The following is a 41,329-nucleotide window of genomic DNA, read 5'->3' as shown; positions in this document are numbered from 1 at the left end:
GACGCACCGCTGGTGTACCAGTTGTCTTGCCAAAGGCATCGCTGGGTAGCTATGTGCGGACGGGATAAGTGCTGAAAGCATCTAAGCATGAAGCCCCCCTCAAGATGAGATTTCCCATAGCGTCAAGCTAGTAAGATCCCTGAAAGATGATCAGGTTGATAGGTCAGAGGTGGAAGCGTGGTGACACGTGGAGCTGACTGATACTAATCGATCGAGGACTTAACCAAATAGAAAAGCGGAGGCGACTGTTCAACTTCGACCGACGTTGGAGAGCCGGCACTGCAAATCCTGGTTTTGGATTTGTAGGGACGGATCGAAACGGCCGAGAAGTTAGGAGCCGCAGCTAGCCAAGTCTATAGGCAAACTCGTTTTTACTTATTCTTCTATAATTATCTAGTTTTGAGAGAACGAACTCTCAAATATCAAAATGCGCCCGTAGCTCAATTGGATAGAGCGTCTGACTACGGATCAGAAGGTTATGGGTTCGACTCCTTTCGGGCGCGTTAATAATATAATATCTATTAAATGAAAAGCAGTGTTCCAATAGTGAACTACTGCTTTTTTATTTTAGTGTAAAAATTTATTAATAATAATGCTGCTTTAGATATTTGACATCTTTTATTTCCTTGCTTCACCCATTAAAATAAGTCTTTATTCAGCGATTCGAAACTTTCCTTATAATAATTCTCCTCTTCACTAATAAAAACATCTAAATCATAAACTGGGTTTTCAATTTTATTTAAACTTTCTTAATTGAGTTAATTTCATAATTGTTTTTTTGAATTATTAGGCTAACCGAATTTTTATTACTATTTTTAAAAAATTAGGCAGCCAATTTTATTTCTTTCATTTGCTTGTTGATTCGATCTACAGCCAGTTTTGTTGCGTTGTACACAAGAGTAAATGAAACCAACCAAAAGGTATTTTTACCTTCACTATTTTTCTTAATGCCCCAATTGGGCTCCAACGGAGCCTCGGATTGTAAGGTCTCTAAGCTAATGGGCAATTGGGCTTCTATTGTCTTTTCGTAAATGGACTTTTGATTTTCTCTTTCTTGTACTTCTAATTTAAACGCTTCTTGTTCAGCCTTTGGTTTGCGTCCGCGCTTTTTTTGGTTCTTGCTTAGGCTTCTTTTCTTGTGGGGTTGAACGGTCTCTAGACTCAAAATGAGTCGCATCGATTGCCACAGACTCATCACAAACAAAACCGAAAAAACTGCTTCAAAACGTTTAGAAGGTTCTAATTCATAAAAATCCTGCATGTCAAACAGGCTTCCTTGTCGTATAATAGACATGGGAGACAACCTCTTTTCTATTCATGTAATGTTTGTTTGGTCACTTACATTATACAAGAATTTGGGGAGGTACTCCTTTTTCTATGCCTTGAAACGCTTGGAAGACATGGGGTTAGAATTATGAAATTCATTCAATTAAATAACACTACGAAGCCATCAACAATGAACTAGAAAAAGGAAAGCTAAACAGTGGAAATGGTGACAGGCACCACCCTGGTATTCCTAAAATTCTTTAGAAATAGAAGAAACAGGCTGTAATGAAAAATGTTCAAATTTTGTGATTAGAGTTCATATTTCCGCCTGAGAGTCCATTTTGCCTTGTGAACAAGGAGGATATTTCCGTATCCTCACTAATTGAGTCATATACACATAAATTTCCTTTTATCCCTTGAAATTCATTTCTCACATGTTAGTATAAAGACATTGAAAAACAAGAACAAAATTACGAACAACGGGAGAGATTGCATGCTTGATAAAAAGACAATAGCTTTTATAGGGGCGGGATCAATGGCTGAGGCAATGATTTCAGGAATTGTTACTGCTAAAAAAGTTCCAGCTAATCAAATCATTGTTACCAATAGAAGGAACAAACAAAGATTAGTAGAACTGCAAAATGATTACGGAATTGTTGGTGTATCTCATGACGACCTTAATTTTGACCTTATTGATATCATCATCCTCGCAATGAAACCAAAAGATGTAGAAACCTCATTAGAAACCATTAGCCGTATACTCAATCCTAATCAGGTGATTCTCTCTGTTATAGCAGGTGTATCGACAGAGTTTATTGAGCAGGCATTACCTTCTGGCCAACAGATTATAAGGGTTATGCCAAATACATCTAGTAAGATTGGAGAATCTGCTACAGCCATTTCCGCAGGGAAGCATGCCACAAATGCAAATATTTCACTAGCCATCAAATTGCTTCAAGCCATCGGTGAGGTGTATGTGATAACTGAAGAAAATATGGATGTGTTTACAGGTATTGCTGGAAGCGGTCCCGCTTATTTTTATTACTTAATGGAACAAATGGAAAAAGAAGGGGTAAAGGCGGGCATAAAGATAGAAACTGTACGGGAGATCATTGCTCAAACCTTGTTGGGAGCAGCAAAAATGGTACAAAGTCAATCGGTATCCCCAAAGGTACTCAGAGAAAATGTAACATCACCCAACGGAACAACAGAGGCAGGAATAAATGTACTAAAGGAGCAGGGTGGAGGAAGGGCAATTGCTCAGGCTATCAATCAGGCAGCATGTCGTTCGAGGGAAATTAGTAAGGAATTAGGAAGATCATTGAAGATTTAAACAAAAGGGTTTTAAAAGTGTGAACTAGCATATGTATGCAATTAATTATTTGAATATTCAATCTATTTTGAAGGTGGAGTGATTAGATGATTCCGAGCCCTAAGCTTCAGCAACGGGTTGTGATTAAAATTGGAAGTAGTTCTTTAACTAGTCGAAATGGTGAAATTAGTTGGAGAAAACTTGAACGAATTACAGATGAAATTGTGTACTTAAGGGATTTAGGCCATGAAGTGGTACTCGTTTCTTCTGGGGCAGTGGCAGCAGGTTACCGAAAACTAGGGTGTCTTGAACGCCCCACTACCTTGCCGCAAAAGCAGGCTGCGGCTGCCATTGGCCAGGGATTATTAATGGAGTCCTATTCCAAACTATTTTTGTCCCATGGATATGTAGCGGCTCAAATATTAATAACAAGAAGTGATTTTCTAAATGAAAATAGTTATATAAATGTCCGAAATACGCTAAATGTCTTATTACAGAGAGGTATTATCCCAATCGTCAATGAAAACGACACGGTCACGATTGACCGGTTAAAATTTGGAGACAATGATAGACTCTCAGCGAAAGTCGCTGGATTAATAGATGCTGATCAGTTAGTGATTTTATCGGATATTGATGGTTTGTACGATGCTGATCCAACTAGTGACAGCAATGCTAAACTTCTTAAATCTGTTAGCAAAATTACCCCAGAAATTGAAGCGGCAGCAGGTGGATCTGGAAGTGTTGTCGGTACAGGAGGAATGAAATCTAAAATTGAGGCAGTGAAAATTGCAATGGCTTCAGGGATCACGACCTATTTAGGGAATGCTTCTCTAGAAAATGGAGTTAGGGATGCGATTTTAGGTAAGGCAAAAGGCACGTATTTTAAGGGGAAAACACCATCACAAAATTTAAATCAAAAGAAAAAATGGATTGCCTTTAATTCTGGCCCTGAAGGAGAAATCCTTATCAGTCAAGAGGCAAAACATAGAATTATAGAAAAAAATCAATGTTTATCACCCTTAGGGGTTCGGAAGGTGAAGGGACGTTTTAAAAAAGGAGCAGTGATAAAGGTAAACGATACCAGCGGCAATCAAATTGGACTTGGGATCGTAAAAGTATCCTCCAAAGAATTAACTCAACTACTTGAATACCATCCTGACTCGAGAAGTATCCCAAAAACAGTTGTGGAAACAGAAGACTTTGTTTGTATGGTGGATCTTCCTTCTTTTGAAGGAATCTCCTATTAGCTATAAATAACAAAGGAAGACACATTTAAATTAAAGGAGGAATTGGGTGTTCATAAATAAAGAAAAGCTGACAGTTGAGGATCAGGCGATTTTGGCAAAAAAGGCAGCGAAACAGACAGGCCTTTTATCAACAGAAGAGAAAAATAAGGCTCTACTTAAATTAGCCGATATGTTAGAAGCCCATACTGAGTTTATTCTAGCAGAAAATAAAACCGACTTATTGACTGGTCGTGAACAAGGTGTTGATGAAGCCTTTTTGGATCGGCTAGCCCTAACAAGAAAAAGGATTGTCGATTTTTCCAATGGTCTTCGTGAGGTTGCGAAGCTGGAAGATCCAACGGGAAAGATACTTTCAAGCAGTATCCTGCCCAATGGTTTAAAGGTGGAAAAGGTGTCAGTCCCTTTAGGAGTCATAGGGATGATCTATGAAGCAAGACCCAACGTAACCGTAGATGCGACTGGCCTTGCTCTAAAAGCCGGAAACGCAATAGTTCTAAAAGGTGGATCCTCTGCACTTCATTCTAACAAAGCGATTGTCGAAGTGATGCACAAGGCACTCACGGAAACAAAGGTACCGAAAGAAGCCGTTCAATTTATAGAAAGTACGAATCGTGAAGCTGCACAACAGCTGTTTACGATGAAAGAACATATAGATGTTCTAATTCCCCGTGGTGGTGGTTCGCTGATTCGTTCTGTGGTGAATAATGCCACTGTACCGGTGCTAGAAACCGGTGTCGGTAATTGCCATTTATATATTGATGAAGAGGCGGACTCAGCAAAAGCATTGGCCATACTGGTAAATGCTAAAACTGAACGTCCTGCTGTTTGTAATGCCATTGAAACAGTTATTATTCATCGGGAATGGCTGACTAAATATAAAGATGAACTTATCAAGACGCTATTCAAGCATTCCATTACGGTTCATGGAGATCCTTCGGCATTATCCATTATTCCCGATGCTTTACCAGCGGAAGAAGGGGATTGGGCTAATGAGTATCTGAGTTTGGATATTGCCATGAAAGTGGTTGACAATGTTGAGGAAGCGATTGAACATATAGAAAAATATGGAACTAAGCACTCGGAAGCAATCATTACAGAAAACAAGGAAACAGCTCAATATTTTATGAAGCAAGTCGATGCGTCTGCCCTTTACCATAATGCGTCCACTCGATTTACGGATGGAGGTGCTTTAGGCTTCGGAGCAGAAATTGGTATTTCTACACAAAAGCTTCATGCACGCGGGCCAATGGGTTTACCTGCGCTAACGACAATTAAATATTTGATGGTTGGTAACGGGCAAACCAGATAATGTGAATGTTTTTATTAAAAAACTTGCAGGGAGGTGATAAAAATGGATTTCTCATTGACAGAAGCCACTTGGGCCTGGTTAATGGTTCCAATGCCGACAATAATAATCATTTGTGTGGTTTCTTATTTCGCAGAAAAGGAGAGGGTTAATTCATGAGTATAAATGTACCAACGTTAATTTCAATCATTATTTACTTAATTGGTATGTGGATTATTGGTTATGTTGCGGCTAAAATGACTAAAAATCTATCAGACTATGTATTAGGAGGAAGGCGTCTAGGTGCCGGAGTAGCGGCACTAAGTGCAGGTTCATCAGATATGAGCGGCTGGTTGATGCTTGGACTTCCAGGAGCCATGTATTTGAGCGGATTCGGTTCTATTTGGCTTCCAATTGGTTTAGCAATCGGCGCCTATCTTAACTGGCAATTTATTGCGAAACCACTTCGAGTTTATACAAAGGTTGCGAATGATTCCATTACAGTACCTGATTTTTTTGAAAATCGGTTTCATGATTCATCTAAAATTTTACGAGTAGTTTCAGCCATAGTAATCCTTGTATTTTTTACATTCTATACATCCTCAAGCCTCGTCGGTGGAGCGATTTTATTAGAAAAATCCTTTGGTATGAACTATATTCTTGCCCTTTGGATTGGTGCCGCAGTCATTGTTTCCTATACATTCTTTGGCGGGTTCTTAGCAGCCAGCTGGACCGATTTTTTTCAAGGCATCTTGATGTTCTTAGCCTTAATCATAATCCCTTTTGTGGCTATTCATGAGCTGGGGGGCTGGCATGACACAGTTCAAAAAATAGGAAACATAGGTACATCCTATTTGAATGTGTATTCAGGCGCCACTGCCGTTGGGGTAATTTCTTTATTGGCATGGGGATTAGGCTATTTTGGGCAGCCTCACATAATTGTCCGCTTTATGGGAATTAAATCAACCAAGGAAATTCCAAAGGCCCGATTGATTGGAATGGGCTGGATGATTATATCCTTATTTGGTGCAATGTTTATTGGTTTTGCCGGTATAGCTTACTTTGCTGATGCTCCCCTTAAAAACTCAGAAACGGTATTTATCATGTTTTCCCAGGTCTTATTTAATCCATGGGTTTCGGGATTTTTACTTGCAGCCATTCTCTCAGCAATCATGAGTACAGTCGACTCACAATTACTCGTTTCTTCAAGTGCTTTGGCACAGGATTTTTATAAATCCATCTTTAGAAGAAATGCTTCCAAAAAGGAAGAAATGATTGTTGGTAGAATTGCTGTTCTAGGTATTGCAATTATTGCAATCCTTTTAGGTTATGATCCTAATAGTAAGGTCCTTGAGTTGGTAGGGTATGCCTGGGCTGGCTTTGGAGCAGCGTTTGGACCTGTGATCATATTAAGCTTGTTTTGGAAACGTATGACACGAAACGGCGCCCTTGCTGGTATCATTGTCGGTTCGGTTACGGTAATTGTGTGGGCAAAATTGTCAGGTGGAATTTTTGACCTGTATGAACTTGCACCAGGTTTTCTGCTTGGAGGCATTTCTATTGTAATTGTTAGTCTCCTTGGTCGTGCCCCATCAAAAATAATAATAGAAGAATTCAAAACATATCGCTCAAAACTGAAACAGGTCTAATCAACAGAAAACTGAACATCTGAAAACGACTCCGGCAGTCTGCCGGAGTTTTCACCATTCATAAGGGATTACACTTTCACTTTTTGTTTATAAGTGATAGTGTAAATTTTGAATATACATAATGGAGTTGACTAGTTTGAGTCGGATGTTTGCTAAAGGGTACGACTTTTTTATGCGTCCTTTAGAAAAAAGGAAGTTTAAAGAGATTCGTAAGGAGCTTTTAGGTAAGGCTAATGGCTGTGTTCTGGAGATTGGGGCTGGAACGGGTATTAATTTTCCTCTATATAAATCGGTTGAAAAGGTAATAGCCATTGAACCTAGTACATATATGATGGAAAAGTCACAAGAGAAACTGAAACAATCCTCAGTAAACATTGAACTGGTACAAGTAGGTGCAGAAAGGCTTCCTTTTCCTGATGATAGTTTTGATACGGTCGTCGCTACACTTGTACTATGTACGATACCAAATCCTGATCAAGCAATGATTGAGATGATTAGAGTATGTAAGCCGGGTGGTAAATTACTGTTTTTTGAGCATGTAAAAATGGATAACCAAATTTTAGCTGGATTACAGGAATTTTTAACACCCGCTTGGAAAAAGATTTGTGACGGATGCTGCCTAAACCGTGATACCCTGACCTTGTTAAAAAATAATGATCTTATCTTAAATGAAATAAAAGGCTATTATAAAGGGTTATTTCTAACGATAGAGGGAAAAAAACCAAAATCTACCATCTATAAAAGTTTCCCTGATGGGGATTAAAACATTAGCCTGCAAATGATATATCCTTCGGATCGATAATCTTTTGTATAAATAGCCCTGTTAAGTTAACGCTATAGTTTAACATCGGATTGTAAAAGGAGACCTCACTGTGAAGACATATGAAATAACCAATATGATTATCGATGACGATTTTGATGTAGAAGAATATGTGACAGCAGAATTTGTACAACATGGAAAAAACTATAGCATTACATTTAAAAAAGCTGATCTAGAAATCATCAATTGCTGGGTTTACGAAGATGGCACCTCACTGCCGGCTAACATACCAGAGGAAATTATTGAATCAATTAGAGAAGATATAAAAAAGAAGATTTAATTAAAAAAGACATGACTTATTTCAACTAGAATAAATCACGTCTTTTGTTATGGCCTAATAATGTTTTCTTCTTATTCTGCCAAAAATTATGCATCATTATATTGCATGAATCGAATGACTTCAGGATAATTTGGAAAAGATAGAATCGAGGTGAATGGAATGGCTAATGCAAAATTAGGTGATATTATTACATTTAAACGAGATGGAGAAAGTCACGAGGGGACTGTTTCCGGGGTACGGGAAAATTCGGTGATTGTCCAATACGGCTATTCAAAAGAGAAGGATGAGCCACTTACAACAATCGTTAACCATAAGAATTACAAAATAAAAAAAGAGTCTAAATAATAGTTTACGAAAAATGCAGTGTGGCTTGCCCATACTGCATTTTTTATTAAAATTAAATTGTTAAAATTTGGTAAAATTACCAAAAATAATTTACTTCTTAATTGGGAACAAGTATAATCAATTTGAACTTAGTGATTCATAAGTTCTAGTTTACAGCAGGTCTTTTTTACTAATTCTTCTGCCTATCTCCTACCAGTATCTTCAATTATCTACATACGAAAAAAACGCACTTTCTTAAAACAATTAAAAGGGGGAAAACTGAATATGACGTGGTTTACAAAGTGGTCGTTCCGAAATAAAGCCGCGGTCTCACTAACCACAGTATTAATCCTAATGATGGGAATCGTGAGTTACTTTACTTTGCCGATGGAGTTTCTGCCCACAGCTGATAATCCTCAGGTAACCGTCGTAGTATTGGGGCAAGGGACAGATGTTGCTACAATGACAGATACAGTCACCTCACCAATAGAACAATCGGTAACAGCCGTCAAGGGGAAAAGTGAGATTTATTCTACCACGGGTGACGGGTTCTCAAAAGTGGATATCATGTTTGAGGCTGGCACCGATATGAAGCAAGCTGCTGCGGATGTCCAAAAAGCGATGGATGGCCTGCAGCTTCCAGAAGGGACTAATAAACCGATCGTTGTACAGTTAAATACAGATATGATCCCAATTGCCGATATATCGGTTACATTTGATGACGGTATTACGAAAGAAAATATTAAACTAGCTGATGAAAAAATATTTCCCGCACTTAAGCAAGTGAAAGGTGTAGGAAGCGTTGCGATGTACGGAAGAGGAGTAAATGAAGTTTCCGTTGAACTGGACCAAGCCAAGCTCAAGCAATATAATCTGCCAGCAGAAGCCATACTGGCAGCTTTACAAGGCCAGAACATGGCTGCAGCAGTCGGTCAAAAAACCATCGACGGAAAGACGAGTAATATCAAAGTAGTTGGAACGCTTGAAGGTCTTGAGGAGCTAAAGAATCTTTCAGTCATCCAAGACATAAAACTCGGGGATGTAGCCAAAATTGAAAAGGCCAGCCAAGAGGATCATATAACCCGTGTCAACGGTGAAGATGCTTTGCTCGCTATTATCACAAAGGAAAGTAATGCAAGCGCGGTATCAATTGTGAAGGACGTAAGGGAACAGGTAAAAGAACTATCAAAAAAATATGAGAATGCTAATGTTAGTGTCTTCTATTCTACTGCGGATATGGTAGTCAATTCTGTAACCAGTATGATAAAAGAGGTACTATTAGGGGCTTTATTTGCAACGATCGTTATCATGTTCTTCTTACGAAACATCCGGTCAACCTTTATTACCATCGTTTCGATCCCATTGTCATTGTGCTTAACACTCTTTTTACTTGGAAGGTCTGGAATCACCCTAAATATCCTGACAATCGGCGGTGTGGCTGTAGCTGTCGGACGATTAGTCGATGACAGCATTGTTGTAATTGAAAACATCTTCCGCAAAATGCAGAAGGAGGATTTTTCGATTAATCTTGTGATAGAAGCAACGAAAGAAGTTGCTTCTGCGATCACATCTTCCACACTTACAACTGTGGCTGTATTCCTTCCGCTGGGTTTAGTAGGCGCAGGGTTACAAGATTTCTTGCTGCCATTTGCCTTAACCGTGACCTATTCTTTAGTGTCATCCTTGCTCGTTGCGTTAACCGTCGTTCCATTAATGAGTACAGGGCTGCTAAAAACTGCAAAGCTCCCGAAACATAAAACATCAAAGCGGTATGTGTCCATGCTGCGCTGGTCCTTAAACCATAAATGGGTTATTTTACTATCATCTGCTTTATTGTTTTTTGGTTCCATTGGAGCCTATCTCGTAATGCCAAAGGGCGCGGTTGATAGTTCCGATGCTGAGTTAGTGACCGTAACCTTAGATTATCCAAATGAAACCCCCATGAAAAAAGTCCATGATTATACATTGAGATTGGAAAAATACTTGTTAGACCAAAAGGGGCCTAAAGCCATTTATACTCAACTGGGCAATAGTCCGGATGCCGCACAATACGGAGAAGTTGGTTCTCCTACAACAGCAAATTTTACCATTGTTATGAAAAAGAATGCTGAAGCAGAAAAGTTTATTAATCTTGTCAATAACCAAAAAGAAAACTATCCAGGTGCAGAATTAATTGCAGGATCTGGTTCACTAACAGGGGGAAGTTCAACTTCCATTACCATTGATGTGGTTGGTGATAAAATGGCAGATATCGAGTCAGGTGCTGTCATGGTAGAAAACGCCATTAAAGATATTAAAGGGGTAGAAAAAGTAGAAACAAATCAAGAAGAGAAAAAACCCGTTTATACCTTTACTGTCAACTCGGAAACAGCTAAACCGGGTGAAATCATTCAACAGCTTGGCATGATGCTTAACCGTATGCCGATTGGCAGCGTTAATCTTGATGGAACGAATACACCTGTGTATTTAGAGCCGATTCTAAATCCTGCAGCCCAAAAGGACTTAGAAGGGATCATGGTTAAAAATCAGCAGCAATTAGTCCCGATTACATCTGTTGCTAAGCTGAGTGTAGAAAACAAAGCAACCCAGATTCTTCACAAGGGCGGAGATCCCTATCTCAGGGTTACGGCAACCGTTGACCCGAAACAGCTTTCAATTGTATCAGGAAAAATTAATACAAAAATTAATGGGACCAAACCTGGAACAGGATTAAAACTCCCTGGGAATGTAAAGGTATATGTCGGAGGTGCGGCTGTCAGCCAAGCGAATGACTTCACTGACCTTTTCCTAACGATGGCACTATCGATTGGAATCGTTTATTTAATCATGGTCATCACTTTCAAGACGCTGCGTGCACCGCTTGTGATACTATTCTCCTTACCTCTGGCTGCCATTGGGGCGGTTATTGGATTGGTGGTAAGCAGGATTCCAGTTGATATCACGGCCTTGCTTGGTGCATTGATGTTAATAGGTATCGTCGTCACCAATGCGATTGTTTTAATTGATCGAGTGAAGCAGAATGAGGAGAAAATGATTATGCGTGAGGCCATACTTGATGCAGCAAGCACGCGAATCCGTCCGATTTTAATGACCGCCATTGCCACTATTTGTTCCATGCTGCCACTACTTTTTAAGAAGGCAGAAATGGGAAGTCTTGTTTCCCAAAGTCTTGCCATTGTAGTAATTGGTGGATTAGCAGTTTCTACCTTATTAACATTAGTTGTCGTACCGGTAATCTATGAATTATTCCATTTTAAAAAGTCAAAAAATCAAAGATTGGCAAAAGAACAAACGATATCAGGATGATTGTAGGAGGGGGAGTAACATACTCCCTTTTTTTCTGTATAAAACTTATTTATATAATCGGAATTATCGGATATAATAGAATTGTTTAGTTACTAGATTCCTATATTCAGTTTTAAAAAGAGTAAGAGGCATTTGTTAGTTTACATAATTAATTTATTGGAGGCGTTTTAACTTGAAATACAGCTATGTTTCTCATCTTGAGTGCCCAAAATGTCATGAGACTTATTCGGTAGATGAAGTGAATCAACTATGTCGCTGTGGGGCACCGTTACTTGTTCGATACGATCTTAACGAAGTAAAATCTGCTTTTAGAAAAGAGGACCTCAATACTCGTAAAAATAGTTTATGGAGATACCATGAGCTGCTTCCGGTAAAAGACGAAGAAAATATCGTTTCGTTAGATGAAGGAATGACACCGCTCACCCATTTAAGGAAACTGGGCGGACAATACAATCTTACCAATTTGTACATTAAGGATGAAGGGATTATTCCAACAGGTTCCTTTAAAACACGCGGGGCCAGTGTCGGTGTTTCAAAAGCAAAAGAACTTGGCGTGAAACAGTTGGCGATGCCGACGAATGGCAACGCTGGGGCGGCATGGGCCCTTTATTCAGCAAAAGCCGGCATCAAAGCAACGATCGTAATGCCTCAAGATGCACCGAATATTACAAGAAAAGAAGTGGCTGTTTCTGGAGCTGATTTATATTTGGTAAATGGATTAATCAGTGACGCTGGAAAAATTGTCGGCAAGTTAATTGCTGAACAAGGTATCTATGACGCTTCGACATTAAAAGAACCTTACCGTATTGAGGGTAAAAAGACGATGGGATATGAGATTTTAGAACAATTGAATTGGCAAATCCCAGATGTCATTTTATATCCGACTGGCGGTGGTGTAGGAATTATCGGCATTTATAAAGCACTGCTGGAACTTAAAGAAATGGGCTGGATTGAAGCGGACAAGTTCCCACGATTGGTCGCTGTCCAAGCAGAGGGCTGTGCACCAATCGTTAAGGCGTGGCAGGAAGGGAAGAAGGAATCGGAATTCTGGGAGAACTCACAAACAAATGCCTTTGGTATCAACGTTCCGAAAGCACTTGGTGACTTCCTCGTATTAGAGGCCATTTATAAAACAAATGGCTGTGCGATTGCCATTTCAGAAGAAGATCTCTCCGAGGCACAAAAACTAGTGGCTGAATGGGAAGGGAACTTTATCTGTCCGGAAGGTGCGGCAACTTTTGCAGCAGCCCGTATTTTACGAGAGCAGAACTGGATTAACGAAGATGAAACAGTGATCTGCTTAAACACAGGAGCGGGTATTAAATATCCAGAAACCGTTGAAACTAACAATGTAACATTATTACAGCCGGATGATGTGATTAAAGTTTAATTACGAATAAGGAAACCTAGGTATCTTTAACGGATTCCGTTACCATCGCAAACATTAAAAAGTAACTAAAATGAGTGCCAAATTTTATGCTAATTTGTCACTCATTTTTTATTGGTGTAAAGCAATTAGTGCAAAACCACATTGGATGTTGTACTTCTGCGATTTAACCCCACATTTTGATTCTTTTCCATAATCATTTCACCAACTGGATTTCTTCAAACGCTTGGTGAAGGTTGGATTTAATGGTTATCTTGTCTAAATCTATGCCTAGCTTTACAACCGTTTGTGCCACCTCTGGGCGAATTCCAGTAATGGTCGTTTTTACTCCAATTAAAGCTAATGCATTTGTTACCTTGAATAATTGGTGGGCAACCATAGTATCGATAATAAGAACCCCAGAAACGTCCAATATTAAATGATTCAGCCTTAACTTATTCGCCTGTTCCAAAGTTTTATCCATCAACATTGCGGCTCTTTCTGTATCAATGCTCCCAATTAGAGGCAGTACGCCTACTCCAGAAGTCAATGGAATAACTGGAACGGTTAATTCCAAAAGGGCATTTTTGGCGGTTTGTAACGTTTTTTCATAATATCTTACAAATGTTAAGCTAAAATAATAAACTGCATCGTCAAGTAAAGGATCTACTATAGAAATTATTTTAAAAATTGAACCAGTTGTTAAGTTAATCTCCGCTCCAAATTTTTCCACGTAATTCCAAATAAATTTTCTATAAAAACTGGTATCTTTTAGTGCTTCATCTAAGGGTACCCCTAATTTAAAGATAAACGCTCCAGATTCTTCTGCCCATTCTTTTACACGGGCTGTTGTTGTTTGTTCATTATAATTGATTAGAGCTTGTCCAAAGATTCGGATAAATTCTGCTCTAATGCTCAATATCTGCTGTTCAATCTTCTGAAATTCCTTTTTTTGTTCTTCGGTAATTGGTATTCCTGATAGTCTGGTTTCATGTATCTCTTTAGCGATTTCTAATCTATTATTAATTATGCTATCTCCTAAGAACCTTAATTGCTCGTTCATATGTTCCCCCAATAAAAGATATAAATATAGAGTAAGTACCCTCTACACATTAATAATAGAATAGCATAAATTTCCTTATGGTAAATAATTATTTACTTCAAGAAGAAGTTGATATTAAATGGTTTATTTGACCCTAATACGACGCAAAAAATCCAGTTTTACCTACTGGATTTTTTGCGAGTTATGAATAATTGAAAGCCATAAATGACAAGGGCATAGCAAATGCCAGTGAAAAAGATGTGTTTTGGCTTAAAGTTAACTAATTTATATACCTTTAGCTTTTGCAATAACCAATTGACGGGGTAGGCTAGAAATAAATCCATCAACGTATTAGTTAAAAGGTACATCCAAAACTTTCCGAAAGTAAAACGAAAGATCCAGATGGTTCCAACAAAAAAAGGTCCTAAAATAAGGCTCCAGTCGTTAATTATTTTGCTTAGTAGTCCTCCTTTTACTGTCCACCATTTAAAAGGAACTGATAACATTGATTCAATAATAACTATCAATGATGCAAAGGTTGCAACAGGGGTATATTTTTTAAAAATATTTTTTGGGATAAAGTATGCAGTTAACCAAGGAATTAAAAAAAGAACAGTTCTAATTATGGCTGGTAACATTTCAATACTCCTTAGCTCTTTTCTCTTATCTTTCTTTTTGCTGGAAGAAATATACACCTTTTTCCTTATGAATGTAGGACATCGATGAAAAAAAGTGCAGAAAGCGAAAAGGGGCGGTTGTTAAACAAACAATCTGGTTAGTTAAATATAAAATGCACGAAGAAAAAGTGGCATTTGAACCCGCAGCTGCATAGGATGGCAGCAAGCGGAGGTGTCACGAATGAAGAGATGGTTAAAAGCAGTCATTTTGACGTACCTTTCCCTATTGTTTTTTGGCAGTTTTATCCTGGTCGGCATGTTGGGGACCGGTGCGCTGGAAAAATCTCTGCCATTCATTTCTGATATCAAAATCTTTTTGTACTATTTTTTCGCTGGAGCCATTGGCGGCTCGCTCAGACATCTTTATATGTTCTGTACTCACTATATGGAAGACGAGTTAAACGATTATCGAAAATGGATTATGTATATTTTTTATCCGATATTTGCAACAGGTACGGCAGTCGTAGCCGTCACCATTATCCAGAGCGGCATTCTTTTAATTCAATTTACAGATTATCAAGATACTCCATATGCACCGATTAGTATTGCTTTCTTTGTAGGATTTGGATTTAACCGCTTTGTTAAAAAGCTTAACACCGTATCCAAAGATATTTTTCAGACGAATAGCAAAAAAATCAATGCAGCCGAAGAGGCAATTGATGAAACCGAGGAGAACTCTAACGAAAATAGGGAAGACCTCAACGGTTCTACTCATAATAAATAAAAAAGGCCGTCATGTGAAAATCACATGACGGCTAGTTGATTTAATCAATTATTTCTTGTTCCAAACTTAAAATGGCGTACAGTTCATTCAAATCATGGATTTCATAAGTTGGATGAATTCCAGTGTGGTCTGGTTTGCCATCAGGGTTGAACCAACAAGTATCAAGGCCGGCAAGCTGCCCGCCTCTAATATCAGAGCTTAGAGAATCACCGATGATTAAAGCTTGTTCTGGTGCGAAATTTGGAATGCGCTCAAAGACATAATCAAAAAATTCCTTCATTGGTTTTTGAAATCCCGTATCTTCCGAGACGAAAATCTCCTTAAATAACGGGTGGAGACCGGAATCCCGCAATCTTTTATCCTGTGTCTTTGAAACCCCATTTGTAACAATAAATAAATCATAATGACTCTGTAGCGCTGAAACCAATTCAAACGCACCAGTGATTAATTGGTGGCCTTCCTCTAAAAAGCCCCGGTAGTTTTTTTCTAATAAAACACCGTCCGCGATCTGGCCTAATTCCTTAAATAAAAGGGAAAAACGAGTATTGACCACTTCATCCCGGCCGATTTTTCCTTCTTCAAAAGATCGCCACAGCTCTTGATTGATTTTTTTATAGCTTGTTTCGATTTCGTTTGTCAGCAGGATCTTCTGACTCTCAAATAACAGATTTAAGGCTAACGCTTCAGCGGCAGCAAAGTCTAATAACGTATCATCTACATCGAAAAGTAAGGTTTGATATTTTTTCAAGTTTATTTCCCCTTTAAACCATTAATACGGTTTTATTTTACCGTAGAAAAGCGTCTGGTGCCATCGATTAGATTGGAGTACCTCAAAGCGCAGGGTTAATTTAATTATCTTTTAAAAACATGATGCCCGATGACTAGTGTTGTCGCTCTCGAATCAAGCCAGCGGTTTGACGCCGTGTCTGGATTATAGAAAAATAATGAACCAGCTGCTACATAACGTTTTTCATTAATGGCTTCATGAACGGCTCTAATCGAATCCTCATCCGCCGGCTGCTGGATTTCTCCATTTTGGACTGGCTGGAATTGTCCCTTTTGATAAATAACCTCTCTTATAGAATCCGGGAAGGATGAGCTGGCAATTCTATTAAAAACCACACAGGCAACGGCGATTTTTCCTTGAAAAGGTTCACTCTCTGCTTCTGCTCGAACTAATCTAGCAAGTAAATCTAGATCGTTTTCGGAAAATCCTCCGGTTATTTGAGCTGCTGTGGCAGAATGTACGGCATGGCCAACTGCTTTTTGGGGCTGGTCTTTATGTATGTTTTGTTCCGTTTCAGTTTCTTTCTGCTGAGCAGTATGTACAGCTGGTACTATTGAGTTGCCACCCGGTTTATCGGTATGTACGGTTTGTCCAGCATAGATTATATTAAGGTTTTGTATTTGAGGGTTAAGCCTTGCTAATGCTTGCAACGTAAGATTATGGCTTCTAGCAATTCCCGACATCGTGTCACCGCTTTTTATGGTGTAAGCAGAAGCAGGAGAAGTAAATAAAAGCGATGTGATCACAGAAATGGTACTAATAAGTTTTTTCAAAATGATTTCCTCCAGTCGAATTCTCTTAATAATGTCTATTTCTATGAGAGGAATTGCTAGATTAGTATTACAGGACTTTACAGTTGTATTACATAGAATAGAGTTATTTGCTAGAGGGTACCTAACAAATAATGTTGAAAAAAATAGGTCATGCTAAAAGGTGATTGAAATATTGAAGGAAGTGGCTCGGGTGGATCTATTAACTTACACGGAGAATTTCTTAGAATATATAAGAGGATATTTGCTCTTACGAGTGATATTTATGATCATCTCCTTGATGATCATTTCATTTGTGATTAACCGGAGTGTCGATTGGTTTTTCCGAAAGTCTCATCTCTTGGAGGACGAGGTTGAGCAGACCATTCAGGGAGTTATCCGCTCGGCCTTAAAGTACAGCTCTATAACAATTGTGATTGTGTATCTAATCGGGCAATTTATGAATTTAAAAGGCTTGCTTGCAGGTGCAGGGATTGTCGGTGTTATTGTGGGTCTCGCAGCCCAGGAGGTTTTAAAAGATATATTACTAGGGCTGGTTCGGCTGTCCGACCATGAGTTCCGGGTTGGGAATTTTGTCATGTTTAATGGGAATAACTCAGGTACCATCGAGGAGATCGGCATTCGGTTCATGCAAATCCGGGAATGGTCCGGCAAGCTTTTAACGATTCCACATGGGGAAGTCCGAACGATTCAAAATTATAATAAAGGCAAAATGCGTGTGATCGAACGGATGACGGTCAGCTATCAGGAAGATCCGGAGATGATGAAAGAGCTGATGGAGCAAGTTTGCCGTATATGTAATGAAAAATACTCACAATTCCTGCTAAGAATGGAAGACGGGAACCCTGAACAGGAATTTCAATTTATCGGCGTAACAGATCTAAATCCTAATCAAAAATATGTTGGCTATGAGTTATGTATGGCGGGCCTTGTTTGGCCTGAAGATTACTTTGAAGCATCGAGACAGGTCAGGTTTGAATTATTAAAGGTGTTTCATGAACATCAGGTAAATATGCCAGGAATGGTTCTTTACAATGAGAGCGTGCCAGAACAGAATCTGCCCGGCAAAGTATGAGTTTTGTGACGGGACTAATGGTATAAGGCGGAAAAAATGATCAATAATAACAATTAATAATAAATCAGAATAGGAGCAGCCAACATGAAAAAACAACTGATTACCTGTATGTTTGCCTTTATGCTACTCTTCTCAACGAGTTTTTCTATTGCAAATGCAGAAGGGAGACCGGCGGTACCACAGCGAGACTGTATCAATCAATCGGTGATTCAATTAAAATATCCAATGCAGCGATTATGGATTGAACATGCATGGTGGACAAGAAGCTATATTGTCAGCAGTTTAGCAGGGTTAAAGGACCAAAAGCATGTACTGGCAAGACTGTTACAAAATCAGGTGGAGCTTGGCGATATTATTAAACCCTATTACGGGGAGCAAGCTGGGAACAAGCTTACCGCCCTGCTTAAAGAGCATATCTTAATTGCCGGTAAGATTGTTGAGGCGGCTAAGGCTGGAGACAAAGCGAAGGTTACTCAATTCAATAAGGATTGGTTCAGAAACGCAGATCAAATTGTTACCTTTTTAGCGAGTGCAAACCCGAATTGGAACAAGAAGGCTTTGACAGACATGTTTTATACACATTTAAAACTGACAGCTGCCGAGTTAGAAGATCGATTAAAAGGGGATTGGACTGGGGATATCAAAACGGCCGATACGAATGAAGTCCATCTCATCCATATGGGTGACTTTATAACTGATGGTATTGTAAAGCAATTTCCTAATAGGTTTAAGTAAGAAGAAGATCGAGTTCTCTCAAAAGACGTACAGGAAAAACATATAATAAAAAAAGGGAATCAATCGTAGATCTTGTACGAAAGATTTCCTTTCTTTTTTAATACTTATTACTTTTTTTATTTCTGAATGCGATCACATTTGTTTTTAAGGACGCATAGGAACCAATTGCCGCATACCCATAAAACCAACCCATAAATAAACCGGAAATCAGGCTGTGTTTATGGCTGATAAAAATGGAAATTCCCAGTCCAAATAATAGGGCAATGGTCGGAACAAACCATTTTGGGATTTTAAAATAAACCTTAATAAATTGGGTTAACACCATAATGATCGGAATGGCAAAGACGGCATCCCAAAAGTTCATTTGAATCACAGGAAAATCCAAACAAAAACACACCTTTTTTCTATATTATATGTGAAATTACATAAAATTATTTAGTTGGAACTGGATTAAGCGAAACAACTGAGTATCTATGGTAGAATGGGCTTACCTTAATTGCTTAAGCTTAATAGATATAGGAGGAATTTCGTTGGAAATAGGAATTAGTACATTTGTAGAGACCACACCGGATGTTCAGACTGGGAAAGTCATTAGTCATGCCGGGCGGCTCCGTGAAGTGGTAGAGGAAATTATTCTTGCCGATGAGGTAGGCTTGGATGTATTTGGCGTGGGTGAGCATCATCGTAAAGATTATGCTGCATCCTCTCCAACCCTTGTTCTGGCTGCCGCGGCATCGCAGACAAAACGGATTAGGCTGACGAGTGCGGTGACTGTTCTGTCCTCTGATGACCCGGTTCGGGTATTTGAAGATTTTGCAACGCTCGATGGCCTATCAAATGGGAGAGCGGAGATTATGGTCGGACGTGGATCGTTTATCGAATCGTTCCCGTTGTTCGGTTATGATTTGCAAGATTATGATGAATTGTTTGAGGAAAAGCTGGACCTTTTGTTAAAGCTTCGTGAGTCTGAAAAAGTGACATGGAGCGGGAAACATCGTCCAGCCATAAACAATCTAGGAGTTTATCCGCGTCCTGTGCAGAATCCTTTACCGGTATGGATTGGCAGCGGTGGTACGCCGGATTCAGTTATCCGGGCAGGTCTGTTAGGCTTGCCGCTGGTTTTAGCCATTATCGGTGGCCGCCCCGTACAGTTTGCTCCACTTGTAAATCTTTATAAGAGAGCGGCAGAGCAAGCTGGCCATGACGCTTCAAAATTAACGGTAGCTTCGCATTCTCACGGGTTTATTGCGGAAGACTCTTCGATGGCTGCGGACAAATTTTTCCCATCAACCCAGCAAGCGATGAATGTGTTAGGGCGTGAACGCGGCTGGGGGTATTATGACCGATCAAGTTTTGATGCGGCAAGTAGTTTTGAAGGAGCCCTATATGTGGGCGATCCTGAAACGGTTGCACAGAAAATCATTCATCTCCGCAAGAATGTAGGGGTTACACGATTTATGCTGCATGTACCGGTTGGAAGTATGCCGCATGCGGATGTAATGAGAGCGATTGAGCTGCTCGGTAAAGAAGTGGCGCCTCGGGTTCGTGAGGAAGTGGCTAAATGGGAGGCAGAGGGCTCTAGATAGCTGAAATCCAAATAATCCCCTTTTAAAAAGAAAAAGCTTGTAGATTCAGCTCACAGCTCTACAAGCTTTTTCTCTTATCACAAAACTAAATCAGCCTCAGCTTCTCCAACCCATAAACAACACCATCTTCTTCTGCTGATAGGGTTACCATATTGGCCGCTTGTTTTAATACATCCGATGCCGCCCCCATAGCGACTCCCATTCCCACCAATGAAAGCATCTCAATATCATTAATACCATCGCCGAAGGCCACTGCTTCATCAGGAGCAATCCCCAGTCTCTCTAATAACTTTGTAATCCCAACAGACTTATTGGAATTGGTCAGATTCACATCACATGTTCTAGCCCCTGAGCTCCATCTCCGGAAATCCAACTCTGGAATCTTGGCCTTATAGTGAATTTCTTCCTCCAAATTACAATGAAGGAACAACTGATAAATATCCTGATCCAGATAATAACTCGGTGGGGCCAGTTCTGGTTTCCACGGATCATGGCTATAGGCCTCTACTACAAAAGGATGGTTCAGGTCTGTCGCAGTAAAGCCTGTTCCGCTTAGGAAAGTGAGCGGATGCTGATAGCCGCCAGATAATTCATGAACTCTTTTTAAAATATCCTTATCAATTGAATTTTGAAAAACCTCTTTACCTTCATGAAAAACGTAAGAACCATTAAAGAAAACCATTGAGCTGACGCCCGTTTCTTCGATAACAGATGTTGAAAAATAAGGGGCCCTACCTGTCGCAATGACTACTTCCAAGTTTCTATCTTTCAAGCGCTGTATGGCATTTTTAGTAGCCGCGCTAACTGATTTTCCATGAGGGACGATCGTACCGTCTATATCTAAGATGACAACCTTATAATTCATCAAACACACTCCTATGTAGTTGTATCAGCATTAATCAAATGATGTATCATTCAGTATATCACTTTAATGAAAAATCGATAAACAAATGATATGCGAGGTTATGGAAAGGTATGACCATTTAACTGGGAGATATTATTTATTATACTTCGGTTGATACGGCCGCTATTACTCAAAAATAAAAAAGGTTGATAGAGGATCTACCAACCATTGGAAAAGCTTATAAAAATAACGTACCAGAAACCATAAAACTAAAAAGGGATTAAAAAGTTTTCTTCCATGTTAGCTGAGTTCATACTATACTAATTAATTATTAGGAAAATTCTGCTAGATGAAAATTAAAAGGGGGGAGAACAATGTTAAGAAGATTAAATAAAAAGGACCATGACGTTTGTATGAGATTATTGAAAACCAAACCTGCTGAAAACTTGTTTATCATTGGTGACATTGAAGTATACGGATATGATCAAGACTTTCAAAAGCTATGGGGAGAGTTTAATGAAAGTGGTGAACTGATTGCTGTTTTGTTAAAATTCGAGGAAAATTATATTCCTTTTGCACCAGGAACATTTAATGCCAGGGGATTTGCAGAGATTATGTCTAGTGACTCTTCTTTTAAGATGATGTCCGGACTAAAGGAAATTACCGCACAAATTGAGCCTTGCTTGAGTCAGCCCTGTAAAAGGAAGAGACAACTCTTTTATGCCAAATGTACAAAGTTACATACGCATGCAAATAGTTTCGATTTATCAAATGTACAGCAAGCAATTCCTGACGATGCAGAGGAACTTGTTGAATTATTAAATTCCATTCCTGAATTTAGTGAATCGACGATGACATTAGAAAGAAAGCGGCGGGAATTGACAGATGGGAGTGCCCGATCATTTTATATAAAGGCAGATGGAAAAATCGTATCAACCGCCTCAACGGCAGCAGAAAATTCCATGTCAGCGATGGTGGTGGGTGTTGCTACACTAGAACAATATAAGAAAAAGGGATATGCAAGTAGATGTATGCTGAAGTTATGCAGTCAGCTTTTAGCAGAAGGAAAAGAACTGTGTTTATTCTACGATAATCCTGATGCTGGAGCCATCTATAAACGGATCGGTTTTGAAGACATTGGATTCTGGATGATGTATACCTATAAATAAGTGAACGGAAATGTAAAAGGCAGAGATTCAGCTCTGCCTTAGCTTTTTATGTTGGGTTTTATACCACTTTAACATTGACACTATCAATAGCATTGTAACCATAGCCCTTTCGGTTCCAATATGGTTTGGATGGTTGAACATTACCATGAGAATCAGTTGCTTTCGATTTTAGTGTGTATTCACCTTTTTTACGCACATCCCATTGATAATTCCAAGAAACCCATGAGTACTCTTCAGATGTAGAAGTTAATTGACAGGTTTCCCAAGTCTGACCATCATCCAGACTAAGTTCTACTTTTACGATATTACCATTTCCAGTCCATGCAATTCCTTTTATTGGATAGATCCCTGTATTTAATAGCTGCCTATTTAAAGGGGATTGTATCGTGGAGTTTACATTGATGGTGGTGACAGGAAACTTTCCGCTATCATTTTCTTTGTTTGGATAGTAAACATAGTCCACTGCTTGGAAGGGGCCTTTAAATTCTTTGTCTATGATTGTGATACTTTTAATCCATTTTACAGATGCCATGGCATACCATCCTGGAACAATTAATCTGAAGGGATAACCATGTTTGAAAGGAAGGGGCTGATTATTATATTCATAAGCAATAATCGTATCTGGTTCTAGGGCTTTTTCGATGGGTAAGCTTCTTGAAAAATGAACCACCTGGTCAGAATTGGGCCGTTCTCCATAATCGTAACCTTCAAAAAGGATTTCTTTGGCTGAATCCATCAACCCAGTGTACTGCAAGAGGGTCCTTAATGAAACCCCTTTCCAAATCCCTTGACTGATCGCACCTTTTTCCCATTGTTCCCCAAATACTTTTGGTTCAAAGAATTCACGTTTATCTCCTGAACATTCTAAGACCGTTTTGATTGTTCTAGGTGGCAGTGAGTATATTTCCTGTAAAGAAAATGTTCTTGGAGCTGGCACGAGTCCACGAATGGAAAGAAAGTAGAAGGACGATGTAAAGTGAGGATACGAAAAATGATTTCTTCTATAAAATAATGAGTGATCAACGATATCTCCATTTATAAAATGTATAGGTGTTTCCTGGTTTTCTGGGGTTAGTGACTTTGTAATGAGGTAGGGCTTTACCTCTGGTTGATGAAAATTTCTCAAGTTGATGCCTCCTTAAACTATGCCTATTTAATGCATATGTAGTCGGAGGTTTATTATTCAAATGAAGAGACCGTTTCATTTGTTTAATAATCATAAATCGATGAAACAGCCACTGTTTGGCCTGCAACAGTGGCTGTTTTATTAGGTTAATTAAGTTTAGATGTTCTTTGTTAATTTCATCCCAAACGTTAAAATCTCGTAACTATTCTTTAGGATAAAGCCATAATTTTTATTATGATCAATCACAACATCTCCATCTAAATGACTAATGACCAGTGGGTCAATTAATATGGTAAATTCATCAATTTGAAATACTTCATCATTATCTGACTGCTCAACCTGAGCAAGTTCATACATAAAGGTCGCCCCTCAACCTGTGGTTCGGATTTCGTTCAATCGAACGGTTGGTTCCTCACCAAGCTGTGTGATGAGCTGTTGCTTGGCATCTTTTGTGATTGTAATTTTCATTTTTCTCACCTCAATGTTTATTTTCCCATTTTATACGAAATAAAACCTAGAAAAAAGGTAGTAAGTCTCAGTATAGTAGAATGTGGCGATTTTGTGAATATATTTGATTTTCAGGCAGCTTGCAATGAATATATAGGAGCGCAACTATGAAAATGGTAAAATAGTAAGACCTAGAAAAAAAGGAGAAATACATACTATGAACAAAATAGAAATCCTTGCACGCAGAATCCTAGGCTGGAAGCTAAATCGGTGGGACCGATGGTATGATTTTGAAAAGGAAATTTTCGTGCCTGTTTCAGCGTTCCAACCGGAAGAAAACTTAGAACATGCCCTGCTTCTTGTTGAAAAACTAAAGGAGCTGGGCTTTGTTTATAAAACAAATGGAACAACTGAAGTCTGGTTTGATGATGTTTGTGAAACGGGTGAAACCTTGGCACAAGCGATTACGAACGCAGCCTTTTCAATCGCAGATAATAGCTCGATCGACGAAGCCTGGCTCTAGATAAAGGAGAGAACGAACATGAAAAAACCTATTATTGGCATTACCGGTGCCTATGTGAACCATAATTACTATATGGAAGGTGTCTATGTGCACCATGATTATCATAAGACAGTGGCAGCTAATGGAGGAATACCAATCATTCTTCCATATATTAATGCAGAAATCGCTCTAGAAACACTGCCGCTCTGTGACGGGATTATCCTAAGTGGGGGAGAAGATGTGGACCCGAAATTTTTCGGTGAGGATCCTCATCCGCAGCTAGGACCAACGACACCGGAGCGGGACTTGGCTGAGATTGCCATTGCCAAATATGCAATCGAAAACAATATCCCATTGCTCGCGATTTGCAGAGGTATTCAAATTTTGAATGTGGCCTTAGGCGGAACGTTAGTACAAGATATTCCTAGTCAAGTAAAAGAGCCGATTCAACATACACAAATAGTAAATAGGAGTCGGGATACTCATTGGGTGAGCATCGATAAGGATAGTAAATTATTTGAAATCCTAGGTTCTGAGAAAGTAAGAGTTAATAGTCTGCATCATCAATCGATAGATAGGCTGGGCTGGGATCTGCGAGTAGTTGCCGAAGCTTCTGACGGAATTATTGAGGCTGTTGAATATATTTATCCGAGCACTTTTACACTGGGAGTCCAGTGGCATCCAGAATCCATGGCAAGCACCAATGATCAGATGAACCATTTGTTCGTCGAATTTATTAAAAGCAGTGTAAAAGTTCCAGTTTAAAATCAATGAATGGAGGTAACGTACTTGGAGAAAATTTATCTTGATTACAATGCCAGTACCCCATTGGCTCCTGAAGCAGCAGATGCCATGCAGCCGCTGTTGACGGACTTTTATGGTAATCCCTCCGCCTTACACTGGGCGGGAAAACCTGTTAAGGCGTTATTGCAGAATGCCAGAGAACAGGTGGCTGATTTAGTCGGCAGCTCAGCGGGAGAAATCATTTTTACGAGTGGTGGCAGCGAAGCGAATAATCTGGCATTAAAAGGCTTTTATTTTAAAAATCGCCATAAGGGCAGCCACATTATTACGTCCAAAATTGAACACCCTGCGATCATGAATCCTTGCAGGTTCCTAGAACAAGTGGGGGCAAAAGTGACGTACGTGGGTGTTGATAGATACGGAAGAGTGATTCCGGAGGAAATCGAAAAGGCCATCACGAACGAAACCATTCTCATTTCCATCATGCACTCCAATAATGAAACAGGTACTTTGCAGCCTATTAAAGAGATTGGTGAAATAGCTGATAAATATGGAATTGCCTTTCATACAGATGCATCACAATCCGCAGGTAAAGTTCCTATCCATGTAGATGAGCTTAATGTAGACTTGCTCACGATTGCAGGCCATAAACTATATGCCCCAAAAGGGATCGGCGCGCTATATATAAGAAATGGAATTGAACTTGAACCGCTCATTCACGGGGCCGGGCATGAGTTCGGGCTTCGTGCAGGTACGGAAAATACATTATTGGCTGTCGGCTTAGGGAAGGCTTGTGAACTAGCGAAACAGGAAGAAGGAAATCCTGGTTTAAAGGAGCTTACCAACTATTTTTGGAACCAATTAAAGGCTGAATTTGGTGAACAAGTTGTGTTGAACGGGCATCCCGAACAAAGACTGCCCAATACATTAAATGTAAGTTTTGTTAGAAAAATAGGTCAAGACATCTTATCCGCAATCCCAAGTTTAGCTGCCTCGACAGGTTCGGCCTGTCATGCCGGGAGCATTGAATTATCTCCGGTACTAAAGGAGATGGCCGTCCCTGAGGAAGTTGGGATGGGGGCGATTCGTTTTAGTTTAGGCAGGTACACAACAAAAGACGAAGTTGATCGAACCATTCTGTTGTTAAAAAAAGTAATCTAACAAAAACGGACTAACGAATGGGCGTTAGTCCGTTTTATTGTATTTACTATTCTTGCTCAGAAACCATTGATTCAATGTACTCATGAAGCTTGTCTTCCTCATAATCATTAAGTTCCCTCATCGGAATGACCGTTAATTTAGTTGGATCACTGCCTCGTACCTCTGCAACTAAAGCTTCATCAAGGTATACGTTAAAGGCTGGTTCATTCTCATGCGAACTTTTAATTGATTCTTTATGGAAGTTTGGTTTTCTTTCCTCCATGACTGTCCCTCCTGCATATAAAAAAATTCTACTTATTTACTATTTCCAATTTTTCAGAAAGCATTATTTCTAATTAGAAAAAAATTCTACTTTGACAGCATCGAGTATACATGCTAAGATGGCTATTAAATTCAAAATGTTTGTAAAAATTACATATCTAATGCATCAGGTGCTGTGTATTTTTGACTCAGCTTAAAAGGGAAGACCGGTGAAATTCCGGAGCGGTCCCGCCACTGTAATGGTGAGCAACTTATCAAAAAACCACTGTTTCAATTGAAATGGGAAGGGATAAGAAGCGATGAACCTAAGCCAGGAGACCTGCCTGTTGTATGCGCTTGTACTCTACGGGTTTATAGGGGGGAGTGAGGAATACGTGCTTGAGAAAATCAAAGGTCTCAATTCTAGTTAACTATGCGTACTAATCTCTCTTTCTATTGAAAGGGAGATTTTTTTATTGGGACAAAAATACAAACATAAAAGGAAGTGTCCAGGAAATGATTAGTTCGAATTTAGGGTATCCAAGAATTGGAGAAAAACGAGAATGGAAAAAAACACTGGAACAGTTTTGGGCAGGACAATTAGAAAAAGAGCTATTTTTAAAACAAATGGAGGACTTCCGGCTGCGGCAGCTTCAAAAGCAAAAGGACAAAGGAATTGACCTGATTCCCGTTGGTGACTTTAGCCTTTATGACCATGTTCTTGATACAGCAGTAATGTTCGGCCTAGTCCCAGAGCGGTTTGATTATAAGGGTGGAGAAGTATCTCTAGAAACCTATTTCGAAATCGCACGAGGAACAAAGGGTGCTGTAGCGGCGGAAATGACCAAATGGTTTAACACGAACTATCACTATATCGTTCCTGAACTGGACCAAGCGGCACCGGCTCTAGTGGAAAACCGCCCGCTTCGTTTTTTTAAAGAGGCAAAGCAAAAACTTGGGATCGAAGGTAAGCCGGTCATACTAGGTCCTATCACATTTGTTAAGCTATCAAAGGGCTATAGCAATCTAAAAGAAATGGTCCAATTGTTCGTCCCGCTATATAAAGAAATACTGTGTGAACTTCAGGCGGAGGGAGTTGAATGGGTTCAGATCGATGAACCAATCTTAGCAACATCACTTTTAAGAGAAGAGATCGAGCTATTCGCAGACGTTTACCAGCAATTGAATGGGGCTGCACCTGATGTAAACATTCTATTGCAAACCTATTTTGATAAAATAGATTATTATCAAGAGATCATTGCACTACCAGTTCAAGGAATTGGGTTGGATTTTGTCCATGATCGCGGCGGAAATCTTGTTTCTCTGAAGAATTTTGGTTTTCCAAAAGAAAAGGTACTTGCGGCTGGGGTTCTCGATGGAAGAAATATTTGGCGCGCCGATCTTGCTGAAAAGGCATCACTGCTTGCTGAGATTGCGGAGATTGTTTCAAAGGATCGCTTAATCGTCCAGCCTTCATCCAGCTTGTTACATGTACCTGTAACCGTGGAGAGTGAGGACACACTTGAAGAGGTGCTAAAAAATGCCTTATCCTTTGCGGATGAAAAACTGCATGAAGTGGTTCTTCTAACAAAAGGACTCCGACAAGGAATAGATTCCATCCAGGAAGAACTCGCTGCTAGTGCAAAAGCGATTCAAGCATTAAATGAATCAACGTTCCGAAACAATCAGCAGGTTCAAAAAGACATTCAAAACTTGGCATCATTTCGTGCTGAGCGTGAAGTACCATTTAATGTTCGACAAGCCCTTCAAGAAACGACATTCCAATTACCGCTTCTGCCCACAACAACGATTGGGAGCTTCCCGCAAACACAGGAGGTGCGAAAAAAGCGTCAGCTGTGGCGTAAAGGTGAGTTAACCGATGCGGAATATGAGAAATATATCAATGCAGAAATAGAAAAATGGATAGAAATTCAAGAAAAACTAGGTATGGATGTATTCGTTCATGGAGAGTTTGAACGCACCGATATGGTAGAATATTTTGGTGAAAAATTAGCTGGGTTCCAGTTTACGAAATTCGGCTGGGTCCAGTCCTATGGATCACGCTGTGTAAAGCCGCCGCTTATCTATGGGGACGTTTCATTCCAAGATCCGATGACCGTGAAGGAAACGGTCTATGCTCAAGGGTTAACAACGAAGCCGGTGAAAGGGATGCTGACTGGTCCCATTACGATATTGAACTGGTCGTTTGTCCGTGACGATATTCCGCGCTATGAGGTGGCGAATCAGATTGCCCTTGCCCTTCGAAAGGAAGTAGAATTGCTAGAAGCAAATGGAATTAGCATGATTCAAGTGGATGAACCGGCTCTTCGTGAAGGGCTGCCATTAAAGCGTGAAAACTGGGATGACTATTTGAATGCTGCGGTCTATGCTTTCAAGCTTGCAACCACATCGGTCCAAAATGAAACACAAATTCATACCCATATGTGTTATGCCAATTTTGAAGATATCATCGATGCAATAAATGCACTTGATGCGGATGTGATTTCCATTGAGACATCCAGGAGCCATGGCGAATTACTTTCTGCCTTTGAAAAGAATACGTATGATAAAGGGATTGGTCTAGGAGTTTACGATATTCATAGTCCACGCGTGCCTGCACTTGAAGAATTAATGAGAAACATTGAACGTGCCCTTCAAGTCCTTGATCCAAAGCTATTCTGGATTAATCCTGACTGTGGATTGAAAACCCGCGGGATAGAGGAAACTGTTGCAGGACTAGAAGTCATGGTTGAGGCTGCAAAGCAAGTGAGAGAAAAGCTAGTTGTGAAAAAATAAAATACTTGTAAAAGTGTAAGTAGTATACTATATTAGTTGATATACAATATTTAGTGTTTATTTTTAAAAGGTAACACTAAATATAGATAGTGACCAATGAAAATGGTGTCTAGATAGACTTAATAGGGAATCTGGTGAGAATCCAGAACTGTACCCGCAACTGTAAATGCGACGAAATAATCGTATCCACTGTCCTTAAGACGGGAAGGGATTAGAGTAGGCTAAAGCATGAGTCAGGAGACCTGCCATTTTTATAACGTATTATTTTCTTCGGGAAGTGGGAAAATAAAACGAGGGATATTCTGACTAATACAGCGATACTGCTGTTTTACTAGATTAATCCACGTTTTATTTACCCATCTTCCATGAAGATGGGTTTTTTGTTGTTGGTTGCGAAATTTGTAACTATAAAAGGGGTAATTACTATGACTGTTAAAAATCATCCTGAAATGGATACTGTTTTTGAAGCGATCAAAAGAGCTAATGAAAAATATAAATTGGATACAACCCAGCTGCTCCAAAGAATCGCAGACCTCGAGGAATCTTCACGAAAGGAAGAATCACTGCTCTATGCCTTGAATCAAATCTCCATGGCAGATCCAAACTGGACCTTTCTGGCTGCACACCTTTATTTAAATGAATTATACCATCAGGCAGCCAAGCATAGAGGATTTGAACCAGAAGAAAAATATGGTGATTTCTATACATTACTTACATATCTAACGAAAATAGGCATCTACAATGAAGAAATCCTAAATGAATATTCCAAGGAAGAGATTGAAACCTTGGGAAAGGAAATGGATTCGGATAAAGACTTTCTGTTTAATTACATAGGGTTATTTTTACTAGCCGATCGCTACTTAGCAAAAGACTACGAGGGAAATGTCTACGAACTGCCTCAAGAACGTTTTATGATTATCGCCATGACCTTAATGAAAAACGAACCAAAACATAAACGATTATCATATGTAAAAGAAGCCTATTGGGCATTGAGCAACCTGTATATGACGGTCGCGACACCGACGCTTTCCAATGCCGGAAAAAGCTTTGGGCAGCTTTCCTCTTGTTTTATTGACACCGTCGACGATTCCTTGGATGGAATCTATTTAAACAATTGGGATATTGCCAGGTTGAGTAAAGGTGGCGGCGGGATTGGAATCTATTTCGGAAAGGTGCGTGCCTTAGGTTCTGATATTAAAAAATTCAAAGGGAACTCATCCGGCGTGGTTCCTTGGATCCGTCTGATTAACGACACAGCGGTGAGTGTGGACCAACTTGGACAAAGACAAGGAGCCATCGCGGTCTACTTAGATGTTTTCCATAAAGATATGATGAATGGCTTTTTAGATTTAAAAACAAACAATGGCGACGAAAGACGTAAGGCACATGATATTTTCACCGGGGTGTCCATCCCTGATTTGTTTATGAAGAAACTAGAAGAGGTCGATGAAAATGGCCGAAGCATTGGGGAATGGCATACCTTTTGCCCTCATCAAGTGAAACAGACCATGGGCTGGAAAGATGAAAACGGAACTCCGCTTGGTTTAGAAGATTTTTATGACGAGGCGGACGAAAAGTTTTTTACCAAGAAATATGAAGAAGCGGTAAAACATCCCTTACTCCCCCGGAAAACGTATCGGGCGATGGATATAATGGCGCGAATCATGATTTCTCAATTGGAGACGGGTACGCCTTACATGTTTTATCGTGATGAAGTGAATCGCCAAAATCCTAACAAACATATACTCGGAATAGGCCGCACTTCGATCTATTGCAGTAATTTATGTACAGAGATTGCGCAGAACATGTCCGCTACGACCATTGTAAAAGAATACAAGGATGAAGAAGGCAACATTGTCATTATCCGTAAGCCAGGAGATTTTGTTGTATGTAATTTATCATCTATTAACTTGCCAAAATCGGTTCAAGTTTTAGAACGGCTCATTCCTATCCAAGTAAGAATGTTAGATAATGCAATCGATCTGAATACCATTTCCGTCGGACAAGCAGAAGCCACCAATAAAAAATACCGTGCCGTTGGCTTAGGTACATTTGGCTGGCATCATCTCTTGGCGTTAGAGGGGATTTACTGGGAATCGGATGAGGCAGTTGCATTTGCCGATCGGCTTTATGAAGATATTGCTTTCCATACCATTCGTTCTTCGGTGGAATTGGCAAAAGAGAAGGGCTTTTATAGCAAGTTTGAAGGATCAGAATGGCAAACAGGGCGTTATTTCGAGCGAAAAGGATATGACAGTGAACGGTGGAAACAACTCCAAAGCGAGGTTTCTCGATACGGAGTGAGGAATGGCTGGATGATGGCCATTGCTCCTAATTCATCAACCGCCAAAATCGGCGGCTCGACAGATGGAATTGATCCGTTGTATGCAGTCGAATACGCAGAAGAGAAAAAGAACTTTAAATTTAAAGTGACCGCACCTGATTTAGACCACAACACCTATAACTTTTATCGCCGGACAAGACATGCCTTGGATCAAACCTGGAGTATTCGCCAGAACGCCGCCCGCCAGCGGCATATTGACCAATCCATCAGCTTTAATCTTTATGTTCGGCATGACATTAAAGCGAAGGACTTATTGAACCTTCATATGGAAGCGTGGAAACAAGGATTAAAAACAACTTATTACGTCAGAAGTACATCGCAGACAGAAATTGAAGAATGTGAAGCGTGTCATAGCTAGGAAGAGGGGACATAAACGATGATTAATACACCATTAACAAAAATAAAACTGTTAAACCCGGAATATCCCAACAAATCGACTGGAATCATCAACGGCAAGTCATCAGGCCTGCTCAATTGGAACGATATCGCCTATCCCAAAATGTATGATTTGTACCAAACCCTGCTGGCAAACTTTTGGAAGGCACAAGAAATTAATATGCAGGATGATATTAAACAATGGGAATTTTTAAGTGAAACAGAAAAGGACGTATTTCTGCGTATTAACACACAGCTGGCATCCCTTGACAGCCTGCAGACACCAACGATGAGCCAAGTGATGGACTATGTAACCGACTCTAGTTTCAAATCGATCTTTGCGGTCATTTCACAGCAGGAGGCAGTCCACAATGAATCTTATTCTTATATTCTGAGCTCATTGGTTCCGATAGGCGAACAAAATGAACGGTTCAACCAAGCCAAAATGGATCCAATTGTCCGGAAAAGAAACCAATTAATTTTGGATGCATATGAACATTTTAGAGAAAATCCCACACCACAGTCGTTATTTCAATTGGGTGTAAACTCGATTAATCTGGAAGGCATCTATTTTTATGCCGGTTTTGCTTTCTTTTATCACCTCGCTAGGCAGCAAAAAATGCTCAAAACGAGCACGATGATCAGTTATATTCAACGGGATGAAATGCAGCATGCCTATTTTATTGCTCAGTTTATCCGGATCCTTTTAACGGAAAACCCTGAATTGAATACCGAACAGAATATCAATTATGTCTATGAAACCATCGGCAAGGCTGTAGAGCTTGAAAAAGAATGGGCCCATTACATTCTAGCTGAAATTAAGGGCATTGATTTACAGGAGTTTGAAGAATATGTTGAATATCTTGCAAACAAACGGTTGAGACAGCTAGGATTAAACAACCTTTTTCCTGAAAAAAATAACCCGATGCCATGGATTCAAGTGTTTGGGGATGACATGGTGAATGAAACGAAATCGGATTTCTTTGAGCAGAAATCAAGGACATACTCGAAAGTTTCACAGTCCAATGGATTTGATGAGTTATAAGATGAAAATCGCGATTGTTTATGCGTCTGTGACAGGAAATACGAAGGATTTGGCCGGGGTCATTTACCGAAACTTTCTACCATATTCTAAGAATGTCCAGCTCTATCAGGTCGAGGACTTTCCAATAGAGAATCTAAAACGTTTTGAGGCCGTTGCCATTGGCACTTATTCTTGGGGAGACGGTGAAATTCCCAAAGAAATGTGGAAACTCTATCATGCTTTTGAGAAACTTGAAAACAAAGAATTGGTCACTGCCGTTTTTGGGACGGGGGATAGCTTTTATCCGAAGTATTGCGGAGCAGTTGATCTATTTCGAGATATGCTGTACGTCCACACCACCTTGGCCGCCACGTTAAAGGTTGAACTGGTTCCGCAAATACAGGATTATCATCGAAGCCAAAGGTTTGTTGAATCAATCGTAAAAAAGGCCAATTCATATGAGAAGGGCGCTTGGCTAATAAATAACTGAAAATTAAGGGTAAGAGATGAATTAAATGGTGTAGCTTTAAAGGGCCTGATGCAATGGGGCCCTTTTTGTTAATTAGCCAAACACCTCAGATCCAAATTAAGTACATACTATTATAAATTGTGAAAAAATGAGCATTAAGTGTAAGATGAATTTTGTTTTTATAGTATGAAAGGGCATCAAACTCCCTAAATACGAACATTAATAATGATTGACAAATGCAATATTCGTGTTATACAATCTATTTTGTGTTCGAGAATAATAGTATTAAAAATATGTAGATGATATTGTTCACCACTAATGAACATTTTTAATAAAGAGCTTATTTTTTTATTAAAACAACAAACAATAAACTTACTTATAAACCTTATGATGGAGTGAAAAAAACATGGATAACGTATTTGATTATGAAGATATTCAACTTGTTCCAGCAAAATCAATTGTAAACAGCCGCTCTGAATGTGATACAACAGTTAAATTTGGAGACCGTACGTTTAAACTGCCTGTCGTACCAGCTAATATGCAGACGATTATCGATGAAAAAATTGCTGTTTATTTAGCAGAGAATAATTACTTCTATATTATGCACCGTTTTCAGCCAGAGACTCGCTTGTCTTTCGTTAGAGACATGCATTCTCGCGGATTATATGCTTCTATAAGTGTGGGAGTAAAAGAAGAAGAATATCGGTTTGTAGAACAATTAGCGGAAGAAAATGTAACGCCTGAATACATTACCATTGATATCGCACATGGTCATTCCAATGCGGTGATCAAAATGATTCAACATATCAAGAAACTTATTCCTGCAAGCTTCGTCATCGCAGGTAATGTCGGAACACCTGAAGCAGTAAGGGAACTGGAAAATGCCGGGGCTGATGCGACGAAAGTGGGCATTGGGCCAGGAAAGGTTTGTATTACTAAAATTAAAACTGGATTCGGCACTGGCGGCTGGCAATTAGCGGCACTAAGATGGTGTGCAAAAGCAGCAAGCAAGCCTATTATCGCTGATGGCGGCATCCGTACGCATGGTGATATAGCCAAATCCGTTAGATTTGGAGCTTCAATGGTCATGATTGGATCCTTATTTGCTGGACATGAAGAATCACCTGGTGAAACAGTCGAAAAGGACGGAGAACTTTATAAAGAATACTTCGGTTCTGCTTCCGAGTTCCAAAAAGGTGAAAAAAGAAATGTAGAAGGCAAAAAAATGTATGTTAAATATAAAGGAGCATTAGAGGATACTTTAATTGAAATGGAGCAAGATCTTCAATCTTCCATTTCTTACGCAGGTGGCAACAAGCTCTCTGCAATAAGAACTGTTGATTATGTAATAGTTAAGAATTCAATCTTCAATGGTGATAAGATTTATTAATATAAATAACCAACTACTGGGCAGGTTCAATGGACCTGCTCATTTTCATTTTTTTATTGATAAACATACATAACTTATTCTAATGGAGATTGATAAAAATAATGAAATTTTCATATCATCATATGAAGTGTACCATGGGGATATAGAATGAAGATGAGGGGGATTATAGATGTCATTCATTTTTAAAGCAATCGACCATGTACAATTAGCTGCTCCAGCAGGGAGCGAGGAAACGGCAAGAAGATTTTTCAAGGATTTGTTAGGATTCAAAGAAATTGAAAAACCTGAGGCATTGAAAAAACGTGGCGGGGTATGGTTTCAATTTGGAAAAATTCAAATCCACGTGGGGGTAGAAGAACCATTTTTACCGGCAAAAAAGGCTCATCCTGCGTTAGAGGTAGAAAATATAGATTCCTTAAAAAAGTATCTAATCGACAATGAAATTAAAGTGATTGATGATAATAATCTTCCTGGTGCAAATCGTTTCTATTTATTTGACCCTTTTGGAAATCGAATCGAAATACTAGAGTGGCTTAAATAATCCTTAGAATTTTTTTTAAGATAAATGTCTGAAAAAGCCGGCTGAAAGGCCGGCTTTTTCATGTTTTATTAGCAGCTGACATCCGCAAGAGAAATTTTTTTGTCAGCTCCCCTCATAAAATAGAGTTTTGTTTCGAACTTCTATATATGGTTAACAATTGGGTTAGTCAGAATGCCCTTATTTAAAACAACTTCGAGTATACAATATACAGGGGGAAACTGAATGTCTGAAGGCAACTATCAATCACGAGAAGAACGAAAACAAGCTGAAAGAGCTAAACAAAATGAACAAATCAGAAACCAAAAACCAAAGAAAAACTACTTATGGAAAAAAATACTTATTGTCTGTCTAGTGCTTGGACTTGTTTCTACTGGTGCAGGTGCGATCACGTTTGCTTCCATGATTAAGGATGTTCCAACGCTGGATTCTTCTAAACTAGTAGACCCGCTTTCAACGAAGTTTTATGATCAAGACGGAAATTTCATCTATGAATATGGGAAGGAAAAGCGTACTAAAATATCGTACAATCAAATTCCTAAAATATTAGAACAAGCGTTTATAGCAACGGAGGATTCTCACTTTTACGAACACCACGGAATCGACATAAAGAGGACAGCAAAAGCGATCTTTGTGAACGTAACTGGTAATTTTGGTTCCCAGGGCGGGAGTACCATTACGCAGCAAGTGATTAAAAACTCCTTTTTGACACCGGAGAAAACATTAAAGCGAAAAGTGCAAGAATGGGACTTGGCCTATCAGTTGGAACAGAAGTATTCCAAACAGGAAATATTAATGATGTATCTAAACAAGATATACCTTGGAAATAGGTCATACGGAGTTGCGGCAGCAGCGAAGAATTACTACGGGATCGAAGCAGATGATTTGAAAAAACTGACGCTCTCCCAGGCAGCGATGCTGGCAGGACTAACGCAAAGTCCGAATAATTATGATCCGACCAAACCAGAAAATAAAGAGGCAGCCACAAAACGCCGTCATATCGTCCTAAGTTCAATGCTAAGAGATGGATATATAACAAAGGAACAAATGAAGGAAGCAGAAAAGGCTCCCGTAACAGAGGGTCTTGTAGAAAAAAACACACAACAAAGTATGCCTTACGAAGCGTTTTTGGATGCGGCAGTGAAAGAGATAAAAGATAAACTGAAGGATGTTGACATCAGCACGGATGGATTATCGATTTATACTACCTTAGATCCAAAAGCACAGGACTATGCTGACAAAATGATGAATACGAATGAAATTATTGCCTATCCAGATTCAGGTTTTCAGGGGGCTTTCGCCTTTTTGGATACAAAAACAGGTGAAGTGAAAGCGATTGGCAGCGGGCGAAACGATTATAAAGCTTCTTTCCTAGGGAACAACTTTGCGGTCAATCTCAATCGCCAGCCAGGCTCCTCGTTTAAACCTATTTTTGATTATGGACCAGCAATTGAAAATTTAAAATGGTCCACTGGACATTTTATCGATGACAAAGAGACCTATTATTCAACGGGCCAGCAGATTTCAAACTGGGATCACCGATATCATGGAATGATGACCATCCGCGCGGCATTGCAGAATTCATACAATATCCCTGCGCTTCTCACCCTTCGAGAGGTAGGACTTGATAAGGCAAAGACTTTTGCAGAACAATTAGGGATTACATTTAAAAATGACCAAGTATATGAATCGTATTCAATTGGGAGCAATACGGTTAGCCCGTTAACCATGGCAGGCGCCTATAGCGCTTTTGGTAATGATGGAATGTATAATAAACCGCATTTTATCCAAAAAGTAGTGCTTCCGGATGGAACAACGATTAATTTTACGGAAAAGCCGAAACGTGTGATGCAGGATTACACGGCTTATATGGTGACGGATATGTTACGCTCTGTAGTAAATGCAGGGACGGGGAAAACTGCAAATGTCCCAGGCTTAGATGTGGCTGGGAAAACCGGAACAACCAATTATACTGCTGAGACAAGAGCAGAATTTGGCTATCCAAGTACAGCGACAAATGACAGTTGGTTTGTAGGTTATACCCCTCAATATACGATGGCTGTCTGGACTGGATATGCGAAGAATGGTCCTGGTAACTATTTGGCGGGAGATACGACGAAGATTTCTCAGCTTATGTTTAAGAACATGATGCAGTCACTTGGAACAGATTCATCAAGTTTCGAGCAGCCAGACAGTGTTTACAGTTATAATAATGAGCTATATATTAAAGGGAACAATTCCGCAGAAGTCCCTCCAAAGCCTACAAAAAAGGTAGAGACAAAGACTTCGGAAAAGGTAGAGAAACAAGAGAACAAAAAGCAATCAGAGAAGGCCAACAAGCAAAATGGGAAGGGAAAAGGAAAGGATAAGGAGAAAAAGAAAAAAGATTAAGGGCGGGCAAGGGGACGTTTTGGTGATTCCAATCGCCCGTTGAGTTGAATGAATATGGTATTTGAAAGCCGGTTGGAGCGGGTGACTCTTATTAGTATGAGAGTCTATTAGCTGTCAATCGGCTTTTTGTGTTGGAAACGGTGTGAATGGGGGATGGAAAGGTTTTTAGATTTATAGAGTGATTGTTCTTTTTTCATGTAGAGTCTGTTTCATTGCCCGTTTGAAGCAAAATTTCATCTGTTCGGTCGATGACAAGGTGTTTCATCGCCCGTTTGAGAGAAAATTTGATCCGTTCGGTCGATGACAAGGTGTTTCATCGACCGTTTGAAGAAAAATCTGCTCTGTTCGGTCGATGACAAGGTGTTTCATCGCCCGTTTGAAGAAAAATCTGCTCTGTTCGATCGATGACAAGGTGTTTCATCGCCCGTTTGAGGAAAAATTTGATCCATTCGGTCGATGACAAGCACCTTAACTAAAAATATTCAAACCATATAAAAGGAAGGTAGTTAAAAAGAATTTCTAAAATTTTAGGACTAAATAAACTAACGAATCCCAAAGAGAACAGAATGACCCCAATAACCCAACAAATAGGTGCAGCCTCTTCAGTATGTCCGGTGTTCCAAAAAAGCCCGCCCAACAGGAAAAATAAAATTCCGCTTACTATAACAATTATTGGACCCAGCAAAGTATATCACCAACCTTTTTCCTCATCTTATTAAATTAATGCTCGTTTGTTGAATAAAGGTTGAGTTCATCTAACTAAAGCTGATAAATTGAAACTAAATACATATTATTTAAATGTTCTGTGAAGGATAGAGATCCTAAAGTAAAGGATTGTATCCTGGATAGGATATATTTCTAAAAATATAAGGTTGGAAAGCTCATAATTAATTTAGTACAGACATTTGATATGTGATAATTATAGAAAGAATTGGCTAAGGTGAAACAAAACTTTTATTAAAAACATAGGTTTGAAAAAACGTGATTCAGATGGTTTAGGAATGTCATTAAAGAGGGAGTTTTTATTAGTCGTTTCCCTAATATTTCGAGGTGAATAATAATGAGATCCGAAGAGGAAATGTACAATTTAATACTGAAAATTGCCGAGGAAGATGAGAGAATTAGAGCTGTTTATATGAACGGCTCTAGAACTAATTCTAATGCCCCAAAGGATATTTTCCAGGACTATGATATTGTGTATGTCGTCAAAGAAACAGCTTCCTTTTTAACAAATGAACATTGGATTCATGTTTTTGGAGAGTTACTTATCATACAAGAGCCTGATAAAAATGATAGACTTGAGGGTCCTGTTAAGTCTTACGGATACTTGATGCTTTTTACAGATGGAAATCGAATCGACCTTCATATCGAAACGATCGAATTTATGCATGAAAAGTATAAGGAAGATAAACTTACTATCCCGTTATTAGATAAGGACAACATCCTTCCGGTAATACCTGCAGCTACGGATATGGATTATTGGGTGAAAAGACCAACTGAAACACTTTTCTTAAGCTGCTGTAATGACTTTTGGTGGTGCCTGCAAAACGTGGCAAAAGGAATTTGGCGGGACGAACTGCCTTATGCTAAACAAATGTTTGAAACCATTATAAGGGCTAGATTAGACGAAATGGTTTCATGGTGGGCTGGTAAGAATCATAATTTCCAAGTATCAACGGGGAAGATGGGTAAATACTTTAAAAAGTACCTTCCGGAAATATATTGGGAAATGTATAAAGAAACGTATTCTAATCATAACTATGACCTTTTTTGGGAATCTATATTTGTCACTTGCGGCCTTTTTCGAATTTTAGCCAAAGAAGTGGCAGAGGAGTTATCGTTTACTTATCCAATTCATGACGACAAGAACATGACAAAATATATGCTACTCGTTAAAAAACTACCTATAAATGCAAATGGAATATATTAATAATGAGTTGATCTTATTTGGAGAATGAACGAAAAGAGAATAAGTTAGTTATTGGTGCAGGCGAATATATTAATAAACCGGGTGGATTCATGCACAGGAAGAAGATCTCAATGTACTAGATTTAAACGCTTGGGAGAGCATGTTTGCTAATGATTCAATTACTGTGATTTTGGCAGAACACGTTGTTTCTGAATCCCGGCATCTGTACATTAATTATGATTCTGCGCAGTCTCTTATTTTACACGGTGGAAAACCAAAATTTATAACTGTACATAAAATTGGGTGATTTTTCCAATAAAAAAGAACTAAAACAAAAACTAACCCCCTTGTGTAGGAGTGGGGTGAATAATAGGTACAATTTGAAAAGAGCTTATATCACGGCATTTATAAGTTAAATTAGAAAAAGGATTAACTGCTACTGTAATCGTGCAATTTGCAAGGTCAACTTCTCTAAGCCCTCCATTAAATGATAGTCCATTTTTTAGTGTTATAGGCTTAAACCCATTTCCACAAATTCAGTATTATCTAATTCAATAATTCTTTTAGCTAGTTTTTACAAGTTTTGTTACATTTGGACTTTTTCTGCGACATATCGATCGCTCCTTTCTTTTTATTTATTCTTTGAAAGGATGAGAATTTTTGTATGTTCACTTGTTCTATATATTTATCAACTAACGCTCTAGAAGGGTTGGTCGTGGGGGCCCAATGAATAAAGTGCCAAAACTGTATTGGAGCAGAAAGAGCATCAATGAGACAAAATTGGTTATGAAGTATTAATAAAGCTTTGAAGATAAATTTCCTGAATTATTAGCATGGGAGACTCACACCTCTCATGCTAATAAAGACCATATGTAACAAGAAACCACAGTTAACGGAAGCTTATCTTAAACTAAAGCACCCGGCAATTTTAAGACATATTTTTACAATCCTTTTTGTTGAATTAATAAAAAGGTGACCTTCTTTGATGAAGAATCACCGTTGTTATTCTGTCCCGTTAAATAATAATAGTTTGGGTAATCAAGCAATAAAATGAAGACAGAAGTTTATACTCGCCATAGACTAAATCTATTTTCCTATTTATACTCTCTCATTTCTAATTACGTAGTAAACCCCAGTGCAGAAGAATCCAACAAATCATACAGGTTCAAATTGAAAGAAGGCTAAAACAAATCCTAATAACCCGATAATTTGTAAAATTTGTGAAATGTTTTTGTTTCCCAGGCCACTTCTCTCAATTAGAATATACCGCCAGTCATTTTAGAACAAGTGGGGTTACGATTACCTTTAACCGATAAAGAAATTGATTACTCTAGTTTTAAGCTTAATCTAAGTATGTTATGTTACGCTCTTGAATTTGGATTAGATAATTATCTTTAATATAGACTAATTTTATATTGTGTTTTTCATGTTCTTTTTTTGAATAATCAATTATAAATATTATGGCATTGTTTTATGTTCTACTCCTATTACAAATAGCTGTTATAAATTAAATGATGATCTTCTTTATAAAAACAAAGGGGAACCTGCTGTAACTGCTAGACTATAATCAACAGTTTCTGCTAGATAAGATTGAACACTTTTTTACCAA

At 39.1% G+C, this 41,329-nt stretch carries 34 protein-coding genes, 1 tRNA gene, 1 rRNA gene, 1 pseudogene and 2 riboswitches; of the genes and pseudogenes, 27 read left to right on the top strand and 10 right to left on the bottom strand.

The annotated features are described in order from the left end of the window. Positions 1-227 (top strand): 23S ribosomal RNA (locus GXK58_RS24595); the annotation flags it as partial. A gap of 202 nt (positions 228-429) precedes the next feature. Then, positions 430-503: transfer RNA gene (locus GXK58_RS24590), tRNA-Arg, on the top strand. A gap of 410 nt (positions 504-913) precedes the next feature. Here GXK58_RS24590 and GXK58_RS24585 read toward each other — a convergent pair. Further along, positions 914-1,214, bottom strand: a pseudogene (locus GXK58_RS24585) (IS5/IS1182 family transposase); the annotation flags it as partial. 545 nt (positions 1,215-1,759) lie between these two features. Between GXK58_RS24585 and proC the strand changes: the two are divergent. From proC to GXK58_RS24540, 9 genes are all read left to right on the top strand, one after another. Beyond that, complete coding sequence (gene proC / locus GXK58_RS24580) at positions 1,760-2,599, top strand: pyrroline-5-carboxylate reductase (RefSeq protein ID WP_160725807.1); 840 nt, start codon at positions 1,760-1,762, stop codon at positions 2,597-2,599. A gap of 86 nt (positions 2,600-2,685) precedes the next feature. Next, positions 2,686-3,825, top strand: a complete 1,140-nt coding sequence (gene proB, locus GXK58_RS24575) for a glutamate 5-kinase (RefSeq protein WP_160725806.1) — start codon at positions 2,686-2,688, stop codon at positions 3,823-3,825. Positions 3,826-3,871: 46 nt separating this feature from the next. Further along, positions 3,872-5,134 carry a glutamate-5-semialdehyde dehydrogenase gene (locus GXK58_RS24570; RefSeq protein WP_160725805.1) on the top strand — a complete coding sequence of 421 codons (1,263 nt, stop codon included), beginning with the start codon at positions 3,872-3,874 and terminating at the stop codon, positions 5,132-5,134. Positions 5,135-5,286: 152 nt separating this feature from the next. Next, positions 5,287-6,759, top strand: coding sequence for a sodium/proline symporter PutP (gene putP / locus GXK58_RS24565; RefSeq protein WP_160725804.1), 1,473 nt, complete (start codon positions 5,287-5,289; stop codon positions 6,757-6,759). A 145-nt stretch (positions 6,760-6,904) separates the two neighbouring features. Continuing rightward, on the top strand, positions 6,905-7,522 hold the full coding sequence (locus GXK58_RS24560; RefSeq protein ID WP_337248217.1) for a class I SAM-dependent methyltransferase: 618 nt from the start codon (positions 6,905-6,907) through the stop codon (positions 7,520-7,522). A gap of 109 nt (positions 7,523-7,631) precedes the next feature. Next, positions 7,632-7,859 (top strand): hypothetical protein, encoded by a 228-nt coding sequence (locus GXK58_RS24555; RefSeq protein WP_160725802.1) that lies wholly within the window; start codon positions 7,632-7,634, stop codon positions 7,857-7,859. A gap of 159 nt (positions 7,860-8,018) precedes the next feature. Continuing rightward, positions 8,019-8,204 carry a DUF2187 family protein gene (locus GXK58_RS24550; RefSeq protein WP_160725801.1) on the top strand — a complete coding sequence of 62 codons (186 nt, stop codon included), beginning with the start codon at positions 8,019-8,021 and terminating at the stop codon, positions 8,202-8,204. Positions 8,205-8,468: 264 nt separating this feature from the next. Continuing rightward, on the top strand, positions 8,469-11,489 hold the full coding sequence (locus tag GXK58_RS24545; RefSeq protein WP_160725800.1) for an efflux RND transporter permease subunit: 3,021 nt from the start codon (positions 8,469-8,471) through the stop codon (positions 11,487-11,489). Between the two features lie 172 nt (positions 11,490-11,661). Next, on the top strand, positions 11,662-12,879 hold the full coding sequence (locus GXK58_RS24540) for a threonine synthase (protein WP_160725799.1): 1,218 nt from the start codon (positions 11,662-11,664) through the stop codon (positions 12,877-12,879). 193 nt (positions 12,880-13,072) lie between these two features. On the opposite strand, the gene GXK58_RS24535 is transcribed toward GXK58_RS24540, so the two are convergent. Then, positions 13,073-13,918, bottom strand: a complete 846-nt coding sequence (locus GXK58_RS24535) for an STAS domain-containing protein (RefSeq protein WP_160725798.1) — start codon at positions 13,916-13,918, stop codon at positions 13,073-13,075. A 158-nt stretch (positions 13,919-14,076) separates the two neighbouring features. Continuing rightward, a complete protein-coding gene (locus GXK58_RS24530; RefSeq protein WP_160725797.1) occupies positions 14,077-14,535 on the bottom strand; it encodes a hypothetical protein in 459 nt (152 codons plus the stop codon). Between the two features lie 220 nt (positions 14,536-14,755). On the opposite strand from GXK58_RS24530, the gene GXK58_RS24525 reads away from it, so the two are divergent. Beyond that, on the top strand, positions 14,756-15,298 hold the full coding sequence (locus tag GXK58_RS24525) for a hypothetical protein (RefSeq protein WP_237389772.1): 543 nt from the start codon (positions 14,756-14,758) through the stop codon (positions 15,296-15,298). A gap of 40 nt (positions 15,299-15,338) precedes the next feature. Here the strand turns inward: GXK58_RS24525 and GXK58_RS24520 are convergent, their stop codons facing one another. Together GXK58_RS24520 and GXK58_RS24515 are read right to left on the bottom strand one after the other, a co-directional pair. Next, entirely contained in the window at positions 15,339-16,046 is a 708-nt protein-coding gene (locus tag GXK58_RS24520; RefSeq protein ID WP_160725796.1) for a YjjG family noncanonical pyrimidine nucleotidase, read from the bottom strand. Positions 16,047-16,150: 104 nt separating this feature from the next. Then, positions 16,151-16,858: a cell wall hydrolase gene (locus GXK58_RS24515; RefSeq protein ID WP_237389771.1), complete on the bottom strand. Its 708-nt coding sequence runs from the start codon at positions 16,856-16,858 to the stop codon at positions 16,151-16,153. A gap of 190 nt (positions 16,859-17,048) precedes the next feature. Here GXK58_RS24515 and GXK58_RS24510 point away from each other — a divergent pair, with 190 nt between their 5' ends. Beyond that, entirely contained in the window at positions 17,049-17,930 is an 882-nt protein-coding gene (locus GXK58_RS24510; RefSeq protein ID WP_160725809.1) for a mechanosensitive ion channel family protein, read from the top strand. An 84-nt stretch (positions 17,931-18,014) separates the two neighbouring features. After that, positions 18,015-18,665 carry a glycosyltransferase gene (locus GXK58_RS24505; RefSeq protein WP_160725795.1) on the top strand — a complete coding sequence of 217 codons (651 nt, stop codon included), beginning with the start codon at positions 18,015-18,017 and terminating at the stop codon, positions 18,663-18,665. 97 nt (positions 18,666-18,762) lie between these two features. On the opposite strand, the gene GXK58_RS24500 is transcribed toward GXK58_RS24505, so the two are convergent. After that, complete coding sequence (locus GXK58_RS24500) at positions 18,763-19,050, bottom strand: hypothetical protein (RefSeq protein ID WP_160725794.1); 288 nt, start codon at positions 19,048-19,050, stop codon at positions 18,763-18,765. Positions 19,051-19,195: 145 nt separating this feature from the next. Between GXK58_RS24500 and GXK58_RS24495 the strand changes: the two genes are divergently transcribed. Next, a complete protein-coding gene (locus GXK58_RS24495; protein WP_160725793.1) occupies positions 19,196-20,251 on the top strand; it encodes an LLM class flavin-dependent oxidoreductase in 1,056 nt (351 codons plus the stop codon). Between the two features lie 85 nt (positions 20,252-20,336). Here GXK58_RS24495 and GXK58_RS24490 read toward each other — a convergent pair whose 3' ends face one another. After that, positions 20,337-21,116 carry a Cof-type HAD-IIB family hydrolase gene (locus GXK58_RS24490; RefSeq protein ID WP_160725792.1) on the bottom strand — a complete coding sequence of 260 codons (780 nt, stop codon included), beginning with the start codon at positions 21,114-21,116 and terminating at the stop codon, positions 20,337-20,339. A 353-nt stretch (positions 21,117-21,469) separates the two neighbouring features. On the opposite strand from GXK58_RS24490, the gene GXK58_RS24485 reads away from it, so the two are divergent. Further along, positions 21,470-22,264 (top strand): GNAT family N-acetyltransferase, encoded by a 795-nt coding sequence (locus GXK58_RS24485; protein ID WP_160725791.1) that lies wholly within the window; start codon positions 21,470-21,472, stop codon positions 22,262-22,264. Between the two features lie 58 nt (positions 22,265-22,322). On the opposite strand, the gene GXK58_RS24480 is transcribed toward GXK58_RS24485, so the two are convergent. Then, entirely contained in the window at positions 22,323-23,390 is a 1,068-nt protein-coding gene (locus GXK58_RS24480) for a sulfite oxidase (protein ID WP_160725790.1), read from the bottom strand. A gap of 156 nt (positions 23,391-23,546) precedes the next feature. Beyond that, complete coding sequence (locus GXK58_RS24475; protein ID WP_160725789.1) at positions 23,547-23,747, bottom strand: hypothetical protein; 201 nt, start codon at positions 23,745-23,747, stop codon at positions 23,547-23,549. 307 nt (positions 23,748-24,054) lie between these two features. Here GXK58_RS24475 and GXK58_RS24470 point away from each other — a divergent pair, with 307 nt between their 5' ends. From GXK58_RS24470 to GXK58_RS24460, 3 genes are read left to right on the top strand one after another with little or no spacing between them, the layout of a single operon-like run. Next, positions 24,055-24,360, top strand: a complete 306-nt coding sequence (locus GXK58_RS24470) for a BC1872 family protein (protein ID WP_160725788.1) — start codon at positions 24,055-24,057, stop codon at positions 24,358-24,360. An 18-nt stretch (positions 24,361-24,378) separates the two neighbouring features. Further along, positions 24,379-25,104, top strand: a complete 726-nt coding sequence (locus GXK58_RS24465) for a gamma-glutamyl-gamma-aminobutyrate hydrolase family protein (protein ID WP_160725787.1) — start codon at positions 24,379-24,381, stop codon at positions 25,102-25,104. A gap of 24 nt (positions 25,105-25,128) precedes the next feature. Then, positions 25,129-26,244 carry a cysteine desulfurase family protein gene (locus tag GXK58_RS24460; RefSeq protein ID WP_160725786.1) on the top strand — a complete coding sequence of 372 codons (1,116 nt, stop codon included), beginning with the start codon at positions 25,129-25,131 and terminating at the stop codon, positions 26,242-26,244. A gap of 46 nt (positions 26,245-26,290) precedes the next feature. Here GXK58_RS24460 and GXK58_RS24455 read toward each other — a convergent pair whose 3' ends face one another. Next, a complete protein-coding gene (locus tag GXK58_RS24455; protein ID WP_160725785.1) occupies positions 26,291-26,506 on the bottom strand; it encodes a hypothetical protein in 216 nt (71 codons plus the stop codon). 150 nt (positions 26,507-26,656) lie between these two features. Then, positions 26,657-26,846, top strand: a riboswitch (cobalamin riboswitch). 154 nt (positions 26,847-27,000) lie between these two features. On the opposite strand from GXK58_RS24455, the gene metE reads away from it, so the two are divergent. From metE to GXK58_RS24415, 8 genes are all read left to right on the top strand, one after another. Next, the gene (gene metE / locus GXK58_RS24450) at positions 27,001-29,280 is read left to right on the top strand and encodes a 5-methyltetrahydropteroyltriglutamate--homocysteine S-methyltransferase (protein WP_160725784.1); all 2,280 of its coding nucleotides are present in this window, start codon (positions 27,001-27,003) and stop codon (positions 29,278-29,280) included. 86 nt (positions 29,281-29,366) lie between these two features. Beyond that, a riboswitch (cobalamin riboswitch) is annotated at positions 29,367-29,544 on the top strand. 161 nt (positions 29,545-29,705) lie between these two features. Continuing rightward, positions 29,706-31,982, top strand: a complete 2,277-nt coding sequence (locus GXK58_RS24445; RefSeq protein WP_160725783.1) for a ribonucleoside-diphosphate reductase subunit alpha — start codon at positions 29,706-29,708, stop codon at positions 31,980-31,982. An 18-nt stretch (positions 31,983-32,000) separates the two neighbouring features. Next, positions 32,001-33,044, top strand: a complete 1,044-nt coding sequence (locus GXK58_RS24440) for a ribonucleotide-diphosphate reductase subunit beta (protein WP_160725782.1) — start codon at positions 32,001-32,003, stop codon at positions 33,042-33,044. 1 nt (position 33,045) lies between these two features. Further along, the gene (locus GXK58_RS24435; protein WP_160725781.1) at positions 33,046-33,513 is read left to right on the top strand and encodes a flavodoxin domain-containing protein; all 468 of its coding nucleotides are present in this window, start codon (positions 33,046-33,048) and stop codon (positions 33,511-33,513) included. A 385-nt stretch (positions 33,514-33,898) separates the two neighbouring features. Continuing rightward, positions 33,899-34,882 (top strand): GMP reductase, encoded by a 984-nt coding sequence (gene guaC / locus GXK58_RS24430; protein WP_160725780.1) that lies wholly within the window; start codon positions 33,899-33,901, stop codon positions 34,880-34,882. A 169-nt stretch (positions 34,883-35,051) separates the two neighbouring features. Next, positions 35,052-35,423 (top strand): VOC family protein, encoded by a 372-nt coding sequence (locus tag GXK58_RS24425; protein ID WP_160725779.1) that lies wholly within the window; start codon positions 35,052-35,054, stop codon positions 35,421-35,423. Between the two features lie 222 nt (positions 35,424-35,645). Then, complete coding sequence (locus tag GXK58_RS24420) at positions 35,646-37,811, top strand: transglycosylase domain-containing protein (protein WP_160725778.1); 2,166 nt, start codon at positions 35,646-35,648, stop codon at positions 37,809-37,811. Between the two features lie 1,060 nt (positions 37,812-38,871). Further along, complete coding sequence (locus tag GXK58_RS24415; RefSeq protein WP_160725777.1) at positions 38,872-39,741, top strand: aminoglycoside 6-adenylyltransferase; 870 nt, start codon at positions 38,872-38,874, stop codon at positions 39,739-39,741. Positions 39,742-41,329: the final 1,588 nt, after the last annotated feature.

This window comes from Bacillus sp. USDA818B3_A, assembly GCF_009928415.1.
Taxonomy (GTDB): domain Bacteria; phylum Bacillota; class Bacilli; order Bacillales; family Cytobacillaceae; genus Neobacillus.
Note: the sequence above shows the minus strand (reverse complement) of the source record. Positions and strands in the feature narration are given on the sequence as shown.

Excerpts from the sequence above, each read along its gene's own strand:
- proC (WP_160725807.1), top strand. The coding sequence starts at position 1,760 with ATGCTTGATAAAAAGACAATAGCTTTTATAGGGGCGGGATCAATGGCT.
- proB (WP_160725806.1), top strand. The coding sequence starts at position 2,686 with ATGATTCCGAGCCCTAAGCTTCAGCAACGGGTTGTGATTAAAATTGGA.
- putP (WP_160725804.1), top strand. The coding sequence starts at position 5,287 with ATGAGTATAAATGTACCAACGTTAATTTCAATCATTATTTACTTAATT.
- GXK58_RS24560 (WP_337248217.1), top strand. The coding sequence starts at position 6,905 with ATGTTTGCTAAAGGGTACGACTTTTTTATGCGTCCTTTAGAAAAAAGG.
- GXK58_RS24550 (WP_160725801.1), top strand. The coding sequence starts at position 8,019 with ATGGCTAATGCAAAATTAGGTGATATTATTACATTTAAACGAGATGGA.
- GXK58_RS24545 (WP_160725800.1), top strand. The coding sequence starts at position 8,469 with ATGACGTGGTTTACAAAGTGGTCGTTCCGAAATAAAGCCGCGGTCTCA.
- GXK58_RS24535 (WP_160725798.1), bottom strand. The coding sequence starts at position 13,918 with ATGAACGAGCAATTAAGGTTCTTAGGAGATAGCATAATTAATAATAGA.
- GXK58_RS24530 (WP_160725797.1), bottom strand. The coding sequence starts at position 14,535 with ATGTTACCAGCCATAATTAGAACTGTTCTTTTTTTAATTCCTTGGTTA.
- GXK58_RS24525 (WP_237389772.1), top strand. The coding sequence starts at position 14,756 with ATGAAGAGATGGTTAAAAGCAGTCATTTTGACGTACCTTTCCCTATTG.
- GXK58_RS24505 (WP_160725795.1), top strand. The coding sequence starts at position 18,015 with ATGAAAAAACAACTGATTACCTGTATGTTTGCCTTTATGCTACTCTTC.
- GXK58_RS24490 (WP_160725792.1), bottom strand. The coding sequence starts at position 21,116 with ATGAATTATAAGGTTGTCATCTTAGATATAGACGGTACGATCGTCCCT.
- GXK58_RS24485 (WP_160725791.1), top strand. The coding sequence starts at position 21,470 with ATGTTAAGAAGATTAAATAAAAAGGACCATGACGTTTGTATGAGATTA.
- GXK58_RS24475 (WP_160725789.1), bottom strand. The coding sequence starts at position 23,747 with ATGTATGAACTTGCTCAGGTTGAGCAGTCAGATAATGATGAAGTATTT.
- GXK58_RS24470 (WP_160725788.1), top strand. The coding sequence starts at position 24,055 with ATGAACAAAATAGAAATCCTTGCACGCAGAATCCTAGGCTGGAAGCTA.
- GXK58_RS24465 (WP_160725787.1), top strand. The coding sequence starts at position 24,379 with ATGAAAAAACCTATTATTGGCATTACCGGTGCCTATGTGAACCATAAT.
- GXK58_RS24455 (WP_160725785.1), bottom strand. The coding sequence starts at position 26,506 with ATGGAGGAAAGAAAACCAAACTTCCATAAAGAATCAATTAAAAGTTCG.
- metE (WP_160725784.1), top strand. The coding sequence starts at position 27,001 with ATGATTAGTTCGAATTTAGGGTATCCAAGAATTGGAGAAAAACGAGAA.
- GXK58_RS24445 (WP_160725783.1), top strand. The coding sequence starts at position 29,706 with ATGACTGTTAAAAATCATCCTGAAATGGATACTGTTTTTGAAGCGATC.
- GXK58_RS24440 (WP_160725782.1), top strand. The coding sequence starts at position 32,001 with ATGATTAATACACCATTAACAAAAATAAAACTGTTAAACCCGGAATAT.
- GXK58_RS24435 (WP_160725781.1), top strand. The coding sequence starts at position 33,046 with ATGAAAATCGCGATTGTTTATGCGTCTGTGACAGGAAATACGAAGGAT.
- guaC (WP_160725780.1), top strand. The coding sequence starts at position 33,899 with ATGGATAACGTATTTGATTATGAAGATATTCAACTTGTTCCAGCAAAA.
- GXK58_RS24425 (WP_160725779.1), top strand. The coding sequence starts at position 35,052 with ATGTCATTCATTTTTAAAGCAATCGACCATGTACAATTAGCTGCTCCA.
- GXK58_RS24420 (WP_160725778.1), top strand. The coding sequence starts at position 35,646 with ATGTCTGAAGGCAACTATCAATCACGAGAAGAACGAAAACAAGCTGAA.
- GXK58_RS24415 (WP_160725777.1), top strand. The coding sequence starts at position 38,872 with ATGAGATCCGAAGAGGAAATGTACAATTTAATACTGAAAATTGCCGAG.